Source organism: Nocardiopsis sp. NPDC006198 (assembly GCF_040613895.1).
GTDB classification, from domain to species: Bacteria; Actinomycetota; Actinomycetes; order Streptosporangiales; family Streptosporangiaceae; genus Nocardiopsis; species Nocardiopsis tropica.
Genome location: NZ_JBEXSY010000008.1, coordinates 111,260 through 166,817, shown reverse-complemented (window position 1 = coordinate 166,817; position 55,558 = coordinate 111,260). Strand labels below are relative to the sequence as shown.

Below are 55,558 nucleotides of genomic sequence, written 5' to 3'. Positions count from 1 at the left end.
GCCGGCGCCTGGAGCACCTGGCGCAGGCTGGACCGCACCTGCCCGTGCACTTCCTGCGCCCCTGAGGGCGCCCTGTTCGGGTGTGTCCACCACCGGCCAACGGCCGCGAATTCCGCACGCCGGGCGGCCCTCGTGTGCTATTCGTGCCCCATGCAGCCCGACCGCCGACGAGTGCAGACCGCCGTGACCGGTGATCCCCACTCCGCCGAACCCGCGTACATGCCCACCGACCCCGACGAGGCCGAGCAGTTCCGGGACCGGGCCAGAGAGCGCGCCCAGACCCACTGGTGCGGCCTGCTGCTGGGCGGGTGCGGAGGGCGGCTGTCGCTGAAGATCGTGCGCGAACGTGAGGCCGTGCCGCACTTTTCCCACAACGCCGGGTCCAACCTGTGCGCGCGCCTGGCCCGGGGCGGGGAGGCCACCCGGGGCGGGCACAGCGCCGACCACCTCTACGCCAACCGCCACCTGCGCGCCTGGCTCGCCGAACACGAACGCGCAGTGGAGGCCCCGGCCCAGTACCTGGGCCTGGACCGCGGGCGCGGCTGCACCGAGCTGATCGTGCCCACCACCGCCAAGCCGCTCCGGCTGGTGTTCTCCCACGACCTGGACCACGAACTGCTGGCCCTGGCCAAGTCGCCCCAGGCCAGGGACTACGTGTGGCTCGTGCGCGCCAACCAGTCCGTCACCTCCGCCCTGTTCGCCAACCGGGTCCCCCACCGCCTGTTCCGCCTCAGCGACAGCGACGGCGCCGAGCACTCCCGTGCTGTGCAGGTGGGCATCCGCGACGGCGCCGGGAAGGTCGAGTGGGTCCCGCTCGCCAAGTGCGTGCTCCGCGGCGGCACCTTGGTCAAGGCCGTACCCGCGGCGGCCGCGCCCCTTCCGCGCCCGGAGAGCGAGCCCTTCCGGGAGAGGGAGGAGGTGGACCCGCTGGAGCAGGCCCTGCGCGGGCTGCGCCACGCCCTGGCCGAGGGCGACTCGCGCGCGAACGTCTCCACGATGGCCGACCGGGTGCGCCTGCAACTGCGCGCGGCCCGCGTCCGCGGTCTGGCCCCGGACCTGGCGGTGGAGGCCCGCAACCTGCTGGACCAGGCCGCTGACGTGCTCAACCCTCAGCAAGATGCCAAGGCGTCCGGTTTGACGAGGGGGCAGGCGCAGGAGGAAGTGCGGAACCGGCAGGTCCAGTCGTACCGTGAGTACGAGCGCCAGGAGGAGCGCTACAGGCAGACCGCCCGCCAGGTCGACCAGCTCGTCGGCAAGCTCGCCTGGGCCAAGGAGAACGAGCGCAGCCGGGTCTACCAGGACAACCGCGTCCAGCTCGTGGAGATGCTCAACCGCCCCGACACCCCCAAGCACATCGCGGACCGCATCAAGCAGCAACTCCTGATCTATCCCAAAGACCTGTTCACCGCTCCTGCGCCCACGCCGGGGCCTCGGCCCCGGAGCCGTTCCGGGCAGCGCGGCTCGGACAGGCGCGGGCGCCGCGAGGCCCAGACACCGGCCGTGCCCGCGCCGGCGCGGCCCGTCCGCCAGGCCGAGAAGCTGGAGGTGTCGGCGCGCATCGACCAGCGCAGCCGGGAGCTCCTGCGCGAGCTGCGCGCCTCCGGGCAGCGGCCCGTCCCCCGCCAACCGCCGACACAGTAGCCACCGGACCAATCCATCTGAGGAGAGACGTGGAACGCATCGACGACAACGCCGCGGACACAGCACAGCGCCTGCGGAGCGAGCACCCGGAGGCCGCCCGCGTGGCCGCCGGGTTCGCGCTCAACCTGCGCCAGGGGGTGCTGCTGGCCTGGACCGAGCTGATGGGGATGGCCAACAACCACCCCGACCCCGGCCAGCGGGAGGCCGGCGCGCAGCTGCGCGACGGGCTGGCCCCCTGGTTCGGGGAGCACGGGGCGCCCTCGGCCGAACCCGGCGCCGTGCTGCAGTGGCTGCTGCAGCTCCCGGACGGTGAGGGGCAGCTGCTCCGCGCGCGCCTGGGCGCCGTCATGAAACACCTGCGCACCACCCCCGTTGGCTGAGGGATCCTGCGGCGGGCCCCCGGGGGGCGCGTGGACTGTGCCCCCCCGGGGGCCGCCGTCTCAGTCCTCCTTGACCAGCACCACCTGGCGGCCGTGGACCAGCCCCTCCGCATGGCGGGAGGCGTCGCCCGTGGCTCCGGGCACGGCGTAGAGCTCGACCAGGTCGGGGTAGGCCGTGTCGGCGAAGACCGCCAGGGTCAGAGCGTGCACCGGTTCTGCCTGGGAGGGGGCCCGCTCGCCGACCCACACCTGGGTGGCACCCTGGTCCAGGACCTGGGCGACCCAGGGGGCGAGTTCGTGCAGCAGGTCGGCGTGCTCGCCGGTGCGCCCATGGCCGGAGAAGGTGGCCCGTGCGTCGGAGGCCAGGCGCCCCACGGCAATCCCGGTCCCTTCCCAGTACCCCTCTGTGCTCGCCCCGTCGGGGTCGGTCACGATCGGGGCGGCGCCCAGGGCCCGGGCGAGTCGGCGCACGGCCACGTCCTGGCGGGCGGAGGTGACCGTGGGCTCGGGCCTGATCTGCACAGGAAAGTCGGAGTCGGGGTCGTAGTGGACGCTCACCGGGGGCAGTGGCGCGGCGGCGCGCAGCACGGCGGCCGCGGCTTCCAGGTGGGTGTGCACCTGCACGGGCAAGGGTGTGGGCATGGGCGGCATCCTACGCACCCGGTCCGGGGGCTGGTGCGGGCGCGCGCCGTTGAGGATGCCCTGGGGCGGTTGCGCCGCGGGGGCCTCGCCCCCGCACACCCGGTGCCGGGTCCATCCCCTCGCCCTTCGTCCGCCCGTAGGGCGAGCGCGCCGTGGGGTGGTCTGCCACCGAGCGAAGCGAGGCTCGGCCCCAGAGCGGCGCCGGGTGACCGGGTGGAGCGGGCCGTCGCGAGGAACGAGCGGCGGGGCGCGCAAGCCGCAGCTCCCGGCGGTGCGGCGGGGTTGGCGGGCCGCCGCGCGGGGTGCTGGTCTGTGACCGGACGACGGGAGAGGGGGTGGACCCGCCCCCACCACAGACCACCCGCACCCGACCGCACGCCCCCGTCCATCCGCGAGCCCGGAGTCCCCGCCGGAGGCACCCCGCCGCGGCGGAAGGTGTGCGGCCCGGGGCGCGCGCCCCGGGCCGCGATGACGCACTCAGCCGAAAAGCAGGGCCAGCGTGATGGTCAGCACTGTGATCTCGGCGTTGTAGGTGGCGTGGGCGAGGATGAGCGGAAGCAGGGTGCCGCGCCGGTACAGCGCCATCAGCGCCACACCCAGCAGCACCCACCACAGGGCGTCCCACCCGTGGTGGGCGTGCATGGCGGCGCGGATCCCGGCGGAGAGCGCGTAGACCTCCCACGCCGGCCGTTCGGCCAGCCCCAGGACCAGGGCGATCAAGCCCAGCAGGACCATCTCCTCGATCAGCGAGGTCGCCAGGGTGTTCGGAACCCGGGTGCCCACCTCCCACAGGACGGCGTCCAGGCCCGGTCCCGGCGCCGAACCGGCCGCCTGCGCTGGGGCGGGGGTGGCCAGGACGGCGGAGAGCTCCAGGCCGGCGAAGAGTCCTGCGAACGCCAGCAGGCCCAGGACCCAGGTGATCACGGGGTGGATGCGGCGTCCCGACCGGGTCGGAGCCGGGGCGGAAGGGGTGAACAGCTCCCGCACGCCCAGGCCCAGGCGCCTGCTCACCCACACGCAGCCGAAGATGACCAGGCCGAGCATCAGGGCGTAGCGGGCCCAGTCGATGAGCACGTCCGACCACGTGGCGGCGGGGGCGGGGCCGCCGAGCCCCTCGGTCAGGGAGTGGATCATCACCAGGTAGGAGGGCGAGTAGGCCACGGCGACCACGACGCCGAGCAGGGCATAGGCGCGGCCGGCGCTCAGGGTGGCCGGCGGGCGCGGGGCCGCTTCGGGTGAGAGGGTCACCGGGCCTCCATCCGGTCCAGGCGGGCGCGCACGCGCTGGCGGACGGGGTCGGCGGGGGCGAGCAGCTCCAGCAGCTCCAGGGCCGTGTTGTAGGCCCTCCGGGCCCCGTCCGGGTGGCCGCAGGCCTCGCTGAAGACGCCGATGCCTTCCATGGCCTGGGCCTGCCCGGACAACGAACCGTGCTCGACCATGGCGTCCCGCGCGGCGTTGAGTTCCTGCAGGGCTGGCTCGTGCTGGTCGAGCCGGACCAGGACCTCCCCCAGCGCGATCCGCGCCCGGGCCGAGTTGTAGGCATCGCCCTGCAGAAGCTGCAGGGCGTGCTCCAGGCGGGTGCGGGCGGGCAGGACCTCGCCCAGGGCCAACAGGGCGCGGCCGAGCTGGAACAGGGTGATGCCCCGGTGGTGGTCGGCGCCGGTGTGCTCGTCGGCGGCCAGGGCCCGCTCCAGGTGGGTGACGGCCTCGGCGGGGTGCCCCGCCTCGTAGGCGATGATGCCGCGCCGTTGCAGGGTCTGGGCCAGGCGGGGCCGGTCGTCCAGGTCGGTCCAGATCAGTTCGGCCTCGTTCAGGTCGGTCAGGGCTTCCTGGTCGCGGCGCAGGTGGCTCAGGGCCAGGGCGCATTTTTGCAGCAGGCGGGCGCGCAGGGCGGGGGCGCTGTCCTGGAGGGCGTCCAGGGCGGGGCGGGCCGCGCGCAGCCACAGGTGGTCCTGGCCCTGGTGCAGCACCATCGGCCACATCCCCTCGACCAGGCGCACCGCCTCGCCCACCAGGGACAGCTCCAGGGCCAGCGCGCTCAGCGCCGCCAGGTTCTCCCGCTCCTCGAACAGCCAGGCGTTGGCGTGGGCGGCGTCGGGGAAGATCTGGCGGGCCGCCTCCCTGTCCGTCGGGTGCTCGTGGGCGTAGGGGCGCAGCGCGCGGTCCGCGGCCGCGGCCAGCATCGCCCACCCGCCCACGAAAAGGGCCTGGGCCTGGCGGCGCTCGGCCTGGGTCTCGCCCGCCTGGGCGGCGGCCCGGGCGTGGTCGGGGTCGGTGAGCCGGTACCGGCCCGGGGCGTGCTCGTGGAGCAGGCGGGCGGCGGCCAGCTCGGCCAGGTCCTCGGGGTGGGGGGCGTGGCCGGGGTGGGTGAGCATGGCCACGGCCCGTCCGGTGATGTCGGGGCCCGGATGCCAGGCCAGGTGGCGGTAGGTGTGGGCGGTGTCGGGGGGCAGGTCGGCGTAGGCCGGATCGAGCGGGTTCATCGGTGTCTCCTGGTTGAGGGTGCGGGCGGTGTGCGCCCAGGGGCGGGGGTGTGTGCTGTGCCGGGCGGCGACGGCGCACAGCGCCAGCGGCAGGCCGGCGCACCGGGCGCTGATGTGTTCCAGCGCCCGGTGGTCCTCGGTGCGGGTGGGGTGGTCCTGGCCCACGGCGGTGAGCACCCGCAGGGAGTCGCGGGCTCCCAGCGCCGGGACGGTGAGGGCGAGGGCGCCGTCGACGCGGAGCTCGGCCAGCGGGCGGCGGGCGGTGACCACGACCGTGCTGCGGGCCCCGGCGGGCAGCAGGGCGCGGACGGCGGCCGCGCAGGGGGCGTCGTCCACGAGCAGGGCGATGCACAGGGGGGCGGTGGCCGAGCGCCACCACGCCGAGCAGGCCCCGGGCGGGCGCGGCGAGGAGCCCAGGGGCGCGCCCAGCGAGTACAGCAGGAACTCCAGGACCTCCTCGGGGTCGGCGGGCGCCGTGGCGGTGCCGCGCAGGTCGGCGAGCAGGTGCCCGTCGGCCCCCAGGTCGGGGTGCTGGTGCAGGAAGCGGGTGGCCAGGGCGGTCTTGCCGATGCCCGCGGGGCCGGTGAGTACGATCAGCGCGGAGCGCCCTCGGGCGTGGGCGTGTTCCACGGCGGCGCCCATCCGCTCCAGGGCCGCGGTGTGGTTGACGTGCACGGCCGGGGCGAGGGGGAGCTGGCGGGGCGTGGGCGGCCGCGGCCCCGGCGGGGTGGGGGCGTGCAGGATGAGGTCGCCCTGGACGGCGTCGACCTGGGCCAGCGTGCCGTGGACGTTCCCGTGCACCTGGTGGTGCGGGCGCTGGCTTGGGGGGTCGCAGGTGTTCACCGCGCCTCGTCCACGCTGGCGTGGATGTTGTCGACCAGGGCGTCGATGACCTCGCGCAGCCAGTACTTGTGCTGTCCCACCTTGCGGTGGTGTTCGGGTACGGCCCCTTCGATGACACAGCGTTGGAGGGTCTTGGTGGTGACGTTGAACCGGTCGGCGGTCTGGTCGAGGTCGTAGTAGTCCTCGATCGGCCGGGCTCTGACAGCGGCCAGCGCACGCACCTGCGCCTGGTCGTAGCGGCGGTGGCCCCTCGGTGTGCGCATGCAGACCAGGCCTACCTCCGTGGCCAGGCGCTTGAAGGCGTTGGCCGATATCTCCAGCATCCTGGCCGCCTCGCCGGAGGAGAGCTGGGAGCGGCCCGTCGTCGACCCGGGGGGTGGAACCGGTGGCAAGTCGGCGGCGGGTGCCGCCGCGGCGGGGCGCGGCGACTCCACCGGCGGCGCGGGTTCGGCCGGAGGCAGGGCCTGGGAGCGCACCTGCAGGTACCCGGTGCCCAGATGGCGGGGGCCGGGGGGCAGGGGCGCCACGTCCCAGGGGTGGGCAGTGGCGGGCACGATGCGCGCCCACACCCCGCTGGCCGGACGGGTGGCCTGGTATTCCTCCAGCCACGGGGCCAGGGGGGTGAGCAGGTGGGTGAGCGTCCCGGTGCGGGTGAGGTCGTGGTCGTAGGGGCCCCTCGGTCGGCCGCCGCGGTACAGGTCGATGCGCCAGGTATCGGATACGGGCGTGGGCGATGTGTGGGGGGCGGGCGGGGAGTCCTGGTCCTCCCCGCGCTCTTGTGTTGGTCCGTCCGTCGACTCCTGGGCGGCGTCCTCGCCCGGTTCCGGTACGGGTGAGGGCGGGGGCGGTTCGGCGGACGCTGGCGGGACGGGGAACAGGGTGCCGTCCTGCTCCTGCGGGGGCGCAGGGGCGGGGGCGGACGGGGGCCGGAACAGGGGGGTCCCGCTCTCCTGCAAGCCGGGCTCCGGCGGCGCGGTGGGGGGCGTTGTCGCACGGTCGGGGCGCGCGGAGGGGCGCATCTCAGTACCCGCGTCTCTGAGCTTGTCGTAAACGTAGGACGGGGACCATCCGGTGGCGCGGGCCAGCTCCGGCACGGAGCCGCCAGCCTCGTAGACCGGGCGCATCCGCGCCCCGGTGGCTTTATGGGGCAGGCCGCGGTACAGGGCAGTGAGGTGGCCAAGGCCGGGGACGGATCCGGGTGTGTCCGGCCGCGTCGTGTTCTGGCTCACGAGGAGTTCTTTCCAGTTGGTGCGTGGGTCGTAGCGGACGGGCTGGGGGCGGCGGGCGCGGGCTCCTCGGCAGGGGCGGGCCGAACCTGGGCCAGCGTGCCGTGGACGCTCCCGCGCACCTGGTGGTGCGGGCGCTGGCTCCGGGGGTCACAGACGCTCACCGCACCTCGTCCTCACAGGCTTCGGTGTCGGTGAGCAGGCCGTCGATGACCTCGCGCGACCAGTACTTGCGGTGTCCGACCTTGTGGTCGTGCGGGGGCAGGAGTCCCCCTCTAACCCATCGGGAGATGGTGTTGGGGCAGACACGGAACAGCTCGGCGGTCTCGTGTAGGCGGTAGTAGTCCTCGATCGGCCGGAACCAGTCGGCAGCCAGCGCGCGCACCTGCGCCTGGTCATAGCGGCGGTGGCCCCCCCGTGTACGCGTGCAAACCAGGCCCTCCTTCTCGGCCAGGGTTTTGAAGGCCTCGTTTGACAAGCCCAGCAGCTTGGCTGCCGCGCCAGTGGTGAGCTGGGAGCGGCGCGTTCTCGGCCCTCGGAGCGAAGCCGGCGGCAGGGGTGTGGTGGCGGGTGCCGCCGCGGCGGGGCGCGGCGACTCCACCGGCGGCGCGGGTTCGGCCGGAGGCAGGGCCTGGGAGCACACCTGCAGGTACCCGGTGCCCAGATGGCGGGCACCGGACGGCAGGGAGGCCACGTCCCAGGGGTGGGCGGTGGCGGGCACGATGCGCGCCCACACCCCACTGGCCTGGTGTTCCTCCAGCCACGGGGTCAGAGGGGTGAGCAGATGGGTGAGCACCCCCGTGCGGGTGAGGTCGTGGTCGTAGGGGCCATGTGGTCGGCCGCCGCGGTACAGGTCGATGCGCCAGGTGTCGGTTACGGGTGCGGAAGGGGTGTGGGGGGCGGGCGGACGGCACGCCGGAGGGGAACCGGGGTCCTCCCCGAGTTCTTCCTTTGGTCCGTCCGTCGACTCCTGGGGGGCGTCCTCGCCCGGCTCCGGTACGAGTGGGGACGGTTCGGCGGGCGCTGGCGGGACGGGGAACAGGGTGCTGTCTGGCTCCTGCGGGGGCGCAGGGGCGGGGACGGACGGGGCCCGGAACAGGGGCGTCCCGCTCTCCTGCAAGCCGGGCTCCGAAGGCGCGGTGGAGGGTGAGGCGGGGGGTGCTGCCGCACGGTCGGGGCGCATCTGAGTACCCGCGTCTCTGGGCTCGTGGTGGACGGTGGACGTGGTCCGTCCGGTGGCGCGGGCCAGCTCCGGCACGGAGCCGCCGGCCTCGTAGACCGGACGCACCTGTGCCCCGGTGGCTTCCCGGGGCAGGCCGCGGTACAGGTCCAAGACGTGTCCGGGGCCGGGAGCGGCGCCGGGTGTGTCCGGGCGCGTCGTGTTCTGGCTCACGGGGAGGTCTCGTGGGTCGTGGCGGACGGGCTGGGGGCGGTGGGCGCAGGCTCCTCGGCAGGGGCGGGGCGGGCCAGGCGGGCCAGGCGGGCCTGGTGGGCGCTGGCGCGCTCCTTGACCACCCGGTCCGCCTCGCGGGCGACGGCGCCCTCCTGCCCCACCGGGCCCACCTCCTGCCAGCCCTCATCGGTGTCCAGGAACCAGCACGGGCTCCCGCCCGCTCCGGTGCGGGTCCGCACCCGCACCTGGTGGCCGAACCTGGTCAGCGCGACGTCCTCGCCGTCGGGTCGCAGGTGTAGCTGGCAGCTCCGCGCCGCCTTGGCCAGAGCCTGGCGCTGGAGCCGGACGGCGCTGGCGGGCATGGACAGACCATTCATCGGTGTCGTTCCTGTGTCGTGTACGGGTCGGTGGCGAAGGAGGCGGGCGCCGGCGTTGCGGCCAGCGCCCCATCGGCCCCCCAAGGGCCAGGTGTCAGTGGCTGGCCCAGGTCAGACATGAAGTCTGGTAGTCAGCGAAGGGTCGATCAGGGAGGGGGTGAATTCCCAGACCAGGGCCTTGTGGTCGCTGGGGATGTCCACCTGTTCCAGCTTGCGGACGGCGGGCACGACCGACTCCGACACGTACACCCGGTCCACGGCGAATCCGCCGTTGATCCCGGTGGGGGCAAGGAGCCGGGCCTGCTCGCGCCGGTCTGCGGTCTCGTTCGCGAGGTGGAGGGCGAGATCGGTCCACCGGCATCGGTCGAACAGCTCAGCGACCGGCCGGTCCACCTGCTCTTCGCCGGCCCGGCCGGTGAATCGGTAGGCCAAGTTGGCTGCCGGGAGCTGGTCGGGGGAGGGTTCGGGCGGGGCCTCGGGGTGCGGCAGCCGGGGCTGGTTGACATCTCCGAACACCATCGCCGCCTCGGCCCGGGGTGCGCCGGGAGGCTGGGATCGGTCGGCCACCCGGCGGACGCGGTCGTTGGCCGCGCTGGCTTGGTGCAGGGCAAGCGGGGCGCTCTGGTGGGACAGGTGCACCACCACGACCGCCAAGGAGTAGGGCAGGCCGAGGTCGAAGCGGGCGGTCCCGCCGAACCCCTGCCAGAAGACCTCGTTTCCCTCGGCGGGCTCCCACTCCTTGCACTCCATGGCGGTCGGGTCGTACAGCAGGCCGGTCGACTGGCCGGGCAGGAAAGAGCCTGGGACCGCGGTGAGCCCGAGCCGGTCCTCGACCTCGCCCAGCAACTTCTCGTCCTCCTTGGCCCACTCGTTGACCTCCTGGAACCCGACCATGGCAGGGGCGTGGGCGGCGATCGCCTCGCACAGGGCCGGGATGCGGTCGGCCGGCGAGCCGTCCGGGTTGCTGGTCCCGCTGCGCCAGGCGTTGACGGACATGCAGCGGAGAACAGGGGCAGGGGACATGGGACTCCTCGTGTGAGAGACGGGACGAAGCTCCGGAACAGGGGGAAGGGGAAGGCGCATGTGGCCGCGGGCACCGCTCCGGTCAGGTGGTGACCGGATGGACGGGGACCTGCCCGCGCTGCGGCGCAGGGCGTCTCACCCGCTCCCCTGCTCCGTGCGTCGGCGGGCCAGGGCGTCGACCACGCTGCGCGGGTAGCGGATGTAGGGCTGGTTGGGCCAGCGCCTGCCCGCCAGCTGGGGCGCCAGCTCGGCGAACTTCTCCCCGGGGACCTTCAGACGTTCGCGGGCCTGCCCGGCGGTGTAGGTGCGCTTCATCCACAGCGCCTCGGCCTGGGCGTCGACCTGGTCGGCGGGGTAGAGCCAGCACCGCCGCCCCGGCACGTAGATGTGGTCCAGGCGCCCGTTGCGGGCGAGTCGGCGCACGGCGTCGGTGGTGATGCCCAGCAGGTGGGCGGCCTCGCCCGGCGGGTAGGCGCGGGGCAGGGCCAGGACCTCGTCGCGGTCGTACAGGGTGGCCCCGCTCTCGGCGAGGGTGGTGCGCACCAGCGCGCGCACGTCGTCCAGGTGGTAGCCGGGGGCGACCGCCTCGCGGGTCTGGGCCGCGCTCAACCACCGGGGCAGGGCCCGGGCGGGGGGACGGCGGAGCAGCTCCTGGAGCCGGCGGGGGGCCACGTAGCAGGCCAGGTCGCCGGAGTTGATCAGCTCAACTGCGCGCCGCTCGTCCATGCCCACGGAGCGGGCGGCCTGGTGGAGCGGTAGCAGGTCGGGCACGGTGTTCTCCTCAACACGGTCATCGGAGGGGGCGGGGCCGTGCGCCCGCCCGGTCGGCGGGCGCACGGGATGGCTCGTGGCCACGGGGTCAGAAGACGTGGTCGGGGTCCAGGGGGCCGACCGCGGCCACGGTCTGGGGGCGGGTCAGGACCTGGGCGGCGACCTCGGCGACCTCCTCGGGGGTCACGGCCTGCACCCGCTCGATGCGCTCGGACAGGCCCACGAAGCGGGGGTGGTACAGCTCGCTCTCGACCAGCCCGCTCCTGCGGTCCAGGACGCTCTCGTGGTCCAGGGCCAGCCCGCCCAGGACGCGGGCACGCGCCCGGTCCAGCTCTGCGGCGCCGATGCCCTTGGCCGCGACCTCCTCCAGTTCCTGGCGCATCAGGGCGATCACCTCATCGGCCCGCTCCGGCGCGCAGCCCGCGTAGAACGTCAGCTCGCCGGTGTCGGCGAAGCTGTTCAGGGAGGAGAACACCGCGTAGACAAGGCCCCGCTCCTCCCGCAGCCTCGCGCACAGCCGCGACATGGGCCCCTCGCCCAGCACGGCGCTGACCAGCTGCAGGGCGTAGGAACGCTCGTCGGTGTGCGCCAGCCCCTCCACGCCCAGGACCAGGTGCGCCTGGTCGATGTCGCGCGATTCGATCGTGGTCCCGCAGGAGACCCGCACCCGGGGGTGGGCGGGGCGGGGCCGTGCGGGCAGGGCCCCGTCCGTCGCCATCATGGTCGCGGAGAGCGCGGTGCGGACCTGGTCCACGACCAGGTCGTGCTCCAGGGCCCCCGCGGCGCTGACGATCAGGCGGCTGGGCACGTAGGCGGCCCGGTAGCAGTCGGCCACCGCCTGGCGGCTGATGGAGCGGATGCTGTGCGGGGTGCCGCCGATCGACGCGCCCAGCCCGGAGCCGGCGAACAAGGCGCTGGTGAAGAGCTCGCCGACGTGTTCGAGGTGGTTGCCGGTGTGCAGGTCGATCTCCTGCAGGATCACGCCCCGCTCGACCTCCATCGCCTCGGGGTCCAGGGCGGCATGGGCGACCACGTCGCTGAGCACGTCCAGGGCCACGGGCAGGTCGCCGCCGCGCAGGTGCGCCCGGACCGTGGTCGACTCCTGGGTGGTGAAGGCGTTGTGGCGTGCGCCCACACCGTCGAGCGCGCCGAGCAGCTCGGTGCGCGAGCGCGTGGTGCTGCCCTTGAACAGCAGGTGTTCGAGGAAGTGGGCCGCCCCGGCGTGGGCGGTGTCCTCGTCGCGCGTACCGGAGTCGGCGGTGATGCCCACGGCCACGGACGTTCCGGGCAGGGTCTCGGTGATCACGCGTAGGCCGCCGGTCAGCACCGTGCGCTGGACCAGGCCGGTGGCGGCGTCGGGCTCGGCCAGGGTGAGGGTGGTCTGGGGTGCCTGGTCGGCGGCCAGACAGGGCGGGAGGGTCAAGATCGGCCTTTCGGGTTGCGGTGCCGGGGGATGCGGTGGGGGCGTGCGTGGGGGGGCGCAGGCCGGTCTGGGCCCGGGCGCCGCAGCCAGCGGCGGGCGCGGCGGGCGGCGGCCCGGTTCGGGAACAGGTCAGCCGTGGGGGCGGGCGAAGGCCTCGATGCCCACCGCGTGGTCGGTGAGCCGGGCCAGGAGGTCGCCGGCCTCGGCGGCCAGAGCGGGGTGGTACAGGCGCACGGCTCCGCCCGGCCAGCCCCCGGGGGTGTGGTGGCGCAGGTAGAGCAGCCCCAGGCGGGGGTAGACGACCAGGTCCGGCAAGGGGTCGGCGCATCCCAGGCGCACGCGGCTGTGGTGGTCGAGCACCCGCACGTCGAAGCCCGTCGTGCCGAGCATGCGCAGGGCGTGCAGGCAAAAGCGCTCGGCGTGGGTGAGGACCGCACCCGGCGCCCACAGGGTGCGGCTCGCCAGCCCGCGGCTGGCGTCCAGGTCCGCCCGGATGGCCTGGACGATCTCTCTGTCGTGCAACAGGGTGAGGGCCTCCTGGAGACGGCCGCGCATCCACATCCGGTGCGCTCGGGGGGCCGAGTCCACGTGGGGATGGGCCATCAGCCGCCAGCACTGCCCGTTCCCTGCGTGGCGTGCGGTGGCCTCATCGACCAGGTATTCGCGGTGGGACAGGCGCTGGCCCTCGGCGGCGGCGGCGCGGCGGAGGGCGTCGAACACCGTCGGGGCGCTCTGGGGCGGCGTGGTGTGGTGGGTCACGGATGCACTTTCATGAGGTGGTGCTGACAGGGGGCGGTGGCGGACCAGGGGCGGCCGTTCAGGGGCGGGGCCAGGGCTCACCGGCCGCCCACAGCTCCTCGAACACGCCTGCGGCGCGCTCGGCGCCGGGCACGGCGAACCACCCGCCGGGCACCTCCATGTACTTGCGTCCCCCGCGCACGGTGAACGGGGAGGCCCACGCCAAAGGGGCGTGGGCCGGCACCACGCGCACCTGGATGTGGTCCAGGGCCGCCATCTCACCGATGTGGCGGAGCTGGGCGTCCATGGCCGCGTCGGCCACCAGGGGCCGGTGCGCGGCGTAGTGGGTCAGGGCGTACCGCTGCGGGACGCCGGTGGTGCGCCGCACCAGGTCGGCCCTGTGCATCTGCGCGTCGAGGGCCTCGGCCAGCTGGTGGGCGGTGAAGACCGCGCACCAGCCCAGGACCGCGGCGGCGTACTCGCGGCTCTGGAGCACCCCGGCGGCCAACAGGGGGCACCAGTGGTCCCCCGGCTGGGAGGCCTCGGACCGGGCCAACATGTGCTGGCTGCGCACCAGGTGGTCCCCCGGGTCGGAGTCCTGGTCGTGTCCTGTGGCGGTACTGCTCATCGGGGGGGTGTTCCTTCGGAAGGAGTGGACTGGGTGGGGTGTGCCCCCGCCCGTGGGAGTCGGGCGGGGGCACGGCGGTGGCGCCGCCCCTGGGAATAGCAGGCGCGCGGCGGCGCCACCGGCTCAGGGCCCGAGCACGGTGTCCAGGGCGCGGGCGATGCTCGCGATGGTCGGCTCGTGCTCGGGCAGGTCGGCGGGGGGCTGGTGCAGGCCGCGCAGCAGGCTGGTGCGCAGGGTCAGCACGTCCATGGAATTCATCCCCAAATCGGCGAGGTGGGTGTGGTGGTCCTCGGCGGCGACCGGGACCGGCGCCAGGTCGGCGACCGCCCCCTGGGCCAGGTCTAGGAGCGCCCGGTGCCGGTCGGGTCCCGTGAGGGGGCGGATGCGCTCGGCCCACCGGTCCGAAGCGGCCGGGGCGGGCCGCCAGGAGAGCGGCCCCAGCTCCAGGGGGGCGGCGCGCCGGTGCGACCGCTCCAGGGGCAGGCGGTGGGTGTAGGCGACCGCGGCCGCGCGGGCCAGCCCCGCCCGGGGGTCGGCCCGGTCCCGGACGGTGTGGAGGCGCAGGTCCAGGTGATGGCGGGCGCGCGTCTCGGCCGTGGGCACCTCCAGCACCGGCTGAGGGGACACCTCCAACACCAGAGTGCGGCGGGTGGAGGCCACGCACAGCACCGTGCGCTCCCACTCCACCGGCTCGCGCAGCTGACGCACCCAGTAGGGCGCCCCCAGCTCGGTACCGTCCACGCGCGTGGCGCTCACCGAGCACAGGTACTCGACCCCGGTGGGGCTGCTGCGCGGGCGCAGCCCGCGCAGCGCCGACGCCAGCTCGTCCAGGTGGGTGTCCACCGCGGCGCTGTGCGCGGGCGGGGCCCCCTCCAGGCGCCGGTGGCGCACCTGCGCGGCCTCCAGCGCCGCCTCCAGGCGGGCGAGCGGGGCGTGGCGGCCGCTGAAGACCACCCGGGCGGGGGCGTTGAGGCAGGCGATCTCCACCCCCGCCTCCTGGGCGATTTCCCGGGCCGCGGCGTGGTCGACCTGGGCGGCGACCATGCCCCCCGCGGGCAGGGCGCGCTCCAGGACCTGGGAGCGGGCGCACACCAGGCGGGCGGCGTCGGACAGGGACAACACCCCGGCCACGTGCGCGGCGGCCACGGCACCCAGCGAGTGGCCGGCCACCGCGTCGGGGGCCTGGCCCCACCGCTCCTGCAGCACGCCGGCCATGGCGACCTGCGCGGCGAAAGTGTCCTGCTGCAGGGCGGCCAAACCGCCCTGGGCCCCCCGGTAGGGGGCCAGGGCGGCCTGGACACGGTCCAGGTGGTCGGCGAAGCCCATGTCGCAGGCGGCCAGGGCGCGCACCGCCTCGGCGTCGTAGGCGCCGTGCCCGCCGAACACCCACACCGACCGGGGCGGGGCGGGCAGAGGGCCCGGGACGCGCCCCGGCGCGCTCACCGGTCCCACCAGCGCCGCATCGGGGGAGCCCTGCCCCAGCGCGGACAGGGCCCGGCGCGCCTCCTCCCGGTTGGCCGCCAGGACGGCGGCCCGGTGCGGGCCGTCGTCGGCGCGGTGCTCCTGATGGGCGGCCACCCGGGCCAGCTGGGGCACACCCGCGGTCGGGCGCTTCGCATCCTGGCCGGTCAGGGCCAGGGCGAGGCGGCGCGCGGAGGCGGACAGCGCCGGGCCGCTGTGCGCGGCCAGGGGGATGAGGGTGAGGGCGCCGGTGTGGGGCTGGGCCGGGCCGGAGGAGCGGGGGCGCGGGGCCGCGTCGAGCAGGGCGAAGCCCAGCGCGCCGGAGAACCCGAACGAGCCGACCGCGGCGCGGGCCGGGGAGGGGACCCCGCGGTCCGGCCACGGCGAGGCCGCCACCGGCACCTGCAGGGGATAGGCGTCGAGCTTGGGGTGCGGGCTCTGGTGCCCGGCGGTGGGCGGGATCCGGCGGTGGTACAGGCTCAGCAGCGCCGCGATCACCCCGGTGAGGCCGGCGGCCCCCTCGCCGTGCCCCCACAGCCCCTTGACCGACCCGAGCAGGAGCGGATCCCAGTCGGGACGGTTGTAGACCTCGCACACCGCCTTGGTCTCGGCCAGGTCCCCGGCCGCGGTCGCGGTGCCGTGGCCCATGTGGAGGTCGACCGTGGCCGGGTCCAGGCCGGGATGGTCGAACAGCTGGCGCAGGAGCTCGGCCTGGGCCGGGGTGGAGGGCATGCCGGTGCCCGGGGAGCGCCCGTCACCGCCCACCACGGTGCGCGCCACCACCCCGTACAGGCGGTCCCGGTCGGCGCGCGCCTGCTTGTAGGCGCGCAGGACGAGCACCGCCACGCCCTCGCCGCGCACGTACCCGTCGGCGGCGGCGTCGAAGGGGCGGCAGACCCCGGTGGGAGACAGGGCGGTGCCGTCGCCGAACGCTCTGTGCACGACCGGGTTGGCGGCGGTGTTGGTGCCGATGACGATGGCGGTGTCCACCCGGCCCTCGGCCAGGTCACGGCGGGCGTCGTGCAGCGCGTACAGGGAGGAGGAACAAGTGGTGTCCAGGGTGACCAGTGGTCCCTGGGCGTCGAGCCAGCGGGCCACGGGGGTGGCGAGCATCCCCATCCCGCCCGCGGCCAGGTCGGCCAGGCGCGGGCGGGCCCCGTCCGCGAAGGTGTCGGCCTCGTCCGGAGAGGCGTTGCCCACGTAGATGCCGGTGCGGGGCCCGGCCAGGCAGGAGGGGGCGATCCCGGCGTCCTCCAGCGCCTCGGCCACCACCTCCAGGATCAGGATCTGCGTGGGCGAGAGCTGGGCGGCCTCGGAGCCGCGCAGGCCGAAGGCGTCCTTGTCGATCTCGCCCGGGGCGGGCAGGGCGATGGGCGCCACCGGCCAGGGCCGGTCGGTGCGGTCCTCGGGGTGCAGGCGCTCCCGCATGGCCGACCACCGCTCCTGGGGGTAGCGGCCCAGCGCGGGCGTGCCGCTGAGCAGGTGCGCCCAGGCCTGGGCGGGGCCGCGCACGTCGGCCCCGGCCGGGCCTGGCAGGCGCAGGCCGATGCCGACCGCCGCGGCCGCGCGGGGTATGAGGGTGTGGCTCATGCCATCACCTCCCACAGCAGCGTCGCGCCCTCACGCCACACGCGCAGGCTCACCGCGTCGGGGAAGGCGAACGCCAGGACGCTCTTGAGCTGGTGCTCGGTGTCACCGGCGTTGTGGAAGGTGTTGTCCTGGGCGTTGTAGCGCCGCCGCACACGCGCCCCCAGCGCCGAGATCGGCGCCGGGTCGTCCTCACCGGCGACCGCGCACCCGAAGAAGACGCCGCCGGGCTTGAGCGCGCGGGCCGCCCCGACGAACGCGGCGACCTTGTCGTGCAGGCTGCGCCCGGGCAGGGTGTGCACGACCATGGTCATGCCCACCGAGTTGTAGGTGTGCTCGGGGACGGGCCAGGCGGCCAGGGCGTCGCCCCGGTGGACGGCCAGCGCCGGGTAGCGGCGGCGCAACCGCCTGGTCCCCACCTGCAGGGGCCCCTCGTGGTAGTCCATCAGATCCACACGCTGGGTGCGCGCCGGCCGGTGGGCGCGGCGGGCCTGGCGGCGCTGGCGGCGCGAGGCGCGGCGCAGGAAGTGGCTGTTGCCGGGGCCGACCTCCAGGTGCACCGCGCCCATGTGGCGGTCGTACAGGTCGTGGATGGTGGCGTTGCGCACCCCCCACAGCGGCCAGTGGGAGCCCACGATCACCACGCCGGTGTAGGCGGTCGTGAGGAGGAATGTGCTGTACAGGCCGGGGTTGGGGACAGAGACCGGCGCCGGGCTGGTGGCGTCGGGCAGGGTGAAGTGCTCGTCGTGGCCGCCCTGGGGCCGGCCGTCGTCTCTGGGTTCGGGCATGGGTGTGGGTGTGGCGGACATGTGTCCTCCGTGATGGTGTGGGGGGTGGGTGGTGTGGTGCTCAGCGGAGCAGGGACGCCATCAGGGCTGGCTGGTCGATCCCCTGACCCCAGGCCGCGGCCTGTTCGGGGGCGTGCTCCAGGGCCGCGACCATCTGCCGCACCCGGGTGTGGTGCGGGTGCTCGGGGTTCCAGTAGGCGTCGACGAAGGTGCCGAAGGTGTTGGCGTGGGAGCCGTGGGCCGCGTCGAACGCCGACCACGCCCCGTTCAGGAAGTCGGCGTCGAAGGGGCCGCTGGGCGCCGCTCGGCGCTCGCGGATCTGGGAGCGGACCGTGGTGGCCACGAGCGCGGAGACCGCCGCCCCCTGCCCGGAGGCGGGGTGGGGGCTCATGGTGACGCCGCCGATGCCCAGGACCGGGATGCCGCTCATGAGTGTGACGGGGCGGCGGACCTGCGCCATGACGTGCTGGATGAGCTCCGAGCCCGGCACCCGCGGGGCGTGCCGGTAGCGTTCGGCCAGCTCGGGGGCCTGCTCGTGCAGGGCGCCCATGGCCTTGTCCCAGGCGGCCAGGAACCGGTCGTGGGCGGGGATGCGCTTGTCCGTCGGGACGGGGTCGGGGGCGAAGGCGCCGCCGGGGCGGGCGATGACCTGCACGCACACCGACCAGAACGGGTCGATCTGCAGGTTGCGGGCGGCGGCGCCCTGGTCCTCCCCGGACAGTGCCAGCACCTGGTCCTGCGTGATGCGCTCGTAGGCCAGGACCGGGCAGATGATGACCTCGACGTCGGGGTTGCTGAACACGATCAGCCGGGCTTCGTCGGAGCCCCAGTCGGAGGTCTCCACGTGGGCCTGGACGATGACGCGGTCGCTGGCCGCAGCGGTGCGCCCGGGGTCCACGGGGAAGGCCTCGGCCAGGTCGCTCTGCGACCCGGCGGCGATCACCGCGAGGTCGTAGGGACGGGCCCTGAGCAGGTACTCGACCACCTGCTGGGTCGAGTGCTGCACCAGCGGCACGACCCCGTGGGCTTCCAGGGCCTGGAACCACATCGCCGTCGCCAGGCGCCGGTCCACGGAGGTGGCCAGCCCGGACAGGCGGGTGCGGATGGTCGTGCTCTGCCCGCCCGGGTCGGCCAGGATCATCTCGACCAGGTCGACCTGGGGGGCGGTGTCGGACCACACGTCCAGCCCCAGGAGGCGTTCCTGGGCGCGGGCGAAGGGCAGGAAGGGCCGGGTGATGCGGGGCGGGCCGCCCAGCAGCTCCCCCAGGGTCTGGCGGGTGGTCATCTCCACCCGCCACCCGTCCTGGGCCAGGCCCATGGCCAGGGTCAGCCCGGAGTGGCCGCTCCCCACGATCAGGGCGTCGTCGTTGCTGTTGTTCCTCATCGTTCCTCCAGGCGGCGGACGGCCTCGTCGACATCGCTGCGCACCATCGCGCGGCCGTAGACCACCGGCGTGCTCTCGGCCAGCCCCAGGGCGTCGCACACCCGGGCGTCGTCTGCGGGGGTGAGGTCGCGGTCGGTGTCCACCAGCACGGCGGTGGGCACGTGGTGCTCGGCCAGCGCGGCGGCCTGGGCCCGGGCGGCCCCGAACTTTTCGCCGTCGGTGATGACCAGGGCGCCGGCCGCCACGCGGGTCAGCCACTCCCACTGGGAGCTGGCCTCCTCCAGGCCGCACACCGCGGCCATGGAGGTGTAGGCGTTCTCGTCCAGTGCTGCGGCGTACCACACCGAGCCCCGGGTGTCGGTGACCGGCAGGTGCATGGGCCCCACCGGTGCCAAGGGCCCCAGGGTGCGGCGGGCGGTCTCGTCGCCGGAGACCACCAGCCACAGGTCGTGGTGCAGGGTCGGCTCGGGGTGCAGGGCGCCGGGGGCGGTCCAGGCCCGCCAGCGGGCAGCCGGTGCGGTCGAGGGGGCGAAGACCTGCCGTACCGGGGCGCGCAACGCGGTCGGGGTGTGGCGGTCCCGCGCCGGACGGTGCTCCCTGCCCGGGGCGGAGTTGGGCGGTCGGGCGGTGACGAGCTCGGCGACGGCCGAGGCCATCGCCACGGGGATCTGGTCCATGCGGGCGGCCAGCTCCAGGACGCTGGTCGGCCGGTCCAGCCGCCGGATCAGGTCCAGCGTGGCATCGGCCGTCTCGGACAGGACCTCGGGGGTGGGCGTGTTGGGCACGGCGGTGACCAGGGTCGTCACGTACACCCCGTACAGGGGCGAGACCCACAGCGGTGGAACGGTGCGCCGGCCCGGAGAGGCGATCCGCTTCCAGGGGCGGCCCGGACCCATGGCGCTCATCGGGACGCCTCCCGGGCCCGCGCCAGGGCGTCGCTCACACGGGCCGCGCACTGCTCCAGCGCGGTCAGGACCGTCTGCGGGCTCCCGGCGGGGGCGTCGGGGATCTCGGTGACCAGTCCACCCCACCCGGTGATCGGCTGGATCAGCACCCACCAGGGGGCGGCCTTGGCCTGCCCTGCGGGGGCCGGGCGGCGGTAGCGCACCGCCAGGTGCTCGGCTTCGGCCGCGGAGGCCCCGGACCACATCCGGGCGAGCTGGGCGGTCAGGCAGGTGTGGCCATAGGCGACGGCGGCGTACTGCTCGGCGCGGATCCGGGCGTTGTGGTCGTCGGCTTCGGCGGCATGCCCCAGCAGGACTCCGTCGGCGCCGAACGCGATGGTGTGGCGGGCCTGGCGGTGCTCGCGCTCGAACTGCACCAGCAGGTCGCCGACCTTGGCGGGGCGTTCGTGGAAGACCCCCGGTGGCATGCGGGTCGGTGTGATCATGCACCCCAGCATCACCACACCCCGCGAGCCACCCCATAGCCACGCGGGCTCAATCGTGAGCCGCAAAGGGTTCGCAGGTCAGCGCCCTGATGGGCTCAAAACCCGAGCGCCCGGGACGGTCCGGCCCTAGGGTGCACCTCATGGAACTGCCCACCGCGGCCGACGTCGCCGTCGACGCCGCCCTGCTGCGCATGCTGGAGCTGCACGAGAGCGGCCGCCCCGACCAGTGGCGGACCCTGGACACGCTGATGGCCGGGGCCCCCGAACCGGTGCGCGCCTGGGCGCGCAGGCACCGCCGGCGCATCGGCGACACGGCGACGGCGCGGGGGTGGGCGGGGTGCCGCGCGTCGCTGGACCCGGCCGGGGAGGTCTTCCGGCTGAGCCCGCCGGGAGCCGATCAGGCCAGGGCCGTCCGCGCCCTGGCCCAGGGGCCCCAGCGCAAGGCGCGGGTCCGCGAGCACGTGTTCGCCTACATCCACGCGATGAGCGAGCGCACCGGTACCCTGCGGGTCCACCTCGCACCGATCAACCAGACCCCGCTGGGCTGGATCGGCGCGAAGGCCATCACCCGCCACGAGACCACCCGGGCCTGCGCCCTCCTGGCCGGACAGGGCCTCGTCCGCATCGAGCTGACCCTGATCACCGGCGACACCGAGTTCGTCGTCCTGACCCCCGCCGGGCTCACCGCGGCCGAGCACCACGGCGGGTCCTACCACCGGTGGGAGAGAAGCTCCCACCACACCCAAGGAGGCAGCATGGTCCACGTCCACCTCAACAACAGCCCCAGCGCACAGGTCAACACCGCCGGGACCGTGCACGGCGACAACACCCAGACGGCGACCACGGTCACCGCCCAGCCCCCGGACCTGGCCGGGCTGTGCCAGGAGCTGCGCGCGGCGGCCCCCACCCTGTCCCTGGACCAGGACGACCGCGCCGAACTCATCGAGCAGGTCGAGCGGGTGGAGGGGGCGGCGGCCGCACCCGAGACCATGGTCGCCAAGCTCAAGCGGTGGCTGGCCGCGATCAGTGAACTGCTCAGCGGCGACACCACCGGCAACGCGCTGCACCTGCTGGGCGAGGTCGCGGCCGCCCTGAGCTGGCTGCAGGGCCTGGCCGCCCCGACCGGCCTGGTGTGATTCGCCCCCGGAGCGGCACCCGCCCCTGCCGCTTCGGGAGAGTGTTTCTCAGGCGAGTGGGACGCGGATCTCCTCGTCCCACTCGTAGACGCCCCGGTCCCGGTGCAACCGGATGAGGCTGACATGGTCGACCTCGACCAGGGCCCGCACCGGGGCCTTCGCCAGCAGGGCACGCACCGGCGCCAACGCCGCACCGTCCTGTGCGGCGTAGGCCATCGTCACGTGCGGGCGCCAGCCCGCCGACTCTTCCACTCGGTGCTTTCCCAGCACCTGGGCCAAGACCTCGCGCACACGCAGGCGCACACCGTCCAGCCGGGGGTGGGCGGCGGGCAGGTTCACGCCCTCGGCATCGATCAGGGGCGGCCCCAGCTCCAACACCAGCGGCCCGGTGCCCGCCAGGGCCCGCCCCGCAGCCTGGGCCACGGCCGCGACTTCCTCGGCATCGAGCTGGTCGGCGAACCCCACACCCTGCATGGTCAGGTGCAACCACCGGCGCGGCACCGCATCCCATCCGGGCAGGCCCCGCACCTGCTCCAACGCGTCCACGGCCTCCAGCAGAGACGACCGTCCGGGCTGGGCGCCGAACACGATGTGGAGGGTCCAGCACCGCGTGCCGGGCCCCCACCCCGGACGCCACCACCAGTGCCGTCGGCTCGTCTCATCCTCCGGCGGCGGGTTCAGGCTCACCCGGTCTCCCTTCACAGGTCGGCGAAAGCGCGGATGTGCTCCCTCATGGTGGAGGTCTCCCCGGCCAAGGGCAAGGCGCGACCGAACTGCTCCAACTTCAGCACCAGCGGGCGCGCCCGCAGCGCGGGCTCCAGCTCCAGCAGGGGGGCGACCTCGTTCATGGCCTCCTCGACCTGCCCCTGCTGGACCAGGCCCGTCGCCAGGTGCAGGGTCAGCATCCGCTCGGACCCCAGGTTGCGCACCCAGGACCGGCGGCCCACGTCCAGGCCCTCCCGGGCGCAGTCCACGGCCAGGCCCGCCTCACCGAGGCTGAGGTAGGTCTCCGCCCAGTACCCGGTGGCGCGCGGGAGCTCGCACGCCAGCGGCCCGCCCAGGTCGCTGTCCTGGGTGGGCTCGTTCTCCAGCGCCCGGCGGGCCACCTGGATCAGCTCCATGGCCCGGTCCACGCGCCCCTGCACGGCCAGGTCCTGGGCCAGAGCGCTGGCGGTGATCACCGCGGCGCCTCCGCCGACCGCCTGGGCCTTGTGCCAGGCCTGTTCGGCGAACTCGGCCGCGCGGCCCCGCCGCTGCTGCCAGTAGGCGACGGTGCGCAAACACATGAGCGCCCAGGTGGCGATGCCCTCGTGCCCGCTCTCATGGGCGGCGACCTGCGCGGCGCGGGCGTGGGCGACGGCGTGGTCGGGACGGGTGCGGTCCACACTCAGCCACGAGGCCAGGGCCGAACGCCATCCGGAGAGCACCCACAGGTCGCAGGCCACCGTGAGCGGGAGCCGGTGGTGGCGCCACTCCTCCAGCTGGCCCGAGAGCTGCGCCAGGTCGGCGGCGATCTCGGTGAGCGGGGCGGCCAGGTACCGGTCGGCCAGGTCCCGCAGCTGCTCGTACACCATCCCCGTCGACCACGAGCCGACGGGGCCGCTGTCACCGTGGCGCACCAGCCCTGCGGAGTGCAGCCCCAGGGCCTCCATCGGGTCGGTGTGCACCGGGGGGGCCAAGGCGGGCGCGGGGCCGTCCCACGCCATGGCCGGGGAACGGTCGGGATCCTCGCGCTCCGGGGGGGCGGGGGGCGGCGCCAGCCCCGCTATGGCGTCCGCGATCATGTGCGCCTTGGTCACCTTGCGCACGCCGCGGATCGTTCCGCCGACCGTGGTCTGGCCCAGGCCCGTCAGGGCCGCCAGCTCGCGCTGGGACAGCCCCCGCTGGTTCAGCGCCCGAAGGAGTGTGCGCAGGTCGCCTTCACGGGCCGCCTCGACCATGGCGGGGTCGTCCCAGAAGCCGTCGGGGATGCACACGCACCGGCTCTTGGCGCAGACCGGGCACATCTGACGGCCGACCAGGTCGCTCATCGGAGCACCCGCTCCGGGCCCAGGGGCCGGGCCGTGCGCCGTGCGCCGGCCGGACGTGCTGCCGCGGTGTCGGACACCGTTGTCCTCGCTCTCATTACTCACACAGTCGACGGGGCGGGCCCTGCGCTAGCCGTGGGCGGGGGTTCAGCGGAGCCCGCCCCGCCCGCGGCCGCGCCCCTCGTGCGGTGCACGGCCGCCGAGCGCCCCCGCAGGGGTGGTTACAGGTTGTGGGCGGCGCGTGCGGCCGTGATCTCGGCGGACAGGGCGTCCACGTCGGGCGCCTCCACCCGGAACTCGCCCGGGACCTGCGCCCACACCCGGGCGATCGGCTGCCCGGGGGGCGGGGCCTCGAACCCGGCCACCCAGTCGGGGGTGCGGGCCTCCAACGCGGCCAGCCCCGCGACGGTGGCCCGGGCGGCCGCCATGTCCGGCGGCGACAGCTCCCGTTCGCTGGACCAGGGGGTGCGCACCCTCAGCACAGGGCGGCCCTGGCGGGTGCGGCAGCTGGTGGTCTGCCATCCGGCGTTCACACCCCCACCTCCACCGACAGCTCACGGATCGGGCGGGACCGGCCCAACAGGTCGGTGAGCAGGTCGGTGAGCACGGAGGCCAGGGCGGGATCCTCCACACACCAGGCGCCCAGCGCCCGCCCGTCCGGCGCGTACTCCTCCAGGTACATCACCCGGCGCCCGCACACCAGCACGTCGGCCAGCGGCCGGTGCCGGTCCCAGGTCAGGTGCTCCACCGCCTTCGGCCCCGCCACCCGGATGTCCTGGCGGGCGTGGGCGGTCCGCGCCTGGTGGTCGCGCACCGCCCACTCCAGGTAGGGGGTGCGCGGCGCCGTCGTGTCGAACACGTCGAGCTGGCGGAACCGCTGGGCGCGGGCGTCGAACAGCTCGGCGCGGCGCTGCAGCTCGGGTACGCGGTCGGCGATCAGGCGCGCCCCGCCCTGGCGATCCCCGCGCAGCCACGCCGCCAGGGACGGCATCGAGCCCTCGGCGGCGATGTGGGAGCGGGTGTGCAGTCGGATGACGTCCCCGCGCACCCGTTGGAGCGTGTGCTCGTAGTGGGCGTCGTAGACGCGGCTGTCCAGCCACTGGCCGCCGTGGTAGCGGGCCTGGTCGTGCAGGGCCGCCAGGGGGGTGACGTACTGGTGTTTGGCGTTGAGGTGCTCGACCAGGGCGCGCCGGTCCAGGCCCCCCATCACGCGGGGACTGGGCAGGCGACCTTTGGTGATCATGTCGTGCACGCCAGCGATCGTCTCGCCGAGCAGGTGGGACACATGGTCCCAGGTCACGTGCTCGGGCAGGGACGCCAGGACGCGGGCCCGGCGGCCGATCGCCGCCGATTCTTCGGGGGACATCACATCACCTCATGGGAGTTGGGAAGAAGAGGGGCCGGGGAGCGGTGGCGCTGCCCACCCGCAGCGCCACCGGTCCCCGGCGGGGAAGGGCGCGGAGCCGGTCCGGGGTGAGCCTCCCCGGCGGACGGCGGTTCCGCGCCCGGGTTCAGACCGCCAGGGCGACGGAGTCCCGGTCGGGCGGGCCTACCAGCGCCCACACCGTGTGGCCGGCCCCGCCGTCCTCGCGGGCGTTCGGGGTCATTCCCCACCGGCAGGCCAGGGCGGAGACCAGGGGCAGGCCGCGCCCGTGCTCGGAGTCGGGGCCGGGCAGGCGCAGCGTCCCGGCGCCGGCGGGCCGCCGCAGGGTGGCCGAACAGGCCCGGCCCCGGCCCTGGTCGCGTACGGCCAGCAGCACACCTCCCTGGTGCTGGGTCAGGCCCAGCAGCAGCACGGAGGTGCGGGTGTGGGTCACCGCGTTCGTGACGAGCTCCGAGGCCACGCTCACCAGGTCATCGCGTACCTGTTCGGGCAGGCCCCACAGGGTGGCGCGCTCGGTGATCCAGGCGCGGGCCCATCCCGGGGCGTCCGGACCCGGGTCCTGCCTGGAGGCGATCGCGCGGTTCTTGCTCCCCGTCCAGCTCAGCTCGGGCTCTGCGCCGGGGTCATGGGTCGGTGCGATGCTCATCGGCGCCGCCCCCGCAGTTCGCAACCGGCCCGCCAAGCGGGGACAGCCGCGGCTTCGGCCCGGGAGGGCCGGGCGGCGCTGGTCAGCGTCCACAGCATGGGCGAGTTGAGTGGGGCGATATGGTTTTGCATGCTCTCACCGGATTCGTTCGATCTCTGGGGTGAGGGCCACTCCTCGGGGTCGCGGTGACGCGCGGCCGCCGAGGCTTGCTCTGTGGCCCGGCCCCGCCCCCGCACAACCCCAGGGAGACGGGGCCAGCAGGCAGAACAGAGTCCCGCACCGATACCGGGGTGGATGTGGTGTGGGACACTGCGCCGCCCGTAGCAGCAGCATCTACATCAGGTCCCAGACCCGCCAGCAGATCGCCCCGTGTACGACAGACTGTTGGCATCGTGCGACATCCCGTTGGCATTGCTGGCATCCAGCTGGCATCGGTGGCATATTGGGGAGATGAGACTTCCGCCCCCTCTCACGCCGGAAGAGAAGGAGTGCGCCGCAAGGTTCGCTCAGACACTGAAGGACGAGCGCAAGCGGCGGCGCCTCTCCCAGACCGACCTCGGCGCCCTCATCAAGTACGACCGGCGGACCGTCGGCCGCTACGAGAGCGGCCGATACCTGCCACCGCTCGACTGGGCACGAGCCCTGGACGAGGCCCTGGGGATCAGCCTGTTCGCCTCCCTGCTACCCCATCCCCAAGTGGAGCAGGAAAGACAGGAGCGCCTTACCAAGTATGTCGACATCGAGCAGAATGTCGCCACAGCGCTCAAACAGCTCCAGGTGCAGGTGGTGCCTGCCTTGCTGCAGACGGAGAGATACGCACGGACGGTGCTCGCGGCCTCGATCCCCCAAAAAGGGCCAGTAGACATCGACCGGATGACGCTGGCTAGGCTGAAGCGTCAGGAAGTGTTCAACCGGGAGGACCCGCTCCCCGCCCACTTCGTCTTGGACGAAGGGGCCGCTCGCCGGCTCATGGGCGGTCCGGCACTGATGGTCGAGCAGTGGAAACACCTGCTGGCGAGCATCGACAACCCCTACATCACGGTTCAGGTTCTGCCACATGCGGAAGGCGCTCACGCTGCCCTGCTGGGCTCCTACACCCTTCTGGAGACCGTGACCCAGGGGGACGTGCTGTATATGGAGACCATGGTGACAGGCACGGTGGTCACCGACATCCCCGAGGTCGGGGTCGCTCGTCAGATATTCGACTCGCTGATGGCGAGGGCCCTGTCCCCCGCCGGTACCAGGGCCTTCCTCGAAGGCCTCATCAAGAAAGAGGGCAGGACATGATTGCCGAACAGCCGTGGCACAAGTCTTCGTACAGCGGCAATGCCGGATCCGAGTGCGTGGAGGTGAGCGAAGGGGTGCAGACGCGGGTTCGTGACACCCAGCATCGGGAGCACGGTCACCTGAGCCTCCCGGCCGGGGAATGGGGAGCACTGCTGGGCGCTCTCACCAGCACCAACCGGTAAGGATTCAACGTGCTGCTCGTGGGCGTCCTCGACTCCCAGACGAGTGTCAACCGCATCGAGCGCCTGATCACGAAAGAGGCACCGTGAAAGACACGCCTCGCCGCAATTGGCACAAATCGCCTTACAGCGCCAACGAGGGGGAGTGCATAGAGGTGAGCGAGGGGCCACAGACGCTGGTCCGCGACACCGCGCACCGTGAGCACGGGCACCTGACCCTCCCGGCTCGGGAGTGGGCCGCTGTGCTCAGCGCCATCAGGTAGAACCTCCCGGAAACACCGTCGGCCCCCTGTCCAGTGACCTGACAGGGGGCCGACGCATGCGCATGTGCTCTCAGGGTATCGGCCCCCCGGCGCCATTGCCAGGACCAATGGCCTGATCCCCACCATTTGCCCATATCGGACCGGTGGAACGAGTTCCGTCGCAGCTCCCCGCCGTTACTGACCCGCCGTGGCCAGTTTCGGTGTCTACTCCCCTCGGGCTGGGTGCCCCTGTACCGTGAGCGCGCCCGCCCCCGTACCCGCAGAATCAGGAGACACCGAGTTGCACGTCATGCTCTACTACGCGCTCTACCATCCGATCTTCCTGAAGGGACCACCATGCGCCTCGTCCAGATCATCAGCTTCGGCTACGCCTGCGGCCCCCCACCCGCGGACGCCCACCTCACCCTCGACCTGCGCGACCACTTCACCAACCCGGCGCCGCACCTGCCCGCGACAGCCGCCTTCCCCGACGAGAGCGTGCGCGAGCACGTGATGTCCACCCCAGGGATCGAGGCCCTGGCCGCAGCCGTGACCACGACCGTGACCGCCTATCTGACCGGCCCGGGCGATGAACCGCTGGTGGTGGCCATCGGCTGCTCCGGCGGCGAACACCGGGCACCGACCGTGGCCTCCCACGTGGCCGCACTCCTGCACGCGCACACCGTGGAACTGAAACACCGCGACCTGCCCGACGAAGACGACGAGGTGGACATCGACTCCCCCATCGAGATGCCCGAGGGCGGAATCGACTTCGCGCTGCCCCGGATCCCGCGCTCCGAGGAGGAAGAGGAGCGCACCCGCTCCCGGATGGAGGCCCTGATCAGTGCGTGGGGGGCGCTCCCGGGCGGGTTCACCGCACCCCAGCTGGCGCAGGCACTGCGCGACGAGCACGGCCTCACACGCCCCCGGAAGTGGATCCTCGGCGAGCTGTACCGCATGGAGGCAGCCGGGACACTGGATCTGGACGACCACGGACGCTGGCACCCGCGCGTTTCCTGAGCAAAGGCCCCTGTGGGCTCGCCGACCCCGCCCGCAGCGGTCTGGCGGCGGAAACAGCGGTGCCGATGCGCACCGCAACCTGAGGCGGCGGTGCCGGTCCGGGAGGAGGCTCAACGCCTGGGGCGCTGTCTCCGTAGCCCACCCCCCGGACCGCCGCGGCGAGGATGCTCCGCACCGCTACTCACCTACGAGCCTGACAGGTCCCGGAGGGCTTCGGCACCGTTTCCCGCCGGCCTTCCAAGACGTTCCACCGCCCGGGATCAGCCGCCGACGCGAAACGCAGTCGAGCAGCCCGGCGCACTGCGGTGACCTAGTCTCGTCCCATGAACGGCTCAGACGAGGTGACCTACGCCTGGCACTGCGACCAGCTGCCGCCTGCGCACCTGCCCGTGCGGCAGGTCTACGGGTGGGTGCTCGACGCCCGCGCCCGCGTGGTGCTCCTACGTGACCTCGGCCGGTGGAACCTGCCCGGAGGTGAGCCCGAGACCCGCGACGGCGGCGACCGGGCCGCGACGCTGCGCAGGGAGGTGTGGGAAGAGGTCCAGGTCACCCTGGCCGACCCGGTCTACCTCGGCTACCAGAGCGTGGACGGGCTCGGTGCGCCCTTCGCGCAGGTGCGGATGGCTGCCCGCTTGCACCGACTGGCCGAGCGTGCCCCCGACCCGGACAAGAACCGGATCCACGAACGCCATCTCCTGCCTCTGGACAGAGCCGTGGAACTGCTCGACTGGGGGCCCTCGGTTCTTCCCCAGGTCGCACACCTGACCCGTGTGGTGGCCGAGCGGTGGGGTCTGCACGCCCGTACCGGCAGACCCCTTCAGGAGCGGCACGCCCATGGCGCCAGGCGTTGAACCACGGACGTGACGGTGTGGGTGTAGTCGTGCTCCTGGAGGACCTGGGCGGTGCGTGCGCGCAGCTGCTCGCGGCCGGCCGGGTTCAGGCTCAGGGCCCGGGTGATCGCATTCGCCAGCGACACGGGATCGGCGGGGGCCGCCGTGAACCCGGTGCGGGGTTCTTGCACGGTCTCGGCGAGCCCGCCCACGGCCGTGGCCACGACCGGGGGGCCACCGGCGGCGAAGACCTCCAGGGGGATGAGTCCGAAGGGCTCCACCCGGGAGGGGACCACCACCGTCCGCGCCCGCACGTGGGTGAACAGGGCGCGCACGCCGGGGTCGAACCCGGTCCACAAGGTCGCCTCCACACCCGTCTGGCGGAGCTGTCGGGCCAGGTGGTGCTGGTAGGGGGTGGGTTCGGCGGTTTCGGTGACCGCGGCCAGGATCAGGTGCGGCAGGCGCTCGCCGTGGTGCTGGAGCAGCGCCCAGGCCTCGATCAGGTCCTCGAAGCCCTTGTAGGGGGCGGCGCGGCCCAGGCTCAGAGCGAACCCGCCCTGGGCCGCAGCCGGAAGGGCGGGGGCCGGGGCGCTCTCGCGTGCACCGCTGGCCAGGCCGTCGGGCATGTCCACGATCTCCTGCGGGGCCAGCCCGTAGTCGGCTTCCAAATGCAGGCGCATGTGGGCGGAGATCGCCCCCACGTGCCCGCCCTGGGCCAGGATCGACGACCACCCCTGGTGCTCCCAGGCGGCGCGCGCGGTGTTGTGGGGCTCGTGCAGGAGTGCGGTGGAGCGCGGTAGCACCAGGGTCCGAGCGGCCAGGTCCTCGTCCAGGTGCGCGCCGATGCCGTGGAAGGGGGTGTCCACGGCCAGGACGAGCCCGGGCCGGGCGGGTCCGCGCAGGGCGTTGAGTCTGCGTGCCGCGTCCGCGCTCGCGGCGCGGAAGCAGTCCAGGTCACCGAAGCGAGTCCTCCCACCGGTACCGTTGTCGACCGGGTCGACGACGACACCGCCCCCGACCCCAGCCAGCAGGTGGCGAGTCCGGTCGTGCCAGGCGGCGCTGAACTCAGGGCTGTCCGGGACCAGCCCCACCGGCAGCACCCGCCAGGACACGTGCCCGTGGTGGGCGGCCAGCGCCTGCAGCAGCCCGCGGTTGGCCACCCCCGCGCCGGTGCCGCACCCGTAGAACCCGTCATGGACCAGCACGGCGATGCACCCGCTCACCGCCGCACCTCCTCGGTGAGCAGCTCCTGCGCCATCTGCGCCACCTCGTCCCGGGGGCGGGCGGCATCCACGTGCACCCACCGGGTCGTGGCCATCAGCTCTCCCAGGCCGGGCAGGGTGCGGCCTACCGTCTGTGCGGGGGCGGCGTAGAAAGCGGACAAGCGCTCCAACGCCTCGGCGCGGGACCAGGGGTGGTCGGGGCGCAGCCGACCGCGCCGGCGCTCGGTGCTGGTGGCCGGGTCCACGTGCAGCACCAGGTAGAGCCCGCCCAGGCGCAGCCGCCCGGCGTTCAGGTGCTCCCAGGCCCACCCGGCGCGGTGAGCGAGCGCAACGGGGTCGTTGAGGCTGTGGGCGTAGGCCAGGGCGCTGACCCAGTCGCGGTCGCACAGCACGGTGCCCGTGTGCTGGGCGCACAACTCGTCCTTGAGCAGGAAGTTGTCCAGGTGCGCCCGGTCCTGGTCGGTGGCGGGGTGGGCGTCGTGGTCCAGGGCGGTGCCGTCGGGGCGCGCGTACTCGGCCACCACCGGCACCCGGTCGGCCAGGAGGGCGGCCACCGAGCTCTTACCGGCCCCGGGCATGCCTTCAAGGACGACGAGGCGCGGCCCGGGGCCGCTGTCAGAACAGTCCGATCTGGTCATGGGTCTCTCCGGTGTCCGGGGTGTGCGCACGGGTGGGTAGGGCGTGCGGGGCTGTGGGGGCGGGGCCCAGACGGTAGCCGCTCAGCAGTCGGGCATCGGCCACCAGGGGTTCGGGTCGGCCGGGCAGGTCCACGATCAGTACGCGCCCCCACACCGCGCGCACCTGCCCCACCAAGCGGGCCCCCTCCAGGGGCGCGGCCGGATCCAGACGGTGGTGGAAGGGAGCGAGCGGAGTGGGGACGGTCAGGGAGAACACGGCGGTGTGGTCCTGCACCTGGTCGGAAAGCACCTGGACACGGTCGAGCAGACCCGACTGGAGGGCGCGCTCGCGCACTCGGGACAGATCGTCTCCCGCTTGGTCGCGGGCGGCCTCGTCCAGGCGCTCCAGGGCGGTGAGTTTGCGGGTCAGGCGGACCTGTTCAGTGGCCAGGGCGGCCCGGCGGATGGCCCGCTCGGCTTCGCGCACGGCGGTGAGCGGTCCCTGGGCCAGGGTCACCGACCACAGCGCCCCCTGTTCCAGCAGCCGGGCACGGCCCCGCTCGGCCGCCGTCATCCCCACCTTGACCAGCTCGGGGCCAAACCACGCCAGGTAGAGCAGGTAGGTGCGCTCATCGACGTAGGCATCCCGGGCCAACTGCTTGCCCCGGTCCTGCTCCGCGCAGGCCGGGCACTGGCTGTTCGTCCCGGCGGGCAGGGGCCGTTCACACAGGCGCCGCCCCTGCCGCTGATCCCACAGCCCCACGCAGGCCCGCGGACCGGTCAGGGCCAGGCGCAGCTCCTGCCCGCGGGGCAGGGGCAGGGACCGGTCGGCACGGTCGGGGTGGGAGGCCACCAGACAGGGCTCATGCTCATCCCAGAACAGTCCGGTAATGCGCCAGCCGGTCACCCGCGCGGGTGCGGTCGAAGGTGTCATGGAGTTCATTCAACGCCTCACGTCCCAGCAGATGCGCGATGTCGGCGAACGTCTCACCGGGGTTGTCGGCCATGTGCAGGTGGTTGCGCAGCTCACCGGCGCCGTGGGCGAGCCGGATCCGGTGCTTGAGGGCGGTGGCGTCCACCGGGGCGCCTCGGGCGACCATGACCAGGATCCGCACCGGGGCGCTCCTCATGTGCGCATCGCGCGCGGCCACGAACGCGGCCCCGTAGGCCTCCGGGTACAGGCGCCGCACGTCCGCGGTGTCCAGGGTGCGTTCGCGGCACTCGATCACGTCGTAGTGCTCGGCCAGATCGAGTTCGACGCCCTGCGGGGCGCCCGGTTTGAGCAGGGCCAGCGCCAGCCGGGGTCGGGGCCAGGCCAGAGCGGGCCGGTCCTGGCCCGAGCGCAGGATCTGGGCCCAAGCCAGCAGGCACCCCTGCGAGCACGGGGCGCGCAGGGCGTCGGTGTGCTGGGGCGGGTCGTGCCCGGCCAGCGCGTCGGCGCGGACGCGGCAGGTCGCACACACCGACGCCTCCTGGTCCTGGTCCAGGCGCAGTTCGGCGGCGGGACGCCCGGTGCGGTAGCTGATCCACCACCGGTTCCAGGGGTGAACCCGGGCCGGGAGGGGCTGGCCGAGCAGGTCGGCTTCCACGGTCTGGCCGAGCAGGGCCAGCAGCAGGGTACGCGGGTGCTCACCCATCACCGCTGCCCGGGGATGTAGACCGCGGTCGCGGCGGCGGTGGGGGCCTCGGCCAGGGTGAGGGCGGCGTGTTCCACCCCGCCCAGCACGGGGTGGAGCTGGGCGAGCAGGTGCTGGGCGATCAGCTCGGTGGAGGTGTTGACGATCGGCAGCACCACCACGTCCTGCGCCGGCAGGGCGATGCGGCGGCGGCCGTCGTCGAAGACGTACGTGCCGTTGTCCTCGTGGCGGTGCACCACCGTGTCGGGCGCGGTCGGCATCAGGGTGCGCAGGTGCAGTTCCGCCGTGGCCGCGGCCAGCGCCCGGCGCAGCGGCACGAAGTCGAGCACCAGGCCCTCGGCGTCGAGGGGGCCGCTCACCTCCAGGGAGGCGGTGAAGGTGTGCCCGTGCAGGGGCTCGAACCGGCCGCCGTGCAGGCCGGCGTGCGCGGCGCAAAAATGCGGGGCGCTCACACGGATGGTGCCGGGGCCCATCAGGCGCGCACCCCCGCCAGCGCCATGAACTCCTGGCGGGTCGAGGCGTCCTCCAGCAGGCGCCCGTGCAGGGCGCAGGTGACCGTGCTGGACCCGGCGGCCTGGGCGCCGCGCAGCGTCATACAGCTGTGCTCGGCCCGGATGAGCACCCCCACCCCGTTGGCTTGCAGGTGGTCGCGCAGAAAGTCGGCGATCTGCTGGGTCAGACGCTCCTGGACCTGGGGGCGGCGGGCGAACAGCTCCACCACCCGCGCGAACTTCGACAGACCCAGCATCGACTCCTTGGGCAGGTAGGCCAGGTGGGCGGTACCGGTGAAGGGCAGCATGTGGTGCTCGCACACCGACACGAACGGGATGTCGCGCACGACCGCCATCTGCTGGTAGCCCTCGGCGGCGAAGGCGGTCAGATCGAACGCCCCGGGGGTCAGCAGCTCGTGCAGGGCCAAGGCCATGCGCTCAGGGGTGCGCAGGGTGCTCGCGGACTCGGTGTCCACACCCAGCGCGCGCAGCAGGTCGCGGGCGGCGTTCGTGGCGGTTTCCAGGTCTACCTCGCGTGAGGGCGGGGCGATGGCGGGGGACAGCAGCAGAGGGGGCGAGCTCGTGGTCATCGACGCGTCCTTCGGATCAGTCCTGCTCCGGTGTTGGCGTGCGTGGTGTTGTGCCGGTAGCCGCGCACGAGCCGCTCCGCGTGCAGAGGAGGGCGTCCGATTCTGCTCCAGAAGGCGGCGTCCCGGGCTGGGTCGATTCTGTGCGGTCGGGCGCGGCCCCCGCAATTACTGCGGCAAGACAAGAGGACTTACCACCACGTGGTAAGTCCGATTCCCTTCCCCTCGGCCCCAGAGCGGCCTATTTTCAGGGAGTGACCCCCCACGCCCGCGCGAGGATCGCCGCCCGCCTGCGGCGAGAAGCCGAGGAGGGCCGGTGGCCCCGCGCGCACCTCGTGCAGCAGATCCATGAGCAGGCGCGAACACCGACCGTGCTGATGGCCTGGCGTCTGGCGATGGGCTGGAGCCAGCTCGACCTCGCCCGTGAGATCCGACAGGCCTCCGAAACCACCGACAAACCCTGTTCCCCCGGTCCCAGCCCTCACCAGATCTCACGGTGGGAGAGCTCGGGAGGGACCGTCAGCCCGTACTACCGCATGTTGCTCGCGAGCGCCTACGGCGTCACCCCCGGGCACCTGGGCGCCAACGTGTCCGGATTCCACCCGCTCACCACCCCCGAGGGAGACGACGTGCACCGTCGCCAGTTTCTGACCGCCGCGGCGACGACCGCCGCCGTGGTGCCGCTGACCGACATCCGCCAGATCCTGGACGCTCCGCTGCGGCGGATGCTCCCCGCCTCCGACCTCCAGCACTGGTCCGAGGTGGTCGACAAGCACGTCACCTCCTACGCCACCACGGGCCCGGCGCATCTGATCGAGGCCCTCACACCCGACCTCGCCGAGGTCAGCCAGCTCGCGAACAGGTACCCCCACCAGCGCGACCTGCAGGTGATCACCTCTCGCCTGTGCGGTCTGACCGGGGCCCTGCACACCGACCTGGACAGCAGCATCGAGGCCCAGGGGTGGCTGCGCACGGCCGCGGGGTATGCCCGCCTGGCCGACGACGCCGTGATGCGCACTTGGCTGGCGATGGCCGGCGCCATGGACGCCTACTACTCGCACCGCCCCGCCGAGACCATCCGGATCTCCACCCAGGCACAGGAAAGCATCGGGGAGGCAGGGGGTTGTGCCCTTGCCCAGCTACTGGGGCTGCAGGCACGAGCGCACGCGATCGAAGGCGACAGGGACGCCGCAACGGAGGCGCTCCACGCCGCACGCCGCGTCCACGAGGGCGCCCCGGTCGACGACAGCTTCTTCGGCTTCCCGGAAAAGCAGCTGGTGGCCTACTCCGCGTCGGTACTCAGCCACACAGGCGACCCGGCGGCGTGGGACGTGCAGGAACAAGCGATCGAACTTCATCACGACGCCCCCGTGGACCAGGCGGTGCTGAGACTGGAACGGGCCGACTTCCAACTCCTGGCCGGCGACGTGGACGCCTCCGCTCAAACCGCGACGCAGGCCGTGCAGGGCCTGGCCGCCTCCGAGCGCATCCCGCTCCTGCTGGACCAGGCATACGCCTATGCCAGCAGATTGGAGGAACTCAGCCCTGAGGCGGCGTCGGACTACCGCTCCCACCTGCAGCAGTAGGGTCTGACTGGCGGGCCTGAGGAAACGAAGGCGGCCAGGACGCCTGAACCCCCTTCACGGCGCACCCCGTGGTGCGAAGCTGGTCGAACACCAGCCCTCCCCCTTGCTAGGAGAATGCCGTGCACCAGACCCTGACCGTCAACACTCGGGGCGCCGGAATCAAGGGCGTCGTCCAGGTCCCCGGCGACAAGTCCATCTCGCACCGGGCCCTCATCCTGTCGGCGCTGGCCGAGGGGACGTCCACGATCACGGGCCTGTCGCGGGGCGAGGACCCCACCCACACCCGCCACGCCCTGGCCCAGTTCGGTGTGCGGCACCAGGACCAGCCCGACGACACCGTCCGCGTCCAGGGCGGGTTGCGCCACGAGGCGGAGGACGTGCTCGACTGCGGCAACGCGGGCACCGGCATCCGGCTGCTGGCGGGGGTGTGCGCCGGGTTCCGTGGCCTGAGCGTGCTGACCGGCGACCAGTACCTGCGCCGCCGCCCCATGGACCGCATCGCGGTCCCGCTGCGCAAGATGGGTGCGGTGGTGGCCGGACGGGCGAACGGGCGGCTGGCGCCGCTGATGATCCGCGGCGGGAACCTGTCGGGGATCACCTACGAGCTGCCCGTCGCTTCGGCCCAGCTCAAGTCGTGCGTGCTCCTGGCCGGGCTGTCCGCGGCCGGGCCCACCACCGTGATCGAACCCCACCCCACCCGCCGCCACACCGAGGAGATGCTGCTCGCCGCCGGGGCGCGCGTGGACGTGCAGGGCACGGCCGTCACCGTGCACCCCGGCCCGCTCTTGCCCACGCACCACCGCGTGCCCGGGGACCCGTCCCAGGCGGCGTTCTGGGCGGTGGCCGGCGCCCTGGCCGGGGAGGTGGAGATCCCTGGCCTGTACCTGGGGTACGGGCGCACCGACTTCCTCGACATCCTGCGCCGGATGGGCGCGGACGTGGCCGTGGAGGAGTCCTCGGGAACGGTGCGGGTGGCGGCCTCGCGGCTGCGCGGGGTGGACATCACCGGCGCCGAGGTGCCCGGGATCGTGGACGAGATCCCCGTGCTCGCGGTGGCCGCCGCGGGCGCGGAGGGAACCACGGTCATCTCCGGAGCTGCGGAGCTGCGTGTCAAGGAGTCCGACCGCATCGCGTCCACGGTGGCGATGCTGAAGGCGTTCGGGGTCGACGCCCAGGAGCGCCCGGACGGGATGGTCGTCCACGGCCGCCCCGACTTCGTCCAGGCCCGGGTGGACAGCGCGGGCGATCACCGCATCGCGATGGCCGCCGCCGTGGCCGCGGTGGCCCGCAGCCACGGCGAGACGACCATCTCCGGGTGGGAGTCGGTGGCCACCTCCTACCCCGGCTTCGCCGAGCACCTGCGCACGCTCTCCGGCGCCACCACCTCCCTGCAGGACGACTAGCCCAGCCTCTCCCTCACCAGGCGCGCCGCGTGCGCCAGGACCCGCTCCGGCGGTTGGCCCGCGTCGAGCCGGTGCACCCGGTACGGGACGTGCCCTGCCGAGCGGTCGAACGCGGCGCGGTAGCGGTCCAGGCGCCGGGGTGCGCCGGTGGTGGTGGGGTGGTCGCGCTCGGGGCGGTGCGCCAGCCGCTCCCGGGCGGTGGCCGTGTCCACCTCCAGGCGCAGGCTCAGCTCCGGGGCGCGCAGACGGGCGTACAGCGCGACCAGGGGTTCCAGGGCGGCGCCGTGCAGGGCCGCGGTGGCCAGCCAGCGCACCACGTAGGTGTCGGTGAGCACCACCTGCCGCCCCGGGTCCAGGGGCAGCAGGTGGTGGTGGACGGCGGCCAGGTGCTCGAAGGCGGCCGCGGTCTCGATGGCGTCGGGGTCGAAGAACTCCCACCAGGGGCGCCCGCCGAAGTCCTCGGCGGTGTCGGCGGCCAGGCGTTTGACCGTGGAGGGCCAGGACCGCACATAGACGGCCCGGCCCTGGTCGTGCAGGTGCCCGCGCAGCTGGTTGAGCAGGGTGGTCTTGCCCGAGCCGTCGATCCCGGCGATCTCGATCAGCACGAGGGCCTCCCCCAGGTGTAGCCGTGCAGGGCGAACTCGGCAGCGAACACGTTCTCGACCAGGCGCCGCGCCGCCGCGGTGAACGCCTGCCGGTAGTCGACACCGGGCGGGCGAAAGTGCGCCTTGGCGCGCACCCCCAGGTCCAGGGGGGTGATACCGGTCCGCTCGGCGACCTGGTCCCACCCGGCCGCCAGGTGTTCGTAGCGCACCAGCACGTCCACCCCCACCTGCCCGCCCAGCGAGTACAGGGGCCAGTTCAGGGCGTCGTGGGCCTCCCCCGAGGCCACGAAGTCCTCCAGGCTGAGGCGGGGCTCGGCGCGGTGGCGGTGGTAGTACAGCGACAGGACCTTCTCGGCCGGGTGGCGTTCCACGGCCACGGTCGTGTACCCCCGAAGGTCCAGGCGGGAGCGGATCACCTCCAGGGGCATGTGGTTCCACCACACCACCCCCGGGCCCGGGCCGGGCCGGGCCCCCGCGCCGTGCGGGGCGTCGGCGGCCAGGTGGTTGAGCGGGCCCCTCCCGCCGTGGCGCCGACGCAGCTCCTCATCGCGCGGGCTCAGCGCGGTGACGATGTCACCGCCGCGGGCCAGCCGCGACAGGGCGATCTCCACCGCGGTGCTGGCCGTCTTGCGGGTGCGCACATAGACCAGGCGGGGGCCGTGCAACACGATCATGGTCGCGCCCTTTCTACAGCTCGGGGAGGTGTTCGCCGGCGGGCGGGCGGTGGGCGCGCCGGTAGGAGGGCGGCACCAGGTGCTGGGCGGCCTGCGAGGCCAGGGTGAGCTGGGGGTGGGTGAGCAGGGCCCGGCCCAGCAGCACCAGGTCGGCCTGGCCGGTGAACAGGATGTGCTCGGCGTGGGCGGTGTCGTTGATCTGGCCGACGGCGGCCGTGGCCACCCCGGTGCGCTCACGGATGGCGGCGGCGTAGGGCACCTGGAAGCCGGGGCCGGTCCGGCGCTGCTGGGGGCGGCGGATCCCTCCGGAGGAACAGTCGATCAGGTCCACGCCCGCCCGGGCCAGGATCGGCACCAGGGCCAGGGTGTCGTCCATGCTCCACCCGCCCGGCTGTACGTCCTCGCACGACAGGCGCACGGCCAGCGGCAGTTTGCCGGGCCAGACCTGACGGACGGCCTCCACCGTCTCCACCAGCAGCCGGATCCGGTGGGTGAAGGCACCCCCGTAGCGGTCGGTGCGCTGGTTGGCGAGGGGTGAGAGGAAGGAGTGCAGCAGGCGTCCGTGGCCGGCGTGCAGCTCGATCATCCGGTACCCGGCCTCCAGCGCCAGCCGTGCCGAGCGGGCGAAGTCGGCCAGGACCTGTTCCAGGTCGGTGGTGGTGGCCGGGCGGGGCAGGGCGTAGCCCGGGGCGAAGGAGAGCGGGGAGGGCCCGATGACCTCCCAGCCGCCCTGGTCGGGCCTCAGGTGGGCATCACCGTCCCAGGGGCGGGTGCGGGAGGCCTTGCGGCCGCCGTGGGAGAGCTGGAGGGCGGGCACTGCGCCGGCCGCGGCGATCGCGGTGGCGACGTCGGCCAGCCCCTTCTGCTGGGTGTGGTCCCACAGCCCCAGGTCGTGCGGGGTCACCAGCCCCTGGGGGCTGATGCCGGTGGCCTCGACCATCACCGGGCCCAGGCCGGCGCGGGCCCGGGCGGCGTAGTGGGGCAGGTGCCAGCCGGTGACGGTGTGGGTGGCCGGGTCGGCCTGGTACTGAGACATCGGCGCCATGCCCACGCGGGTGGGCAGCTCCACCTCGCGCAGACGCAGCGGTGCGAACAGTCCTGTGGTCGTGGCGTTCATCGGCTCTCCTGGAAGGTCAGCGCGTTCAGGGCCCGGGCGTAGCCGGGCAGGGGGTCGTGGTCGGGGTCGTAGGCGTCGCGGGCGTCGAACTCCACCAGTTCCTCGCACAAGGCGTCGGCCGCCGGGAAGGGACCGCGTGAAACAGGAGGCCGGGCCTGGGGCAGCAGGGCGCGCGCCAGGCCGGGGTCGGCGAAGGCGGGCAGCCGGTGCAGGGGGGCGGCAGGGCGGCGGGCCCGCATCCCGGCCCGGGACAGCGCCGCCACCGCGGCCGCCGGGTCCGAGGTAGCGGCGTGCCACTTGTACAGGGCGCCGTGCGTGTGCCCCGGGGCCCGCTCCCAGCTCCGCCACCCCTCCCGCCCGGCCAGCAGCTCCTCGAACCCCGCCTGGCGGGCGTTGCGCACCTGCAGGATGTCCTCCAGGCGGCTCAGGTGGTCGGCGGCCAGCGCCGCGTGCAACACCCCCGGGCGCAGGTTGTGGCCGACCCCCGTCATGGCGATCTGGGCCAACACCCCCCCGGTCCGGCGTGCGCGGTGCTTGGGCTGGCCGAAAACCACGGCCCGATCGAAGACCGCGCCATCACGCGCGGCCAGCACCCCGAGCATCGCGCCGGAGACCGGTTTGGTGGTGCCCATGCTCCACACCGCAACATCGGCCACCGACCCCACCGGGCGCCCCTGCCAGCGGGCCCCGTGGGCGTGGGAGCAGTCCTCCACCAGCGCCAGCCGGTACCGGTCGGCGAACGCGCGGGCCGCGTCCAGGTCCACCGGGCGCCCCCACAGATGGGTGACGACGAGCGCCTCGGTGCGCGAGGTCACCCGTGCGGCGGCATCGCCCAGGTCCACCCCGCCGGCGCCGGGCTCCGCGTCGCACAGCACCGGCACCAGCCCCAGGGCCAGCAGCGGCGTGGCGGTCGCACGAAACCCCATCGTGGGCACCAGCACCTCGGCCCCCGGCGACAACCCCAGGGCGGCGTAGGCGCTGGCCAGCGCCGCGGTGCCCGAGGAGCACGCCAGCACCCGCCGGTCGGGGGACAGCACCCGACGGGTGAGCTCCTCCAGTTCCACGACAGGTTCGGCCGTTCGCGTCCCGGTCAGGTCGCTGTCCAGCAGCGAGTCCAGGCGGGTGTGGGCCCGGGGGCTCCAGAAGGGCCACAGGCGGGGTGCGGCGGGTGGATCGGTCACGTCGACTCCCTCGTCGAGATGCGGAGGATCTCCACCCTGCGGGGCGCCGCCCCACTGCGGCTAGTGACATGTGCGGACATCCACGGACATCCACGGACACGATCCGAGACGCCACGCGCTGTAGGGGGCATGATCGGTCCATGAGCGCCCCCTCACACCCACAGCCCTGGGCCCGGGCCCTGCGGCAGGCCCGCATCGAACACGGCTGGGACCCGCACCGGCTGGCCTCGGAGCTGCAGCGCGCTGACCACAAGCCCAGCGCCACCACGGAGAGCCTGGCCCGCCGCATCCGCGACTGGGAGCGCGGTAAGCACCACATCCAGGAGCGCTACCGACTGCTCCTGGCACAGGTCCTGGACCTGGACGCGGCCGACCTGGCCCCAGAACCCGACGAGCCCACCCCGCAGAACCACCGGGCCCGCCAGACCAGCGCGCACATCATCGCCCTCAACGAGATCCACGGCAGCACCGACCTGTTGCCGCTGGCCGTGCGGTCCGCACACACAGCACTGGCCGACGCCCACACACAGGCGACCTCCGACATGGCCTCAGCCGCCGCCGAGGCCCTCCAGGTCGCCGGGTGGATCGCCTTCGACGCCGACGAACACCTCCTCGCCCGGCGGCTGACCAGCGCCTCGGTGCTGACAGCCCGGGTGGGCAGCGACCGCGCCGCCGAGCTCTTCGCCCTGTCCCAGCTGGCCATGCACGACGCCCACGAACACCGTCCCGAGAACGCGCGCACCGTCAGCGAGTACGCCCTGAGCTGGAATCTCACCCCGCACATGGAAGCGCTCTTCCTGCTCCGCCTGGCGCGGGCCCACGGCCAGTCCAACAGCCCCGACCGGGCGGTGCGCACCCTGAACCGGTCCCGCTCACTGCTGCAGGAGGGCCCGACCACAGGCGACCCCCCCTGGGCGGACTGGCTCACCGACGCGGAACTGCACTGGCACGAGGCCATGATCCACGCGGACAACGAGCGGTGGTTCACAGCCACGGACCTGTTCGAGGCCGCCTACCGCAGCCGCCCCCCAAGCCCTTACCGGCGTAGCGCCCTGAGCTACGCAGCACACCACGCGCATGCACTGGCGCAGGTGGGCTCATGGGCCAGTGTGCACGAGGTGCTCTCGACTGCGGTGCTCCCAGAGCTGGGAGGCATCCGCTCGGGCCGCACCAGGGCCCTGCTCGCCCGGGCGCAGACCTTGGCCTGGCAGGACAACGCCCCCACGGCAATACAGGACGCACTCCAGATGGCAACGGCGGGTCTGTGACCTCACCTGGGAGCACAGACCGCGCGGGCCGCATCGCACGCCAACGACCTGCGCCTGGAGCAAGGCAGAGGGAAACCCCCTCGGGAAACAGCCCACTCGGATCTGAAGAAGGCCGCCTGCACAGACGGGCACCACACCCACACTGTTCCGCTGACATAATCTCGGCCATGTCATCCCCTCCCCATCCCCAGCCCTTTCCTCCCTCAGGACCTCCTGTCCCGCAGGCCCCGCGCGGGCGTAGCCTGCGTGGCGGGTACATCGCGAGCCTGATCTGCTTGGGCGCCACCGTGGTGATCCTCGGGGTCCTGTTCGCGTTGGGCCCCTGGGTACGCCATCCCGCACCGGACTTCCTCACCGAAATCGACGACCAGCCTCTGCAGATCGAGGTGGAACTCGGCGAGGAGCACATCGGTGAGCTCGGCGTCTACGGCCGAGCGTTCGGCTTCGGATGCTCGTTCACCAATCCGTCCGGCACCATGGCCCAGACCCAGATCCGGGGGGCGAGCAGTTTCGACTACGGCGGCGGGGAGTGGAATCTGGTCCAGGTCGTGGAGATCACAGAGTCCGGCACCCACGAGATCGCCTGCAACAACCAGGGCGTCGAAGCCGGCATCGCCTCCATGGACGTGGTCGAGAGCGCCCCGGCACGGCAGATGCTGTGGGGCATCACCTGGGTCAGCCTGCCCGCCCTGGGACTGATCACCACCGTGGCCATCGCCCTGGTCACCCTGGTACGCGCCCGGCGCCAGAAGGCCGCCGCGCCCAGCCCCCGCTGACCCCGACCCGCGCCGCCGCTGGGAACCGCATTGCAGCGGTCCCCGCGGCGGCGCGGAGTTCGACTCCAGTTCAGCTCTGGCGGTACGGAGGCAACAGGCGCAGTGTGCGGGAAACCAGGCCCAGAGCGGGGACCATGGTCAGCGTGACCGAGCTGGCCAACAGGACCACAGCCCATGACCCGGTGCGCTCCCAGGCCCCGTTCGCGACCTGGAGCAGGCAAAATCCCAGGGTGCCCCACACCACGAGCTGCCAGCGCAGACCGGCGAAGGCCGGTGTGGGCTGGCGGTGGAGCAGCCACCCCGCCAGGTAGACCAGTACCGCGAACCCGGGGGGAATCAGCGCGCCGGCCAGCCCCTGGGGGTGCTCCGCCGCGGCCTGGTCCACACTCCACCACACCCCGACCGTACCCAGGGCTCCGAAGGTGCCCCAGACCCAGTCCGGGAACCGACCGTCGGGGGCGGACATGGACGCCGGTGTCGGCGTGCGGGATTCGCTCATGGGTTCATCCTGGTGGGTAGACAGTGTCCGAGCGGGTGGAACCGGCGAACTACTCACCGCGGCCCCGCGCCTCGGCTACCCGCGTCGGGCCGCAGTGGGCGTCTCACACGGGCCTGGAGGGCTGCGGCACCCGGGTACGGCTACTCATGTGCGTGGCCGCGCCCCGGGCCAGACTCGGCACATGGCAGACAGCGTGAAAACAGAGAACTTCCTGGACCGTCACCCCTGGATCGCGTTCCCCCTGTGGATCGTCGGGGTGGCCGTTCTGGGAGGCGGCGCCTTCGTCCTGATCATGGGGGCGTACATGGCCACGGCCAACGGTGCGCACCCCTGGGACGGACCGCTGCTGTCCATCGCCCTGTACCTGCTCTACGCCGCCCTGCCGGTGTCGTTCCTGTACATGTTCCTGGTGTTGGAGGGGTACCGTACGCGCCGCGGCACCCGCATTGTGGGCACGCTGCTCCTGGCCCTGGTGTGCGTCGTGTACGCGGCGGTGATGACCTCCGCCGGCCTGGAGCCCCTGTAACCAGCTCCGTTGCCGAACCCGTCCGGCCCCGTGCGGTTCCCTCACCGGGGCGGGTTCGCCCCGGGCTCCAAGCGCCCGTCCCCTGGCCAGTAGTCTGCCGTCGCACACTGGAGCGAAACGGGGTACCGATGGACAGGCCGGACGGCGCAGGCACGGCGGCGCAGGCACACAGAGAACCGGAAGAGGACGCGCCCGGGCAGGAGGAGACCGCCGCACCCCCGGCTGACCTGGCCCTGCAGAAGGACTGGGGGCCCCTGTTCGGCCGGGTGCTGGCGACCTATGTGCGGCGGCTGTGGGCCCTGCTGGTGGTGGCGGCCCTGCCCGCGCTCCCGGTCACCCTGCTGAGCCAGGCCCTGGTGGTGGCCCCCGCCCGCGACGGCGCCTACCTCAACGGGCTGTTGGAGACGGCCGCCGACCCGCTGACCCCCGCCCTCGTGGCCGCCGCCGGGGTGCTGGCGTTGCTCGGGCTGGCCCTGGCGCCGTTCGCCGTGGGCGGCTCCGTGCTGCTGGGGACCGCGGCCCTGCTCGGCCGCCGGATCTCCCCGCGCCAGGCCTGGCGGGGTGCCCGGGTCCGCTACTTCACCGTCCTGGCCTGGGTCCTGGCGCTGATCGCCCTGGTGGTGCTCGCCGCCGGGCTCTACCTGTGGGCCGTGGCCTCGGACTGGCCGCCGGTCCTGACCGCGTTCCTCATCCTGCCCGCGCTGCTGCTCCTGCTGACCCCGTTGACGGTGTCCCTGCCGCTGGCACTGGTGGAAGGCCGGGGCCTCTTGCGGGCCCTGGTGGAGGCCTACCGGATGGCCCGGTACCGGGTCGGTGTGCACCTGACCCTGGTCGGTCTCTCCTACGGGGTGTCGGTGGCGGCCGGAACGGGTCTGGAGTGGGCCCTGCTGCGGTGGACGGACCTGGTGGAGGGGGCTCCGGTGCTGTCGGCCGCCACCCTGTTGGCCGGCCTGGTGGCGGCCCCGCTGTCGCTGCTCCTGGGGTGCTCCGCTGTGGTCTGCGCAGATCCCGGGAACCGGGAAGTGCGGGTCCCGAACCAGCCGGACGTGCGCAACCTGGACCTGGTCCGGGCCGGCGAGCACCTGCCCGAGGCCACGGCCCCCGAGCCCGGCCGCTCCTCCGACTCGGCTCTGAGCGGGCCCCGGCTGATCGTCGTCCCCGCTCTGGTCCTGGCCGTGTTCGGCGCCCCGCTGCTGGGTCCGGGCCTGCTGGCCGCCAACCCCTTCGACCTGCCCCAGATGGACGCCCACCCGCTCGACAGCGCCGACAGCGACGAGATGTCGGTGAGCCTGGAGCCGACCCAGGAGGGCGCGCTGGTCGGTGTCGCGGACGCCTACACGGACCTGGAGGTGTGCGACCCCCGGTGCCGCGGCACAGCAGAGCACGAGCGGAGCTGGAAGGGCGGCGGCGTGCGGGTCGTGGACGGCGGCGCCCTGTGGACGGTCTGGCGCGAGTACGAGCACGAGGAAGCAGACGGGGCCGACCGCAACGCTCCGCACCCGGACTCGGGCCTGTACCTGCTCTCCTGCGCCGACATCACCGACTGCGAGTCCCCCGACCAGGAGACCCAGGTCCGCCCATACTCGGATTCGCCCTTCGACGTCGCCTCCGCCGTGACCCCGCTGGCCGACGGGCGCCTGCTGGTGGCCTCCTCCGTCCGAGCCGAGGACTCCCCCTCCTCCGACACCGGCGCCGGGCAGGACCGGGGCGGGGTGCGCCTGCACCTGTGCGCGGACACCGCCTGCGCCGACCCCGAGGCGGTCCAGCTCCCCGAGGAACTGAGGGCCGGGGGCTTCCTCGTCACCGGTGAGTTCCTGGCCCTGGCCGCCGCGCCGGACGGCGGGTACGCGATGGCCGTGACCGACACCGCCCGCGGGTCGCTGTCCCTGGTGGCCTGCGCCGAGCAGGCGTGCACCGACCCCGAGATCACCCAGATCCACGGGGAGCGGTTCATCGGCGAGCACGACAGCCGTCTGCGGACCCGGTTCGGAGCCCGGGTCGCGTTCCGCTCCGAGGGCACCCCCGTCCTGGCCTACCGGGACCCCCAGGGCGGGCGCGCCCATCTGGTGGACTGCCACGACGCGCTGTGCACCGAATTCTCCGACTCCGCCGTCACCGGCCCCGGCTGGGCGCGCCCGCTGCCCGGGCTGGCTGTGGACTCCCAGGACCGGGCCCACCTGCTCACCCCCAACTTCGCCCAGGAGCGGCTGGTCCTGCTGTCCTGCGCCGACCGCGCCTGCTCCCAGACCTCCTCGACCCCGCTGCTGGAGCTGGAGGAGGGGGAGCCGGCCCTGACCGCCCTGGCCCTGGACGAGCGGGACCGCCCGCACATGCTGTGGGGACAGGGGGAGGCGGATGCCCGCATGGGCGGAACCGTCTTCGAGGCCCAGGCGCAGTACCTGCGCTGCACCGAACCGCTCTGCGGATCACAGGTGTGACCCGCGGGCACCCCTTGGACACACGCGTACAACAGCGGCGGCCCCACACCCCTTCGGGTGTGGGGCCGCGGTCCACCGTGCCCGCATTCCCGCGGCAGGCTCAGTAGTCCACCGCGAACACACGGGGTTCGGCGCACATCGGGTCGCCCACGGGCGCGTCCATCGCCGGCGGACGCAGTCCGTCGGGGGCGCAGCCGGTGTAGACGCCCACGGCCCCGCCGTCGGGGGCGAGGTAGGAGGTCAGGTGATGGGCTCCTGCGGCCAGCCCCTCCAGCGGCCGCTCCTCCACGCCGGGGCCGGTGGGCGAGAACGGGAGCAGGTTGTAGTCCTGCTCGTCCATGCCCTCCGACGGTTCCGGGCGCTGGGCTCCGAACGCGGCCAGCAGCTCGGAGGGCTCGATCTCGTCGTCCTGGGCCAGGACCTGACCGGTGTCGGCGTCCAGGGCCTGGTAGCCGTCCTCGTCGCGGACGTACACCCGGGGTTCGTCCCCGTCGGAGACCGAGACGATATTCCCCAGAGCGGTGTGGGTCCACAGCACCTCGCCGTCGGCGGGGTCCACGGCGGTGATCCGGTCCTCCTCGCAGTGCTCCTCCACCGGGGCGCAGGAATACGGCTCGACCAGGAGCGGGCCCGCCAGGCTCGGCCACAGGTCGCTGCGCCGGCCCGCCTCCTCGGGCAGGTCCAGGTCCGCGACCTGCTCCCCGTCCCGGACCGCGATGATGTGGTGGCGGCCCTCCAGGGGGGAGTGCCCCAGGTACAGGGTGCCCTCGTCCACCGCATGCGATCCCGCCCAGGCCAGCCGCACCGACCACTCGACCCGGCCCGTGGCCGCCTCGACCAGGAAGTGCCGCGGGTCCTCGTCACTGGTGCCGGGCAGGGACTCCTGCAGAGCCAGGTGGGTGTCGTCGCTGGCCAGGACCTTCGCGCCCATGTCCTGCGGCAGGTCCGACTCCAGCATGTGGGCCCCCTCTCGGTCCACCTCCAAAAAGCGGGGCGGGGCTACCTCCCCCCGGACCGGGGCGGGCAGGGCCACCAGGGTCGCCCCGACCATCCGGAGCTCATCCACGGCGACCCCGACCGGCTCGGTCCACAGCGTCGCCGCGGTGGCGGTGTCCACCGCGGTGATCGTGTCGACGTCGTGCAGGTACAGGACACCGTCGTCCTCGACCGCGCCGGTGGGGGGCACCCCGTAGTCCAGCCAGTGGCCAGCCGGCTGGAGGTAGGGCGCGTGCTCAAACCCCTGGGGCCGGTCCAGGTAGAAGCCGCCCTGCAGGGGGCGGGACCAGCGCACCGCCCCCGCCTGGCCGCAGTCGTCGCTCTCCTGGCACAGGACCACGGTGTCGGGGCTGATGGCGGACGGCTCCGGGGCCTGCGGGGCGTCCTGGTCAGGTCCCGAGCAGGCGGACAGGGCGAGGACACAGGCGGCGGCCAGGGCCGGAACGGTGTGGGAGGGGGAACGCATGCGCCGCATCGTAGCGGCCCTGGAGCCCGGGCTGGCGGGCGGCCCGGGCGGCGGCCGCGGATACTCCAGGCAAGGACGGGCGCCGGGGAGGGGACGCGCTAGTGGCTGCGCGTCGCCGAGCTGACCCAGGCCCCCAGGAACGCAGCGGTGGGGACGGCGACCACCACCATCAAGGCCAGGCGGGTCGACCTGCGCAGTTCGCAGATGATCCTGGCCTGGTCGAGATCGTAGGACTGGGTCGATTCCTCGCTCTCCCACTTGTCAGGATGGTCGTCCGCGGGGCTGATGTAGGACCGGGAGGGCGACTGGCCGATCAGGGGAGCGCACACGATCTCCCCCCGGGGGCGGTCCTGGCCGTGCGGTGCCACAAACGCCAGCACCGCCAGGACGCAGCATCCGAGCAGGGCGGCACCCTTCATCCACACCCGCATCGCGGCCTCCGTCTCCGTGTGCACCGACGGGCCAACCGTACAGACCAGGGCTGGGCCACCCGCGTACCACCTGCCTGCCAGCCCCAGACGGACAGCTCCGGCGGGCTCTGGAGGGTGGAACGCTCAGGGGACCAGGCCGGACACCGTGCCCAGCTCCGTCCCCTCGGGCTCCTCGCTCAGGTCCAGGTAGGAGACCACCGCTCCCGGCACGGGCACGAGAAGGTGGGGGGTGCTGTACCAGCCGTCCCGGTTCGTGTCGAGCCGTGGTCCCTCCAACGCGATCCGCTGCGCGTCCTCCCCTCGGCCGCCCACCAGGACGGTGGGCACGCCCCGGCCGGAGGTGGGGGTCACCTCTGCGGCCACCAGCGCCTCCTCCAGCGCGACCCCCTCCGACAACCGCTGCCCGGCATCGGAGTTCTCCAACGTCGTGGTGTCCACGATCTCGCCCGTGGCGTCGGCGTGGTGCAGGACGATGGGGTCGGAGGGGTCGTCGGGGTGGCCGCGTTCTACCAGGACGGCGCCCTCGCTGTCCGCGTGCAGGAAGGCGTCCTCGTCCACGATCCCGTACCGGTCGATGTTGAGCAGGTCCACGGGCAGGTCCGGCAGCCGGTCCTGCCCAGTTGCGGCGTCCAGGACGCGCTCGTCGGTCAGCAGGACCGGGGTGGCGCCGGGCCGCGGCTGACCGCCCCAGAACAGGATCGGTGTGGACTCCTGGGGGCGGACGGGCCATTCGCGCCGCCAGTTCTCCCGCCCGGTGTCCATGTCCAGGGCGAACACGGACGCGGTGCCGCCCTGGAGGGCCTCCTCATGTCGCTCTCCCCAGTCCAGGTCGGCCCAGGCCGGCTCCTGGTGCGGGTCGCGGTCGGCGCACAGCTCGCCGACGAAGACCTGGCCGCCGTGGACGCGGACCGAGCCGGTGTCCATCAGGCAGGCCCGGTCCGGGTCGTAGTGGCCCAGGGCGCGTCGCCACTTCGCCTCGCCCGCGGGTGTGGTCGCGGTGAGCACGCCCTCGTGCGCGTGCAGGTAGGTGTCCGGTGTCTGGTGGGGGCGGTCGAGGTTGGGCGCAGGCTCCTGGGAGAACGGCCCCCGGTCCAGGATCTGGCCGGTGGCGGTGTCGAGCACGACCCGGTGCATGGGCTGCCCCTCGTCCTGCGGTTCCAAGGTCACATGGGCCTGCTCGGGGCCGTCGTCGAAAACGGCTGCTTCCTCCAGGGGCGAGTAGGGGGCGCGGTAGGTCCACAGCTCCTGGCCGGTGGCCCCGTCCAGGGCGACCAGGCCGTCCTCGAGCACGATGACCGGACCGCGCACGCCCGCCCGCACCTGCCGCACCGTGGTGTGCTCGGGGGGCTGCCAGGTCCATCCCACGCGGGTGACCTCGGTCGGCACCGGCGGAGCCCCGTCTTCGGCCCGGGCGGTCTGGGAGTGGACGATGGGGCGGTAGGCGGCCAGGGGCTCGATCAGCAGTGCGGCGGCCAGCACGGCCAGGGCGCCGGCGGGCACCCCGGCCAGGGTGTGGCCGGGGCGCCGCGCCCCGGTGACCAGAGCGCCCAGGAACAGCGCAGCGCCCGCGGCGGTCAGCACGGCGACCATCCACAGCCCGCTCGCCCGCACCGACGGGGTGAAGTCCTCCGGAGCGCCGGTGGTCCAGGGGAAGGCGTTGAAGGGCAGCGCGACCACGCACACACCCACGGCCGCGCAGGCGAGCACGACGGCGGCCTTGCGGAACCGGCGGGACGCCGAGGGGTCGGGGGGCTCGGAGGCGGCGGGCCGGTGTCTCCACAGCAGGTCCGCGAACGCGGCCAGGACCAGGAGCGGCGCCCACCACAGGAGGCTGGTCGGATCACTTTCGGTGCCAGGGGCGGCCTGTGCCGCCTCGGCGTCGTCTGCGCCCACGCTGGTGAACACCCACACGGTGAAGGGCACGGTCAGGGCGAGCACGGTGAGCCCGGCCCGTGCCGAGGCCGCGGCCAGCCACCGGCCGACGGAGGAGGGGGAGGGGTACATTCGCGGTTCCTTCAGGACAGGGTCGGGACAGCCAGACCGTACAGGTGCCCGGTGTCCGGGGCGCAGGCAGACCTCCACGGGTATCCGCCAGAGCAGTTCGCCGACTCCTCCCCCGGCCCCCGTCGGTGAGACGGCGCGAGGCCATGCGCCAGGACGCTTGCCGCCCGTGCCGCAAGCAGACCAGACCTTCCAGGAAAGTGCTTGATCTGCGACAATGCGGGACCACCCTCCTGAAACGGAGCCGCTCATGGCCATGCCGACCCCTGACGTGACCACCCCCGAAGGACGATTCCTCACCGCATACGGGTCATGGCAGCACGCCCGCATCACCGCCGGATTCGCCATGCTCACCGCGCCGCCACCCCAGGCGCTCACCCTGGCCGCAAACATGGCCCACTGGACGGTCGAACTCGACCAGGCCTGGGAACAGCTGGAAGGGGAGGCCTATACTGCGGCCCGCGACGCCCACGCCGCGCGCGGCGCGCTCTCGGCGCTGCGGGTGGTCCGCGAACGCGTGGGGGTGCTCTCCGCCGTCGAGCTGACCACGGACGGACCGAGGTGGCGACCGACCCAGGACCTGGCCCTGGGCCCCGTCGACCGCGAGGTCTACGCCGAGCACTTGGCCGGGCGCGGCCTGTTCGACCCCGAGGAGACGGTGCTGGACCTGCTGGTCAACGGTGACGCCCTGGCCCAGGGGCGGGGACGCCAGGTGCTCGCGCAGGCGGCGCCCACCACGTGGGAAGCCGGCGCCGAAGCCCCGCACGAGCCGGACCCCGCAGTAGACAAGGCCCTGGAGGACTCCCGGGACGAGCTCGCGATGTTCAACACCCACACGCCCGAGGAGATCGAGGCCTACCATGCCCAGCGCGGCGGGTACTTCCTGACGCTGTTGGTCGGCGAGGACGAGAACCCGAATCCCGGACAGGTAGACGGGCCCCTGGGCGCCTGGTACGCGCTCATGCGCCAGCTCAGCGGCCGCAGCTTCCCCACCCTGAGTATGGGCGGGAAGAACCCCATCTACCTCTTCAAGGGCGAATACGCCAAGAACACGGTTCATGAGCTGGCGCAGGTCGCACGTACCCTGAACCCCGACTGGGAGGTCGTGGAGGGGTACCGGCCCGCCTGGGAAGTGGACACTGAATCGCGGGAACCCTAGGCGCCCCATGGCCCCCTCCGCCTGAGGACTGAGCCCTCGAAAGGAGCGTGCCCCGTGCCCGATGAGCTGGTCAAACGGCACGTGGTGGCAAGTCTGGAGCTGCAGCGGGACCGTGACGAGCTCATCGACGAGCGCATCGAGGCGCAGGCCGCCCGCGGGAGCCGGGTCGTGAACGGCGTCCTACTCGACCAGCAGGAGTGGGCCATCGTCGACTGCTCCACCGGCGAAACCCTGGTGAGCGGCGACGGCGGGTGGAAGCGGCTCAAGACGCTGGTCGGAACGCCGCAGGGTGAGGACTGGGTGTGGCTCGACACCCTCACCCGCGACCTTCGCGGGGTCACCACCAGGGGCCTGCCTGCGTCCCTGCGCACCCTCCTCGACGGATGGGTCGCCAACCCGTCCGTGCCGCACAGCGAGATCGCCGCGTTCATCGGATGGACAGCAGCCGAGGTCGCCGAGGCCCGCGCGGACTGACGAACCCGACCTCCGCGCGAGGTGCGGGCCGAGGTGGTCAGCGGCCGGCCCCTCCAGGGCGCCGGTGGCCTGCGCCCTGCAAAGGCTCCCGCGCAACGAGGCGCCCTGGGCGAGAGCAGAGCCGACCCCGGGGCGGGTCAGTGGACGATGGCGTCGGCCGGGTCACCCCACAGCAGCCCGGGCCTGCCGAGCAGCCCCTCCAATGCGCCCGCGCGGGTGTGCGCGGCGGCCACGAACGGCAGGCTCCTGGGCAAGGTGCCCAGCGCGGTGGCGGCGCACCGGCACCAACCCCGCCCGGCCCTCCACACGAACCCGTCCGGGGCCACCACCCGGTATAGCCTCGCCCCGGCACCGGTCATCGCTCGGATGCTCGGCTACCACCCTGAACACATCACCGCGCTGGCAGCCGAGGCGGGAAGCCCGTGATCTCACCACAGCCCCGTTGACCACACAGAGTGACTACACGAGGCGGGAAGAGGCGAATACCGACTGCTCGATCACCGGCCTCCACCAGAATCGCTCCCCGTGTTTGTGCGGTAAGGGCTCACAGCTGAGGGCCCTTCCGGCGCTTTGGCGCCGACGACCGCGGTTTCATGGGCTGGTCGGTGGCAGCGGAGGGCTTCGGACGGATCGTCTTCTTCTGGCCCGAGTACGCCACCTGCACCGGCCCGAAGCTCTTGCCCGTCCCCTGTCGTTTCTGTTCCTCGATCGCCTCGTCGAGGCCTTTCGTCACCTGGCCGACGTCGGCGAAGGGAGTGAACCGCAAAGCGTCGGCCTTCGAGGGTGCAAGGAGCTGGTCGATGGCCTTCTCCTTCTCTTTGGCCATGCGAATCCAGCGTTCATCCCTGCTGGTCGGTTCGCTGCTGAGGTCGTTCTTGTAGTGGTTGAGCGGCTCTTCGACGATCCCGGTCGGTTCGGCCCCCAGGTGCTCAAACCCAAGACGGCTCACAGAGGGGTCGTGCGGCTCGCTGTTCGCGGGAGGTTCGGTGCTCATGGTTTCCATCATGGCACCCGAGGCCGTTCAGAACTTCCGCCATGGCAGTTGGCACATAAGGCCACTTATGTACGCCCGGGGTCTTCCTCCGTCTGCTGCCAGGCGGAGCCCAACCACGGGCAAGGGAAAAACGGTGGTTGCCTCCGGAAAAAAGATGCGGGGAAAACCCACGGGCAGGGGAATGAGGGGTGTAGCTTCGCTCTCATGGATACGGAGCACGCCACCGCAACAACGCCTTCGGGGGCACCCCCCGGACAGGACGACCCCGAGAACAGCACCGCCCGCGCCAGGACGGGCAAACCCTCCGCCCGTCCTGCGTCGTCGGAGGCCGCCCGGCGCCTGCTGTCGGTCGCCGAAGAGTTGGAGACCACCGGCGGCCGCGCCGGGGACCACACGAGTGAGGCCGACCTGTCCCGGCTGCTGCGCGGCATCGCCCCGGCCGAGGCTGCCCTGGACCGCGCCGCGCTGATGGCGCTGGGGGCCGCCCGCGGCCGCGGCTGGTCCTGGCCCCGTATCGGCACCGCGCTGGGCATGACCGCGGACGGGGCCCGCGACCGGTTCGACCGCGCCGCTGCCCGCCATCGCGACTACCGCGCCCCGCTGGCCCCCACCCTGGCCGCGCACATCGCCCACGCCGGTGACCTCATCGACGCCATCACCGACCCACCCCGGGGGTTCACCCGGCATGCGGCCGCCCGCCTGCTGGGCGCGGTGCTGCTCGCCGCCACCCTGGAGCGGACGCCGGAGCTGGTGGGCCACTGGCTGACCGACCCGGCCCTGTCCGGGGCGGCCGAGGCCGCCGCCCGCCACCCCAAGGCGGCCAAAGCGCACAAGGCGCTGGTCGACTTCGCCCGGGAGCGGCCCGGCACCCGCGCCGACCAGCTCGACATCATCCGCGAGGCGGTCCGCAGCACACCGTGGGCGCTGGGCTCCGCCGAGTCCGCCAGCGCGGCGGGGGACGGGCGGCTCGCCGTCGCGGCCGGGCCAACCGCACCCCTGGCCGTGGACACCGACCCCGACCAGGACGGCGACGCCCCCGCGCCGCAGAGCACCCGGCTCCTGCTCGAGGCACCGGAGGCTCCGCAGGACCGCGCGCCGCGCGCCGACGCCGCGCAGGCGGGACCGGACGAGGACCCGGGCCCGGCCGCCGACCTGGCGAGCCTGGACATGCTCATCACCGACTACGTCCCCGACGAGGACGGCGACCCCGTCGCACGGGCGCTGGGCGCCCTGTCCGAGACCCTCGGCTGGGCGGCCGCGGACCCGCTCGATGAGGCGATGGAAGAGGTCGCCGCCCTGGACGCCCAGGCGCGCACCCGCGCGCTGGGCCCGGCGGGCGAACGCATCTGGCAGCGCCTGCACCGGCTCTGGTGCGACCAGGGCCCCACCGCGCTCGTGCGCGCCCTGGACGAGGACGCCCCGGCGGTGCCCGCTCCCGGCGGCGCGGAGGCGGCCGTGGCGGCCGCCGGGTGGGCGCCGGAGGCTGCCGCGCACGTGAGCGCCATCGTGAACGCCGTGCGCCCGCTCTGCTACCTGCCCCCGTACCGCAGTGGCCCGGCCCGCGCGCTGGTGGCGGCCGCCGACGCCGCCGACGGCCCGGGGCTGGCCCGCGCGGTCACCGAGCTGCGCGCCTTCCCCGCAAGGCTGCGGGAACCGCTGCTCGGCGGAACGGGGGAACAGGCACTGAAAGCGCTACCCGGCACCGACCCGGCACCCACGGCCGGGCACGGGCCAGACCGCCGCGTCGACGCCGGCGACGGCCTGGTCGCCGCCGTGGCCGCCCTGCGCGACCTGGGCCAGGACCAGCCCGCCGAACTGCCGGACGGAGGCGGGCTCGCCGCACTGGAGGCCCTGCCCCACACCCCACCGGCCACCACGCAGGCACCGGCGCAGGACTCCGGCGCCGGGCCGGTGCCGGAGCCCCCGGCCGCCGCGCCCCGGCGCACCGGCTACGCGCCCGTGCTGGAGCGGGCCGGCCTCGACCGCCAGGCGGCCGACGCCCTGGCCGGGCCGCTCACCGAGTTCGTCGCCGCGGCCTCCCTGGCCGCGCACCGGGAGGCGAGGGACCAGACGCGGCAGGTGATGGAGGCGCTGGAACCCACGCTGCTCTCCCAGCACCCGGCCCGGGTGCGGACCCTGCTGCACCTGCTCCCGCGCCTGGACCTGTACGGCCTGCCCGAGTGGACACCGCTGGTCCTGGCCATCACCGTGCACGCCCCGGCCCTGGAGCGGCCGCCCCTGGCCTCCGAGGTACTGCGCGCGGCCGGCCTGCCCCTCCACCTGAGCGCGGACCTGGACGCGCTGGTGCGCGGCGGGCGCCGGGCGCTCGTGGCCTCCTGGGCGCCCACCGCCCCCGCCTGGGAGCCGGGCCCGGCCCTGGAAAAGCTCACCGCGGCGGTGGAGGGCGGCACCGCCGACCAGCTCGCGGACGCGCTGGACGCCGTGGCCGCGCTGGAGAAGGTCCAGATCCGCGAGGACCTGTCCATGGGCGCCCGCCAGCACGACGACCGGTGGCAGGACCTGGCGCACGGGTGGCGCCGGGAGCGCTCCGCGGCCGGAGCGCAGGAACGTGCCGAGCCCGCCCCCGGGCCGGGCCGGGCCGAGGCCCCCCGCGAGGTCGGCGAGACGGGGGCGGCGGACCAGGGCGCGCTCCCTGACGACGCCGCCGCGCTGGCGGCTATCCCCGGCGGAACCGCCGTGCTCTCCGGCGCCCTGGAACGCGGTGGAGACGTGGCCGGACAGCCCGCCGACACCGCCACCCTGCGCGCCCTGCGCCAGGCCGAACTCATGGACACCCGGGGCCGCATCACCGACCGCGGCCGCGCGGCCCTGTCCGGGCTCTCCCCCGAACAGGCCCCGGGCGGGGCCGAGGACGGGCTCGCCACGCTGGACCAGCCGCCTGGCGGTTCGGCGCCCGACCCCGCAGCGGGCGACGGCTCCGGCACGGCCACCGCAGATGGGCGGTGGCTGGTACGCCGTGACGACAACAACCCGCACTTCCGCTGGGTGTGGATCTGCCAGGAGACCATCACCATCGGCCTGAACTCCCGACCCTGCTCAGTGCGAGGCCCTGCGACCACCGAGGACGAGGCCGACGCTGCCGCCGCAGCACACGCCGCTCAGCAGCACAAAAGCACCAACGGAGCTACCGCGGCTGCGCCTGCCGACCACGCGGAGGACTGGGGCGCGAAGGCCGCCGCCGTCATCCCCGAAAACCCCGCCCTGGCCGCCGCGCTCGCACGCCTGATCGACGCGCTGGGCGGCGGCTCGGGCGTGCAGCGGCTGTCAGGGCTGGCCAAGGACCAGCGCCCCTATCTGGCGCTGTACCGGCTGGTGCGGATCGTGGACTCCGGCAACCGGGCCAGGATCAGCGATGCGCTGGAGGACGTGCTGCGCCTCAAGCCCACCCGCGCCCCGCTCGGCAAGCGCCACCCGGTCGGCGCCGAGGCGCTCCGGGCCCTCATCCACACCTACGACAAC

At 73.7% G+C, this 55,558-nt stretch carries 55 protein-coding genes (2 of these 55 cut by a window edge); 18 read left to right on the top strand and 37 right to left on the bottom strand.

Features of this window, described 5'->3' with window-relative positions; all coding sequences use genetic code 11:
- From ABZ234_RS08600 to ABZ234_RS08590, 3 genes are all read left to right on the top strand, one after another.
- A protein-coding gene (locus ABZ234_RS08600; RefSeq protein ID WP_355011601.1) for a hypothetical protein crosses the window boundary here: on the top strand, window positions 1-65 show its 3' portion. It extends 328 nt beyond the left edge of the window; 65 of the gene's 393 nt are visible here — the last part of the coding sequence; its start codon lies beyond the left edge, outside the window; its stop codon occupies window positions 63-65.
- Window positions 66-150: 85 nt separating this feature from the next.
- The gene (locus ABZ234_RS08595) at window positions 151-1,641 is read left to right on the top strand and encodes a hypothetical protein (protein WP_355011600.1); all 1,491 of its coding nucleotides are present in this window, start codon (window positions 151-153) and stop codon (window positions 1,639-1,641) included.
- 29 nt (window positions 1,642-1,670) lie between these two features.
- Entirely contained in the window at window positions 1,671-2,021 is a 351-nt protein-coding gene (locus ABZ234_RS08590; protein WP_355011599.1) for a hypothetical protein, read from the top strand.
- 60 nt (window positions 2,022-2,081) lie between these two features.
- On the opposite strand, the gene ABZ234_RS08585 is transcribed toward ABZ234_RS08590, so the two are convergent.
- The 16 genes from ABZ234_RS08585 to ABZ234_RS08510 form a co-directional block, all read right to left on the bottom strand.
- Window positions 2,082-2,663, bottom strand: coding sequence for a hypothetical protein (locus tag ABZ234_RS08585; protein ID WP_355011598.1), 582 nt, complete (start codon window positions 2,661-2,663; stop codon window positions 2,082-2,084).
- Between the two features lie 477 nt (window positions 2,664-3,140).
- Window positions 3,141-3,911, bottom strand: coding sequence for a CPBP family intramembrane glutamic endopeptidase (locus ABZ234_RS08580; protein ID WP_355011597.1), 771 nt, complete (start codon window positions 3,909-3,911; stop codon window positions 3,141-3,143).
- A complete protein-coding gene (locus ABZ234_RS08575; RefSeq protein ID WP_355011596.1) occupies window positions 3,908-5,989 on the bottom strand; it encodes a tetratricopeptide repeat protein in 2,082 nt (693 codons plus the stop codon). The genes ABZ234_RS08580 and ABZ234_RS08575 overlap by 4 nt, the downstream gene beginning before the upstream one ends.
- On the bottom strand, window positions 5,986-6,945 hold the full coding sequence (locus tag ABZ234_RS08570; RefSeq protein ID WP_355011595.1) for a MerR family transcriptional regulator: 960 nt from the start codon (window positions 6,943-6,945) through the stop codon (window positions 5,986-5,988). Before ABZ234_RS08570 ends, ABZ234_RS08575 begins: the two co-directional genes overlap by 4 nt.
- 430 nt (window positions 6,946-7,375) lie before the next feature.
- Window positions 7,376-8,608: a helix-turn-helix domain-containing protein gene (locus ABZ234_RS08565; protein WP_355011594.1), complete on the bottom strand. Its 1,233-nt coding sequence runs from the start codon at window positions 8,606-8,608 to the stop codon at window positions 7,376-7,378.
- The gene (locus ABZ234_RS08560; protein ID WP_355011593.1) at window positions 8,605-8,970 is read right to left on the bottom strand and encodes a hypothetical protein; all 366 of its coding nucleotides are present in this window, start codon (window positions 8,968-8,970) and stop codon (window positions 8,605-8,607) included. Before ABZ234_RS08560 ends, ABZ234_RS08565 begins: the two co-directional genes overlap by 4 nt.
- Before the next feature lie 126 nt (window positions 8,971-9,096).
- Window positions 9,097-10,008, bottom strand: a complete 912-nt coding sequence (locus ABZ234_RS08555; protein WP_355011592.1) for a hypothetical protein — start codon at window positions 10,006-10,008, stop codon at window positions 9,097-9,099.
- Window positions 10,009-10,143: 135 nt separating this feature from the next.
- Complete coding sequence (locus tag ABZ234_RS08550; RefSeq protein WP_355011591.1) at window positions 10,144-10,779, bottom strand: helix-turn-helix domain-containing protein; 636 nt, start codon at window positions 10,777-10,779, stop codon at window positions 10,144-10,146.
- A gap of 88 nt (window positions 10,780-10,867) precedes the next feature.
- Window positions 10,868-12,202 (bottom strand): pitrilysin family protein, encoded by a 1,335-nt coding sequence (locus ABZ234_RS08545; RefSeq protein ID WP_355011590.1) that lies wholly within the window; start codon window positions 12,200-12,202, stop codon window positions 10,868-10,870.
- Window positions 12,203-12,331: 129 nt separating this feature from the next.
- Window positions 12,332-12,961, bottom strand: coding sequence for a hypothetical protein (locus ABZ234_RS08540; RefSeq protein WP_355011589.1), 630 nt, complete (start codon window positions 12,959-12,961; stop codon window positions 12,332-12,334).
- 58 nt (window positions 12,962-13,019) lie between these two features.
- A complete protein-coding gene (locus ABZ234_RS08535; RefSeq protein WP_355011588.1) occupies window positions 13,020-13,568 on the bottom strand; it encodes a Scr1 family TA system antitoxin-like transcriptional regulator in 549 nt (182 codons plus the stop codon).
- Window positions 13,569-13,691: 123 nt separating this feature from the next.
- The gene (locus ABZ234_RS08530; protein WP_355011587.1) at window positions 13,692-16,619 is read right to left on the bottom strand and encodes a beta-ketoacyl synthase N-terminal-like domain-containing protein; all 2,928 of its coding nucleotides are present in this window, start codon (window positions 16,617-16,619) and stop codon (window positions 13,692-13,694) included.
- Complete coding sequence (locus ABZ234_RS08525; protein WP_355011586.1) at window positions 16,616-17,404, bottom strand: class I SAM-dependent methyltransferase; 789 nt, start codon at window positions 17,402-17,404, stop codon at window positions 16,616-16,618. Before ABZ234_RS08525 ends, ABZ234_RS08530 begins: the two co-directional genes overlap by 4 nt.
- Before the next feature lie 61 nt (window positions 17,405-17,465).
- Complete coding sequence (locus tag ABZ234_RS08520) at window positions 17,466-18,788, bottom strand: hypothetical protein (RefSeq protein ID WP_355011585.1); 1,323 nt, start codon at window positions 18,786-18,788, stop codon at window positions 17,466-17,468.
- The gene (locus ABZ234_RS08515; RefSeq protein ID WP_355011584.1) at window positions 18,785-19,693 is read right to left on the bottom strand and encodes a hypothetical protein; all 909 of its coding nucleotides are present in this window, start codon (window positions 19,691-19,693) and stop codon (window positions 18,785-18,787) included. The genes ABZ234_RS08520 and ABZ234_RS08515 overlap by 4 nt, the downstream gene beginning before the upstream one ends.
- Entirely contained in the window at window positions 19,690-20,178 is a 489-nt protein-coding gene (locus ABZ234_RS08510) for a hypothetical protein (RefSeq protein ID WP_355011583.1), read from the bottom strand. Before ABZ234_RS08510 ends, ABZ234_RS08515 begins: the two co-directional genes overlap by 4 nt.
- A 140-nt stretch (window positions 20,179-20,318) precedes the next feature.
- On the opposite strand from ABZ234_RS08510, the gene ABZ234_RS08505 reads away from it, so the two are divergent.
- On the top strand, window positions 20,319-21,314 hold the full coding sequence (locus tag ABZ234_RS08505; RefSeq protein ID WP_355011582.1) for a hypothetical protein: 996 nt from the start codon (window positions 20,319-20,321) through the stop codon (window positions 21,312-21,314).
- Window positions 21,315-21,362: 48 nt separating this feature from the next.
- Here ABZ234_RS08505 and ABZ234_RS08500 read toward each other — a convergent pair whose 3' ends face one another.
- The 5 genes from ABZ234_RS08500 to ABZ234_RS08480 all read right to left on the bottom strand — a co-directional run bounded on the left by ABZ234_RS08500 (window position 21,363) and on the right by ABZ234_RS08480 (window position 25,371).
- Window positions 21,363-22,001 (bottom strand): 2'-5' RNA ligase family protein, encoded by a 639-nt coding sequence (locus ABZ234_RS08500; protein WP_355011581.1) that lies wholly within the window; start codon window positions 21,999-22,001, stop codon window positions 21,363-21,365.
- Window positions 22,002-22,012: 11 nt separating this feature from the next.
- Window positions 22,013-23,344: a helix-turn-helix transcriptional regulator gene (locus ABZ234_RS08495; protein WP_355011580.1), complete on the bottom strand. Its 1,332-nt coding sequence runs from the start codon at window positions 23,342-23,344 to the stop codon at window positions 22,013-22,015.
- Between the two features lie 218 nt (window positions 23,345-23,562).
- Window positions 23,563-23,874, bottom strand: a complete 312-nt coding sequence (locus ABZ234_RS08490; protein ID WP_355011579.1) for a hypothetical protein — start codon at window positions 23,872-23,874, stop codon at window positions 23,563-23,565.
- Entirely contained in the window at window positions 23,871-24,707 is an 837-nt protein-coding gene (locus tag ABZ234_RS08485; protein ID WP_355011578.1) for a DUF6879 family protein, read from the bottom strand. Before ABZ234_RS08485 ends, ABZ234_RS08490 begins: the two co-directional genes overlap by 4 nt.
- 145 nt (window positions 24,708-24,852) lie before the next feature.
- On the bottom strand, window positions 24,853-25,371 hold the full coding sequence (locus ABZ234_RS08480; RefSeq protein WP_355011577.1) for an ATP-binding protein: 519 nt from the start codon (window positions 25,369-25,371) through the stop codon (window positions 24,853-24,855).
- Window positions 25,372-25,821: 450 nt separating this feature from the next.
- Between ABZ234_RS08480 and ABZ234_RS08475 the strand changes: the two genes are divergently transcribed.
- The 5 genes from ABZ234_RS08475 (at window position 25,822) to ABZ234_RS08455 (ending at window position 28,950) form a co-directional block, all read left to right on the top strand.
- Entirely contained in the window at window positions 25,822-26,658 is an 837-nt protein-coding gene (locus ABZ234_RS08475) for a helix-turn-helix transcriptional regulator (protein WP_355011576.1), read from the top strand.
- Window positions 26,655-26,840, top strand: a complete 186-nt coding sequence (locus ABZ234_RS08470) for a DUF397 domain-containing protein (RefSeq protein WP_355011575.1) — start codon at window positions 26,655-26,657, stop codon at window positions 26,838-26,840. The genes ABZ234_RS08475 and ABZ234_RS08470 overlap by 4 nt, the downstream gene beginning before the upstream one ends.
- A complete protein-coding gene (locus ABZ234_RS08465; RefSeq protein WP_355011574.1) occupies window positions 26,798-27,100 on the top strand; it encodes a DUF397 domain-containing protein in 303 nt (100 codons plus the stop codon). The genes ABZ234_RS08470 and ABZ234_RS08465 overlap by 43 nt, the downstream gene beginning before the upstream one ends.
- A gap of 336 nt (window positions 27,101-27,436) precedes the next feature.
- On the top strand, window positions 27,437-28,099 hold the full coding sequence (locus ABZ234_RS08460) for an RNase adapter RapZ (RefSeq protein ID WP_355011573.1): 663 nt from the start codon (window positions 27,437-27,439) through the stop codon (window positions 28,097-28,099).
- A 323-nt stretch (window positions 28,100-28,422) separates the two neighbouring features.
- On the top strand, window positions 28,423-28,950 hold the full coding sequence (locus tag ABZ234_RS08455) for an NUDIX hydrolase (protein WP_355011572.1): 528 nt from the start codon (window positions 28,423-28,425) through the stop codon (window positions 28,948-28,950).
- Here ABZ234_RS08455 and ABZ234_RS08450 read toward each other — a convergent pair.
- From ABZ234_RS08450 to folE, 6 genes are read right to left on the bottom strand one after another with little or no spacing between them, the layout of a single operon-like run.
- On the bottom strand, window positions 28,917-30,152 hold the full coding sequence (locus ABZ234_RS08450) for a glycosyltransferase family 4 protein (RefSeq protein ID WP_355011571.1): 1,236 nt from the start codon (window positions 30,150-30,152) through the stop codon (window positions 28,917-28,919). The genes ABZ234_RS08455 and ABZ234_RS08450 overlap by 34 nt on opposite strands.
- A complete protein-coding gene (locus ABZ234_RS08445) occupies window positions 30,149-30,790 on the bottom strand; it encodes an AAA family ATPase (protein ID WP_355011570.1) in 642 nt (213 codons plus the stop codon). The genes ABZ234_RS08450 and ABZ234_RS08445 overlap by 4 nt, the downstream gene beginning before the upstream one ends.
- Complete coding sequence (locus ABZ234_RS08440) at window positions 30,768-31,703, bottom strand: DUF2797 domain-containing protein (RefSeq protein ID WP_355011569.1); 936 nt, start codon at window positions 31,701-31,703, stop codon at window positions 30,768-30,770. Before ABZ234_RS08440 ends, ABZ234_RS08445 begins: the two co-directional genes overlap by 23 nt.
- Window positions 31,639-32,406, bottom strand: coding sequence for a hypothetical protein (locus ABZ234_RS08435; RefSeq protein WP_355011568.1), 768 nt, complete (start codon window positions 32,404-32,406; stop codon window positions 31,639-31,641). Before ABZ234_RS08435 ends, ABZ234_RS08440 begins: the two co-directional genes overlap by 65 nt.
- Window positions 32,406-32,879, bottom strand: a complete 474-nt coding sequence (locus tag ABZ234_RS08430) for a 6-carboxytetrahydropterin synthase (protein WP_355011567.1) — start codon at window positions 32,877-32,879, stop codon at window positions 32,406-32,408. The genes ABZ234_RS08435 and ABZ234_RS08430 overlap by 1 nt, the downstream gene beginning before the upstream one ends.
- Entirely contained in the window at window positions 32,879-33,487 is a 609-nt protein-coding gene (folE, locus tag ABZ234_RS08425; RefSeq protein ID WP_355011566.1) for a GTP cyclohydrolase I, read from the bottom strand. Before folE ends, ABZ234_RS08430 begins: the two co-directional genes overlap by 1 nt.
- 251 nt (window positions 33,488-33,738) lie before the next feature.
- Here folE and ABZ234_RS08420 point away from each other — a divergent pair, with 251 nt between their 5' ends.
- Complete coding sequence (locus tag ABZ234_RS08420) at window positions 33,739-35,070, top strand: helix-turn-helix transcriptional regulator (RefSeq protein WP_355011565.1); 1,332 nt, start codon at window positions 33,739-33,741, stop codon at window positions 35,068-35,070.
- A 119-nt stretch (window positions 35,071-35,189) separates the two neighbouring features.
- Window positions 35,190-36,473: a 3-phosphoshikimate 1-carboxyvinyltransferase gene (aroA, locus tag ABZ234_RS08415; protein WP_355011564.1), complete on the top strand. Its 1,284-nt coding sequence runs from the start codon at window positions 35,190-35,192 to the stop codon at window positions 36,471-36,473.
- On the opposite strand, the gene ABZ234_RS08410 is transcribed toward aroA, so the two are convergent.
- From ABZ234_RS08410 to ABZ234_RS08395, 4 genes are read right to left on the bottom strand one after another with little or no spacing between them, the layout of a single operon-like run.
- Window positions 36,470-37,078 carry an AAA family ATPase gene (locus ABZ234_RS08410; protein WP_355011563.1) on the bottom strand — a complete coding sequence of 203 codons (609 nt, stop codon included), beginning with the start codon at window positions 37,076-37,078 and terminating at the stop codon, window positions 36,470-36,472. The two genes, aroA and ABZ234_RS08410, sit on opposite strands and share 4 nt — an antisense overlap.
- Window positions 37,072-37,752 carry a hypothetical protein gene (locus ABZ234_RS08405; protein ID WP_355011562.1) on the bottom strand — a complete coding sequence of 227 codons (681 nt, stop codon included), beginning with the start codon at window positions 37,750-37,752 and terminating at the stop codon, window positions 37,072-37,074. Before ABZ234_RS08405 ends, ABZ234_RS08410 begins: the two co-directional genes overlap by 7 nt.
- A gap of 13 nt (window positions 37,753-37,765) precedes the next feature.
- Complete coding sequence (locus ABZ234_RS08400) at window positions 37,766-38,869, bottom strand: NADH:flavin oxidoreductase/NADH oxidase (protein WP_355011561.1); 1,104 nt, start codon at window positions 38,867-38,869, stop codon at window positions 37,766-37,768.
- Complete coding sequence (locus ABZ234_RS08395; protein WP_355011560.1) at window positions 38,866-40,050, bottom strand: DegT/DnrJ/EryC1/StrS family aminotransferase; 1,185 nt, start codon at window positions 40,048-40,050, stop codon at window positions 38,866-38,868. Before ABZ234_RS08395 ends, ABZ234_RS08400 begins: the two co-directional genes overlap by 4 nt.
- A 140-nt stretch (window positions 40,051-40,190) precedes the next feature.
- Here ABZ234_RS08395 and ABZ234_RS08390 point away from each other — a divergent pair, with 140 nt between their 5' ends.
- Window positions 40,191-41,318 (top strand): hypothetical protein, encoded by a 1,128-nt coding sequence (locus ABZ234_RS08390; protein WP_355011559.1) that lies wholly within the window; start codon window positions 40,191-40,193, stop codon window positions 41,316-41,318.
- 275 nt (window positions 41,319-41,593) lie between these two features.
- Window positions 41,594-42,094 (top strand): hypothetical protein, encoded by a 501-nt coding sequence (locus ABZ234_RS08385; protein WP_355011558.1) that lies wholly within the window; start codon window positions 41,594-41,596, stop codon window positions 42,092-42,094.
- A 70-nt stretch (window positions 42,095-42,164) separates the two neighbouring features.
- Here ABZ234_RS08385 and ABZ234_RS08380 read toward each other — a convergent pair whose 3' ends face one another.
- Window positions 42,165-42,593, bottom strand: coding sequence for a hypothetical protein (locus ABZ234_RS08380; protein WP_355011557.1), 429 nt, complete (start codon window positions 42,591-42,593; stop codon window positions 42,165-42,167).
- A gap of 181 nt (window positions 42,594-42,774) precedes the next feature.
- Here ABZ234_RS08380 and ABZ234_RS08375 point away from each other — a divergent pair, with 181 nt between their 5' ends.
- Together ABZ234_RS08375 and ABZ234_RS08370 are read left to right on the top strand one after the other, a co-directional pair.
- Window positions 42,775-43,119 (top strand): hypothetical protein, encoded by a 345-nt coding sequence (locus ABZ234_RS08375; protein ID WP_355011556.1) that lies wholly within the window; start codon window positions 42,775-42,777, stop codon window positions 43,117-43,119.
- 128 nt (window positions 43,120-43,247) lie between these two features.
- Window positions 43,248-45,557, top strand: coding sequence for a hypothetical protein (locus ABZ234_RS08370; protein WP_355011555.1), 2,310 nt, complete (start codon window positions 43,248-43,250; stop codon window positions 45,555-45,557).
- A gap of 100 nt (window positions 45,558-45,657) precedes the next feature.
- On the opposite strand, the gene ABZ234_RS08365 is transcribed toward ABZ234_RS08370, so the two are convergent.
- The 3 genes from ABZ234_RS08365 to ABZ234_RS08355 all read right to left on the bottom strand — a co-directional run bounded on the left by ABZ234_RS08365 (window position 45,658) and on the right by ABZ234_RS08355 (window position 49,454).
- Window positions 45,658-47,019, bottom strand: coding sequence for a PQQ-binding-like beta-propeller repeat protein (locus tag ABZ234_RS08365; protein ID WP_355011554.1), 1,362 nt, complete (start codon window positions 47,017-47,019; stop codon window positions 45,658-45,660).
- A 98-nt stretch (window positions 47,020-47,117) separates the two neighbouring features.
- Entirely contained in the window at window positions 47,118-47,474 is a 357-nt protein-coding gene (locus tag ABZ234_RS08360; RefSeq protein ID WP_355011553.1) for a hypothetical protein, read from the bottom strand.
- Between the two features lie 99 nt (window positions 47,475-47,573).
- On the bottom strand, window positions 47,574-49,454 hold the full coding sequence (locus tag ABZ234_RS08355; protein ID WP_355011552.1) for a hypothetical protein: 1,881 nt from the start codon (window positions 49,452-49,454) through the stop codon (window positions 47,574-47,576).
- A 247-nt stretch (window positions 49,455-49,701) separates the two neighbouring features.
- Between ABZ234_RS08355 and ABZ234_RS08350 the strand changes: the two genes are divergently transcribed.
- Entirely contained in the window at window positions 49,702-50,610 is a 909-nt protein-coding gene (locus tag ABZ234_RS08350; protein ID WP_355011551.1) for a hypothetical protein, read from the top strand.
- Between the two features lie 54 nt (window positions 50,611-50,664).
- Complete coding sequence (locus ABZ234_RS08345) at window positions 50,665-51,084, top strand: hypothetical protein (protein WP_355011550.1); 420 nt, start codon at window positions 50,665-50,667, stop codon at window positions 51,082-51,084.
- Between the two features lie 162 nt (window positions 51,085-51,246).
- Here the strand turns inward: ABZ234_RS08345 and ABZ234_RS08340 are convergent, their stop codons facing one another.
- Together ABZ234_RS08340 and ABZ234_RS08335 are read right to left on the bottom strand one after the other, a co-directional pair.
- Window positions 51,247-51,516, bottom strand: a complete 270-nt coding sequence (locus tag ABZ234_RS08340) for a hypothetical protein (protein ID WP_355011624.1) — start codon at window positions 51,514-51,516, stop codon at window positions 51,247-51,249.
- Window positions 51,517-51,628: 112 nt separating this feature from the next.
- The gene (locus ABZ234_RS08335) at window positions 51,629-52,078 is read right to left on the bottom strand and encodes a hypothetical protein (protein ID WP_355011549.1); all 450 of its coding nucleotides are present in this window, start codon (window positions 52,076-52,078) and stop codon (window positions 51,629-51,631) included.
- Between the two features lie 204 nt (window positions 52,079-52,282).
- Here ABZ234_RS08335 and ABZ234_RS08330 point away from each other — a divergent pair, with 204 nt between their 5' ends.
- On the top strand, window positions 52,283-55,558 hold the 5' portion of the coding sequence (locus ABZ234_RS08330) for a hypothetical protein (RefSeq protein ID WP_355011548.1). Its footprint extends 6 nt past the window's final position; only the first 3,276 of its 3,282 coding nucleotides appear in the window; the start codon lies at window positions 52,283-52,285; its stop codon lies off the right edge, out of view.

Excerpts from the sequence above, each read along its gene's own strand:
- ABZ234_RS08595 (WP_355011600.1), top strand. The coding sequence starts at position 151 with ATGCAGCCCGACCGCCGACGAGTGCAGACCGCCGTGACCGGTGATCCC.
- ABZ234_RS08585 (WP_355011598.1), bottom strand. The coding sequence starts at position 2,663 with ATGCCCACACCCTTGCCCGTGCAGGTGCACACCCACCTGGAAGCCGCG.
- ABZ234_RS08560 (WP_355011593.1), bottom strand. The coding sequence starts at position 8,970 with ATGCCCGCCAGCGCCGTCCGGCTCCAGCGCCAGGCTCTGGCCAAGGCG.
- ABZ234_RS08555 (WP_355011592.1), bottom strand. The coding sequence starts at position 10,008 with ATGTCCCCTGCCCCTGTTCTCCGCTGCATGTCCGTCAACGCCTGGCGC.
- ABZ234_RS08535 (WP_355011588.1), bottom strand. The coding sequence starts at position 13,568 with ATGAGCAGTACCGCCACAGGACACGACCAGGACTCCGACCCGGGGGAC.
- ABZ234_RS08530 (WP_355011587.1), bottom strand. The coding sequence starts at position 16,619 with ATGAGCCACACCCTCATACCCCGCGCGGCCGCGGCGGTCGGCATCGGC.
- ABZ234_RS08525 (WP_355011586.1), bottom strand. The coding sequence starts at position 17,404 with ATGCCCGAACCCAGAGACGACGGCCGGCCCCAGGGCGGCCACGACGAG.
- ABZ234_RS08520 (WP_355011585.1), bottom strand. The coding sequence starts at position 18,788 with ATGAGGAACAACAGCAACGACGACGCCCTGATCGTGGGGAGCGGCCAC.
- ABZ234_RS08515 (WP_355011584.1), bottom strand. The coding sequence starts at position 19,693 with ATGAGCGCCATGGGTCCGGGCCGCCCCTGGAAGCGGATCGCCTCTCCG.
- ABZ234_RS08510 (WP_355011583.1), bottom strand. The coding sequence starts at position 20,178 with ATGATCACACCGACCCGCATGCCACCGGGGGTCTTCCACGAACGCCCC.
- ABZ234_RS08505 (WP_355011582.1), top strand. The coding sequence starts at position 20,319 with ATGGAACTGCCCACCGCGGCCGACGTCGCCGTCGACGCCGCCCTGCTG.
- ABZ234_RS08495 (WP_355011580.1), bottom strand. The coding sequence starts at position 23,344 with ATGAGCGACCTGGTCGGCCGTCAGATGTGCCCGGTCTGCGCCAAGAGC.
- ABZ234_RS08485 (WP_355011578.1), bottom strand. The coding sequence starts at position 24,707 with ATGTCCCCCGAAGAATCGGCGGCGATCGGCCGCCGGGCCCGCGTCCTG.
- ABZ234_RS08480 (WP_355011577.1), bottom strand. The coding sequence starts at position 25,371 with ATGAGCATCGCACCGACCCATGACCCCGGCGCAGAGCCCGAGCTGAGC.
- ABZ234_RS08475 (WP_355011576.1), top strand. The coding sequence starts at position 25,822 with ATGAGACTTCCGCCCCCTCTCACGCCGGAAGAGAAGGAGTGCGCCGCA.
- ABZ234_RS08470 (WP_355011575.1), top strand. The coding sequence starts at position 26,655 with ATGATTGCCGAACAGCCGTGGCACAAGTCTTCGTACAGCGGCAATGCC.
- ABZ234_RS08465 (WP_355011574.1), top strand. The coding sequence starts at position 26,798 with ATGGGGAGCACTGCTGGGCGCTCTCACCAGCACCAACCGGTAAGGATT.
- ABZ234_RS08460 (WP_355011573.1), top strand. The coding sequence starts at position 27,437 with ATGCGCCTCGTCCAGATCATCAGCTTCGGCTACGCCTGCGGCCCCCCA.
- ABZ234_RS08455 (WP_355011572.1), top strand. The coding sequence starts at position 28,423 with ATGAACGGCTCAGACGAGGTGACCTACGCCTGGCACTGCGACCAGCTG.
- ABZ234_RS08445 (WP_355011570.1), bottom strand. The coding sequence starts at position 30,790 with ATGACCAGATCGGACTGTTCTGACAGCGGCCCCGGGCCGCGCCTCGTC.
- ABZ234_RS08440 (WP_355011569.1), bottom strand. The coding sequence starts at position 31,703 with ATGACACCTTCGACCGCACCCGCGCGGGTGACCGGCTGGCGCATTACC.
- ABZ234_RS08435 (WP_355011568.1), bottom strand. The coding sequence starts at position 32,406 with ATGGGTGAGCACCCGCGTACCCTGCTGCTGGCCCTGCTCGGCCAGACC.
- ABZ234_RS08430 (WP_355011567.1), bottom strand. The coding sequence starts at position 32,879 with ATGGGCCCCGGCACCATCCGTGTGAGCGCCCCGCATTTTTGCGCCGCG.
- folE (WP_355011566.1), bottom strand. The coding sequence starts at position 33,487 with ATGACCACGAGCTCGCCCCCTCTGCTGCTGTCCCCCGCCATCGCCCCG.
- ABZ234_RS08405 (WP_355011562.1), bottom strand. The coding sequence starts at position 37,752 with ATGATCGTGTTGCACGGCCCCCGCCTGGTCTATGTGCGCACCCGCAAG.
- ABZ234_RS08400 (WP_355011561.1), bottom strand. The coding sequence starts at position 38,869 with ATGAACGCCACGACCACAGGACTGTTCGCACCGCTGCGTCTGCGCGAG.
- ABZ234_RS08390 (WP_355011559.1), top strand. The coding sequence starts at position 40,191 with ATGAGCGCCCCCTCACACCCACAGCCCTGGGCCCGGGCCCTGCGGCAG.
- ABZ234_RS08380 (WP_355011557.1), bottom strand. The coding sequence starts at position 42,593 with ATGAGCGAATCCCGCACGCCGACACCGGCGTCCATGTCCGCCCCCGAC.
- ABZ234_RS08375 (WP_355011556.1), top strand. The coding sequence starts at position 42,775 with ATGGCAGACAGCGTGAAAACAGAGAACTTCCTGGACCGTCACCCCTGG.
- ABZ234_RS08370 (WP_355011555.1), top strand. The coding sequence starts at position 43,248 with ATGGACAGGCCGGACGGCGCAGGCACGGCGGCGCAGGCACACAGAGAA.
- ABZ234_RS08365 (WP_355011554.1), bottom strand. The coding sequence starts at position 47,019 with ATGCGTTCCCCCTCCCACACCGTTCCGGCCCTGGCCGCCGCCTGTGTC.
- ABZ234_RS08355 (WP_355011552.1), bottom strand. The coding sequence starts at position 49,454 with ATGTACCCCTCCCCCTCCTCCGTCGGCCGGTGGCTGGCCGCGGCCTCG.
- ABZ234_RS08350 (WP_355011551.1), top strand. The coding sequence starts at position 49,702 with ATGGCCATGCCGACCCCTGACGTGACCACCCCCGAAGGACGATTCCTC.
- ABZ234_RS08335 (WP_355011549.1), bottom strand. The coding sequence starts at position 52,078 with ATGAGCACCGAACCTCCCGCGAACAGCGAGCCGCACGACCCCTCTGTG.